Origin of the sequence: Phaeodactylibacter luteus (genome assembly GCF_007993045.1) — a bacterium.
Lineage (GTDB): Bacteria > Bacteroidota > Bacteroidia > Chitinophagales > Saprospiraceae > Phaeodactylibacter > Phaeodactylibacter luteus.
The window spans coordinates 1-57,671 of sequence record NZ_VOOR01000032.1 but is presented as its reverse complement, the minus strand read 5'-3'; the positions used below and the strand labels follow the sequence as shown (position 1 = coordinate 57,671).

Here is a 57,671-nt window from a genome sequence, read left to right as displayed (position 1 = left end):
GCGATTTCCCTTTTTTGTGCTTCAATGATTTCTTTGGCCAGTTGAATAGCTTCGGGATCTTGCAGGTCCGCCTCTTGACTAACCATTATCGCCGAGCTATGGTGGGGAATCATAGCTCTTATCCAAGCTTTATCGCCTACGAAGGTCTGCTCTCGCAAAATGTAAAATGTGAAAACGCCAACGAGCACCGCGCTTCCTAATATTAAGTAATTGAGTCGCTTATTTTCGTACATACTCCACATGAACAGCAGCATCGAGATCGCCATCGGAGCGATCATGAGAATTGTCATATAAGTCCGGGTTTGAGCCGTGTAAATATGGTCGAGTTGATCTACATTCAGATACATGACCGCATACATGATGATGAAGCTGGTCAGCATCATTAATCCGAATTTCGCATATTGATTCATCGTTAGCTATTAATTTGGTTATTGAATGGTACGCTTCACTTTACCGCAGGTGAGCATTTTATCACCGAAGTATGGATTGCGAATTTCTTTCGAATCGCTGAACCATGATGCCCCCTGATTATCAAAGGCCATAGGGCAATACTGCTCATAGATAGTTCCGCCCGTCAGCCCTTCTTCAAAGATTGGTGCCAAAGCTTCGGACAATTGGTAGAAAGCCGCACGTTGTTTCTCGATGTCCTGTGCATCCGCGATTTCCTTGGCCGCTGACAGCGCTTGCGATTCTTCAGCGGTCAGACGTTCGATCAGTTCCCGAGCGACCGCTTTAGCTTCGTCCATATCCGCATGCACGAAAGCTGTGCGCAAATGCAGATAGTCTTGGAAAATAGCTTCCGTAATGCCGTCCGCAAAAGATGCATCGAAACTATCGGGCGTGTTTTCTTTTTCGGATTTCACCTCAACCGGTGAATTCCGTTCGACATTGGTATTTGTTTCGCCATTGCAGGCAGTAAACAGAAAGACCAAGGCGACAAGCCCAATCAAATACGGGCGTATCTTAAAGGATAAATCGTTGGAATTTAAATAAGTCATAGTCCTGAGATTTAATAATTAAACACGATAGACGAGTTCGTCGTTTTCGTAAATAGTATTCATTCGTGATAGTAAAACTGCGTTACAGCTTTACTCGGTCGTACTGGCAACAGCCATGGAGTGCCTGATAAGCCTGGTCATTTGCCCGTACACTTTCTGTGTCGTAGCCTGAGGCAGCGATCTTTTCTTTGATCTGTAGGAGCGTGGTCGTCTCAGCAACGTAGGTGATGGTGATTACCTTGGCGTCCTGGTCCCAAGTGGCAGTGTGTACTCCTGCCAAACTGGTAGCTGCCCCTTCAATAGTGCGCTTACACATACCACAATTGCCGGAAACGCGGAAGGTGGCACTTGCCAAATCAGCATCAGTATCCACAGTTTGGATCTTTTCAGCAGAGGAATTATCGGCTTTGTTGCCGTGGCAGCTTTGGGAGTAAGCCCCTACCGTAAAAAATAACAGCAAAGCTGCGGTGAAAAAGAATTTCAGATTGTTCATCTCGATTGATTTGTGATAAAAAATTAATGATTATGTCCAGCCATCGGCTTAGCCGCAGGCGTTACTGATGGTGGGTTTTTGAAGTCTTTGTCGATAGTTTCCTGCACAATGCCACAGCTCAGCATCTGGTCTCCGAAATAAGGGTTGCGTATCTGCTCCGCAATGCTAATCCATTCTGCGCCTTCATTATCAAATGCCATAGGGCAGTGCTGGATGTAGAGGGTATCGTCGGGGATGCCAAAAACCTTGATGGTCTTGATCAATGCTTGCGACAGAAAATCAAATTGTCGGCGTTGTTCTTCTACATCGGTCAACTCTACTATTTGCTGGCCGTGTGCCTGCAATGCTTCTTGTTGCTCCATCCAATACAAGTGAGCATCACCTTTTACCAGTGACATGTCAACTTGCGCAAGTTTATCAATCATGGTCGCCGCAAAAGTGCCTGCCTGCTCAGGGGCAGTGGCTACAAAGGCATCTTTAAGGGCTAGGTAGCTTTGAGTGAGGTCCATCAACTGTTGTTTGAAGTCTATTGGCGTGCTTTCGGTGTAATCTGGTAAATGTTCGGTATGATCTGCTCCTTTCAGCAAGACATCTTTGTTCATCATACTGGCCTGATTGTTTAGCTGGGCGGCAGCATCGATAGCAAAGTTGCCGTTCGTGACAACTTCTTCACCAGCCTCTAAACCAGAGATTAATTGGTAACTCTGGCCCAGTCGGTCGCCAAGTTCTATTTCACGAAATTGAAAACTTGGAACGGTGGTGTTGGGGAGCTTTACATATACCACAGAACGCGTGCCGGTCCAAAGCACCGCAGACTTGGGTATCGTAAGCGCAACGGATGAAGCTTGCCGGTTTTCCAGTGTTCCGTACACTAGCATTTCGGGTTTCAGTCGACCACCGGGATTACTAACTTCTACCCGAATGGCCGCCACTCTGGTCTGCGGATTAATGACCGGGTCAATAAATGAAACGCCAGCGGTAAAGGTCTGATTGGGTATTGCTGGTGTAGTGAATGATATTTGGCTACCTAAACGGATATTCCTTAAATCCTCTTCGTAGGCATCAAATAGTACCCAGACCTTGCTCAAATTGACAAGGTCGAAAAGTACGCCTCCCTGTTTAATATAATCCCCTACGGCCACTCGCCGATTGGTGACGATACCCGTAGCATCAGCATAAATGGGAAAGGTCTCTTTGATCTGTCCGTCTTCTTCGATCTCTTGAATGGTAGCTTCAGGTATTTTCCAATAGCGTAACTTATCACGGGCGGCAGTTAGAAGCTCCGGACTGACATTAGCCATTTTTTTAGCTTCCAATAATTCACGCTGAGCGGTTATCATCTCCGGCGAGTATAGATCGGCCAGCCTTTGCCCTTTATGTACCTGCTCCCCAGTAAAAGAAACATACAGTTTTTCAATCCGTCCGGGAATATGGGCCACTTGGCTGGATGCCCGTCGTTCGTCGGCCTGTACTTTGCCGGATAAACGCAAGGTTTGTCCTGATACCTCTGTGCTTCCACCAATAATCGTAGTCTGTACATTGGCCAGTTTGACGGCTTCTGATGTCATTTCCAGTACCAGTGGGTCATTAGATGTGTTCTCTGAAAGCGGAATCAAATCCATTCCGCAAATGGGGCAGTCTCCCGGCTCGTTTTGACGAATCTGTGGGTGCATGGAACAAGTCCAGATTTCTTCTCCACTGGCAGCCGTTTCAACACTGTCGTGTTGATGTGCCGTTGGTTCCATCGAATCCATAGGGGTACCCGAATTTCCAAAGATTAGATACCCTATGACCAACCCGGCAATTAACATGGCTAAGGCTAGGAGGATTATTTTTATGTTGCTTTTCATGATTTCTTCTTATTGGATGATAAATCTTTGAATGCTGCTCTTGGCTAGGTGACTTTGTACCGTTGCCCGAAGCTTTTTAAGATCGTAATTGATGAGTTCGCTTTCTAGGCGAAGCAATTCATCAAATGAACTTCCATCTGCGCTGTAACTTTCTCGTAATATGCGGATCGCAGCAGCAGTTATCTCTATTTGCTGCTCGTAGAGTTCATATTGCAAGCGTGCGGTTTCGTGTTGGGTATAGGCCTGTTCAATTTGCGCGGCAAACTGGTCTATGGTGGCTTCTTCCTGTTGACTAAGCGCCTGGATACGTAGATTTTCCTCACGTTCCTTGGCCGCGTACTGTTCACGGAATAAAGGAATCTTAACCGTCGCCCGCATTTGTAGAATATCACGACCATTATTCTCTGGAAGAGCATCTGTTCGTTCACCAACGGCTATATAGTCCAGACCTACTCCAAAGGAAGGCTTGCCATTCAGCGTATTTAAAGTCAGTGCTTCGCGTGCTACATCTTGCTGCTTGTTCAGCATTCTAATCATCGGATGATAGGCTGAAATATTGGTCAGTAAAGTGTCCTTATCAAATGGTAGTATGGCAAATGACAGGCTATCGTCGATGGTCCAAGCTGCGTTCACCGGTTGGTTCCTTAGTTGATTAATTGTAGCTAAGGGTGCAGCTTCAGCTGTTTGCAGGATACTTAATTCCTGTGTCAGTTCCTCTATCTTTAGCTGTACGCGTAGCACATCAGCGGCCGTTGCTGAACCACTCTTTACTTTGGCCAATGACAGTTGCTCCAAAGCACGCAGGATATCGATGTTTTCCTGAATGATAATCTGACTACGCTGAATTTCATAGAGCTTATAGTAAGCTTGTTCTCCCTCATAGATCAGATTGAGTGCCTGTACATCGATTCGTTCGTAAAGAGCGGCTGCTTTTGCTGCTTCTACCGACTCCTTTTGACTTAAGGTGCCAAACCACGGAAACATCTGGGTAGCACTCAGGCGTGCTTGTTGTGCCCCCAATCTAGTTTCTACGGGCATAGGAAAAACGCCGATTCCCACCTCCGGATCAGGTAGCTGCCCAACTTGTAGGATGCGCTCTAATGCAGCTTGATGTTCCGTTTGCAGCATTTTCAAACTAGGATTAGCCTCCCTTATTTGTTCAGAAAGCTGGGGCAGGTTTTGTGCTGTTGCCATAGGACTAAAGCCAAATATCAATACCAAGCCTATTCCAAGGAATTTTCCCCATTTCCCAGGCTTACTCAGTCCCTGATCGATGCGCAAGCTCCACTCTTGCCAAAGCGAATACAATACCGGAACGGTAAACATCGTAATCATCTGCAAGGTCATGCCTCCAAAAGAGGGGATAGCCATGGGCAGCATTATATCTGCCCCACGCCCCGTAGAGGTCAGAACCGGCAACAGGGCAAGAATTGTAGTAGCCGTAGTCATCATGGCAGGACGTACACGCCTTAAACCTCCTTCTACCACCGCATCCCTAATACCGGCAATGTCATCGGGCTTGTTTCGCTTGAAGCTATCCCGCAAAAAGGTAGCTACTAGTACCCCATCATCAGTAGCAATACCAAAAAGTGCTAAGAACCCTACCCAGACGGCCACACTTAGATTCACCGTTCTAATCTGGAATAGTTCACGCATATTGGTACCGAACAATTCGAAGTCTAAAAACCAGGAAGTGTCGTATAGACCAATCATGATAAACCCTCCAGCAAAAGCAATGAATACACCGGTGAATACCATCAAGGAGATCGTAACGGAGCTGAACTGGAAATAGAGGATCAAAAAGATAATAGCCAGAGCAATTGGAACCACTATAGCTAGTCGCTTGCTAGCTCTGACCTGTTGTTCGTAGTTACCCGCAAAGCGATAACTGATTCCGGCGGGTACCTGCAACTCACTTTGTGATATAAGCGTCGTGAGATGTTCTTGTGCATTATTAACAACTTCAACCTCAGAGTAGTCTTTCTCGCGGTCAAACAAGACATATCCGATTAGAAAGCCGTCTTCACTCTTTATGGATTGCGCCCCTGCTTCATATTTGATCTCAACTAAGTCACCTAACGGGATTTGCTGTTTTGCGGGCGTTGAAATATAAATCCGTTTAAGCATCTCGGGGTCGTCCCGCAACTCGCGCGGATAACGTATCCGTATGGCGTAGCGTTCTCTACCTTCCACTGTAGTCGTCATAGCCATACCACCCACCGCTGCCTGGATGTACTGCTGTACTTTGTTGACGGTTAGACCATACCGGGCAATTGCCTCTCGGTCTATGTCTAACAGCAAATAGGGCTTTCCTACTATTCGGTCGGCAAAAACGGCGGCGTCCTTTACGCCATCCACGTCCTTTAAGTGCTTTTCCAGCTCTAGGCCGAAAGCTTCAATAGTTTCCAGATCAGGCCCTTGTACCTTGATGCCCATTGGTGCCCTCATTCCAGTTTGCAACATCACTAGTCGGGTTTCAATTGGTTGCAACCTGGGTGCAGAAGTGACGCCTGGAATCTTAGTCGCCTTCACGATTTCGTTCCAGATGTCATCAGGGCTACTGATATGATCACGCCATTGACGAAAATATTGTCCGTCTTTGTCGGGAATCAATGCTCCCCGCTCATCGCGGATATACTCACCGTCCTCATAGCGAAAGCGTATGCGGTGACCACTCTCGTCGGTTCTGTACTCCGATTTGTAGAGAATAACATTCTCATACATCGACATGGGGGCTGGGTCCAGCGCACTATTTACCCGACCGGCTTTCCCTACTACTGACTCCACTTCAGGAATGGCCGTAACAGCCATGTCTAGCAGTCGTAGATTCTTTATGTTTTCCTGCATGCCGGAATGTGGCATAGAGGTGGGCATTAAAAGAAAAGAGCCTTCATCCAGCGATGGCATAAATTCCTCTCCCGTTTCCTGGTAGACTAAGAATCCTTGATAAACAATGAAGCTTACTACTAAGAGAAAGAGTATTTTGAACCGCAATAGAAAGCGGAGAATTCTTTCGTAGAAGTAGATGATTATATAGAAAAATCCGATCAGGCCACCCGCCAGCAAAGTCACGAACAGAAAATTGGTAACACTACTCTTGGTTACGCCCAGTGGCATCCATACAGTGGCTAATAACCATGCTATGATCAGGGCATAAACAATGTTGGTGATCCAGCTGATGATTTCCAGACGCTGCTTGCTTTGCCCACGATTTCGTAGCCAGAGTGTGAGATTGCCGGTAAGACCAACAATGATCAAAATAGCACCAAGGAAAGGAGTATACATAACAGCTACGAAAATCCCGGCGGCTACAGCCAATAAGTTCGCGATAAATGCTAGGGATCGATTTTTGGTCTTGATCGAAAAAATAGAATGGGCCAGTGGCGGGATTATCGTAAGCGCTACTATGATGGAGGCGACCAGCGCAAAGGTCTTAGTATAAGCTAGCGGACGGAATAATTTACCTTCTGCCGCTTCCATGGTGAACACCGGAATGAAGCTAATTACAGTAGTAGCAATGGCAGTCATCACTGCCGATGCCACTTCAACAGTGGCCTCATAAATACTGGTCATTAGGCTTTCTTCGGGGGGGGCATCTTCCAGCCGTTTAACCATACTTTCCGTCAGTACAATTCCCATATCTACCATCGTGCCAATGGCAATGGCAATACCAGAGAGGGCTACGATATTAGCATCTACTCCAAAATATCGCATCGCGATAAAGCACATCAATACCGCCACGGGAAGTGTACCTGAAACCAGCAGCGAAGATTTCAGGTTCAGTAACATGAGAATAACCACGATAATGGTCACTAAAATTTGAAGGGTAATAGCTTCTTGAAGTGTACCAATAGTCTCATTAATGAGTTGGGTGCGGTCATAGAATGGTACTATACTTACCTGTGAGATAGTGCCGTCCGCCAGTGTTTTGGTGGGCAAGCCCGGTTCTATTTCCGCGATCTTAGCTTTTACATTCTCAATGACTTCCAGCGGATTAGCTCCATAACGAGCTACTACTACTCCACCTACCGCCTCTGCTCCTGATTTATCCAGTATACCCCTGCGGGTTGCCGGGCCAATGTTCACCTGAGCTACATCAGCTATCCGTAGAGGTACATTGTCGTTGACCTTGATGACGCTGGCTTCGATATCTTCAATATTCTGTACATACCCTAAGCCACGTACAAAATACTCGGCCAAATTAATTTCAATCGTCTGCGCGCCAATATCAATATTGCTGTTCTTGATGGCTCGCATCACCTCCTCTAGTGAGATGTTATTAGCCTTCATTGCGTCTGGGTCTACATCCACTTGGTATTCTTTGACGAAACCACCAATAGAGGCGACTTCCGCTACTCCTTCAGCGGAAGACAGACCGTAGCGCACGTAGAAATCCTGCACGGTGCGCAGCTCGTGCAAATCCCACCCGCCGGTAGGGTTACCGTCGCCATCTCTACCTTCCAAGGTGTACCAGTAGATTTGCCCCAATGCAGTAGCATCTGGTCCCAGGGTAGGTTGTACGCCTTCGGGTAGCGTATTGGCCGGAAGAGAATTCAATTTTTCGAGAATCCGACTTCGACTCCAGTAGAATTCTACCTCTTCATTGAAGATAATGTAGATACTGGAAAAACCGAACATGGAGTTACTGCGTATACTCTTAACACCGGGTATGCCCAATAGGGCCGTCGTAAGCGGATAGGAAATTTGATCTTCTACATCTTGTGGAGACCGCCCCATCCACTTAGTAAACACAATCTGCTGATTCTCGCCGATATCCGGTATCGCATCTACTGCAACAGGGTCTCGGGGGAGCTGCTCCACACCAAAGTCAAATGGCGCGGTAACTAACCCCCAGCCTACAAAGAGGAGCAGAAGGAGATAAGCGACCAGCTTATTCTCCAGAAAAAAACGGATATATTTTGCTAACATATTTCAAACCTTCAGTTTCGATTATACTTAGCACTTGTTAGTAAGCAAGTGCCTAAATAGGCTTAGCCCCTGTCTGCTCATGGCAACAGTGGCGAAAAACTGAAGTATATGCTAACAAAGAAAAGTCTGGAACCTTACCGGAAGATCACAAACTAGGAGAGGAGGTTTATAGGAAAGGTAATGTGTTGTTTTACTATCACTTTCTACTGGACTTACGCCGCTAAGTACGAGTAAAACTGCCAATAACACCGGATAATCCGTAAGGCTAAAGTCGACAGTTATTTCCGCCTTTTCAGTATCGGCTTTAAGTAACTCGCTTTTCGTATCACAACAACTACTGCTGTCTTCCGAAGTATCGTCTTCCGACATCTTCATGCTACTATGAAGCGGGCAAGCTTCCATTGCATTATTCTCATGACAAGAAGCAGCTTCTCCAAATAGGGCAACATTCTTGAGAACCCCACCACAATAATGCTTACTCAATACTAATCCACTGGTGCTAAGAAACACCAAAATAGCAAGGCTTATATGGAGAAGTTTGGCAAGCAATTATCAAAATTTATACAAAGGTACGAAATCCCACAGATAGAGGTGTTGTATAATCTTGGTAGATGTTTGCATAATCTTGGTGGTATTATTAGCTATCAAGCTATCATTCGATAATTACTCTTCTTTCAAGATTCTTCAGAATGTTCACCCCACCTCACACTCCCCCTAAACTGTCACGGTTTTACATCAAAAACCGCTGCCAGTTCAGGCACCAGGGGAATGTTCGGCGTGCTGATGGTTTCGCTTTGGGTATCCCTCTCGGTCTTGTCATTTTCCTTGTCAGCCCGTAATTGCTGTTTCCTTCCCTCTTTTTTGCTGTCGCCAAGAAACTGGTCTGCTCCGAACCCTATCAAGGGTCGGTCGTACCTCCCTTTCCAGACTGATTTTTTCTTTTCACAAGCTCCAATAAAAAATAAGCCCTCCACCCTTGGCTAGCGTCTCCACATCCTGCGTGATTCCGGCTTTCGCAAAAGGGAAGCAACCTCAATTACGATATCCGGCAGCAAGTAAAACTGCCCCAGCGGAATACCCGCCGCTCACGTGAAAGGGAATTTCCTAATTATGAATCCGATAAATCAGCAGACCATGAGTTTACAAATGCCAAAAGAAATTGCAGAAGTAAGAGTAACCTATAAAAGCAAGGTTTATGCCGCAGACCGCCCACAGGTCAGAGCCTCCGAAGATGCCCACCGCTATTTTCGCCAAATCTGGGATGAAGACACCATAGAGTTTTTTGAAGAAGCTTTTTTGCTTCTGCTTGACCGCTCCAATCGAATAATGGGCTGGTATAAGGTTTCGCAAGGTGGTATGGCCGGAACTGTTGTTGATGCAAAGGTAATTTTTGCTACTGCCCTCAAAGCACGGGCAAGTTCTATCATTCTTGCCCACAATCATCCTAGCGGGCAGTTATACCCCTCAAAGGCAGATAGCGAACTCACACAAAAATTATTCACTGCTGGAAAGGCTTTAGACCTTCCTTTGCTGGATCACCTGATCCTAGCCCCCGAAGGTGGTTTTTATTCCTTTGCTGATGAAGGGCTAATCAATCATTAAGCCCTCCATTGAAAGCTATTAGGGGGACATCGCTCCCCCACAGGCGCAAGGGCATCCCCATTTTCCGCATTCTCAAAAGTTCATTTGTGCAAACGGTGACAGCTCACGCTGTACCCCTACCCGTTGCGCCTGCTCCCCCTTTTCTCGCCGAAAGGCAGAACGGTTAAGAACCATTCAATAACAACTAATAAAAGGACTGTAACCATGACGAAGCAAGCCACAAAAAGAGACATTTATCAGGAACTCACCGACCGCATTATTGCCAAACTGGAAACAGGCGTAAAACCGTGGCAACCTACTTGGAGCCGTTACGGTTTAGCCCGAAATGCCGCCACGGGGCATATCTACACGGGAATAAATGCCTTTATCCTTAATCTGTTTTGCGGGCATCCCATTCCCTACTATATGAGCTTTAAGCAAGCCAAAGCGATGGGGGGCAAAATCAAGAAAGGAGCCACCGCCGAGCGGGTTTATTTTTATACCTCTTACCATAAGGACGAGCAAGGCAAACGCATCAGCGACGAACAAGCCGAAGCCCTGCGCGGCATGGGAGAGGAAACGCAACGCATCGCATTTTTGAAGTTCTACCACGTTTTTAATATCGCAGATGTGGAAGGCGTAGAAATAGAAACGCCTGAAATAACCCTCACCCCACACGAGCAAATAGCTGCTTGTGAGCAGGTTATTAGCAATTACCCCGACGCGCCCGAATATGTGTTTGAGGATGCAGACCGCGCCTATTATGTACCCGAAGCAGATAAGCTAAATATGCCCAAGCTGGAGCAGTTCCAAACGCCCGAAGCCTATTACCTCACCTTCTTTCACGAACTCACCCACAGCACCGGCCACGCCTCCCGCCTGAACCGTGAAGGCATCGTAAAGCCGGCCAAGTTCAAAAGCGAGCGATACAGCCGCGAGGAACTGATTGCAGAGATGGGAGCCGCTTTTTTAGCGGGTTACGTCGGAATATGCGGGGAAACTGAATTAGAAAATAGTGCGGCCTATCTGGACGGCTGGTTAAAAGTGTTGAAAGAGGATAACAAACTGATTTTTAAAGCTGCCGCCGATGCCCAGAAAGCCGTAAACCACATTTTAGGGCAATAGCAACGAAAGGTAATGCAGGGAGCCTAAAAACTCCCTGCCCGCTTCACCTTATAATATTATGACCATGCCAAGCCAAACAACCACCCCCAGCCCCTATACGGTAGAAATGAACCAAGACGGGCAAGAGTTAACCGTCTGCTACTGGTGCTTCGATAGCGAAGCCGAAGCCCGCCAGTTTTTCAACCTGCTCAAAAATGGCTGTACCGCCTACCCGCTTACAGTTGCTTTGCTGGATAGCAAAGACCAACTTATAGAAGCCTGGACAGTTGGCGACGAATACACCTCTTCCGAGCCACTAGCCTAGTCCGTAAGACTCAACACTTATTATTGATGGTTGATTTGATGTAAAGAGCGAGAGCTGGTCTCTCTTGTTCTGCCTCACTAGTAATTGTATTAGCAATCTGGTGACATTCGAAATTCTCGCGACCGCCTAAACGGCGGTCTGTACCGTAATTTTCACTTTGATCTCCCTAACGCTTGTCGCAATTATATTCTCAAAGATAAAAAAGTCCAAAATATTTGATAAGAAGAGGTGGCCGGTTGCTACCCTGGTTCTATGCTGCATTGCCAAACCTCATTTTATTTGCTATTGTGTTGTATTAGTAATTTTTCTACTTTTGTGACCTGCATGAAGTATGTAAGTATCATATTGAGCATCTATCTTTTGGCGTTAGCCATCGTTCCCTGTGCTGATGGATCAACTTGGGATACTTCTGCTATTGGTAATTCTCTAGCTGTTGAGTTACCTGATACTGACAGCCATGATCATGAAAGCACTATGGACCATTGCTCTCCATTGTGTTCTTGTAGCTGTTGCCATATTACGATTCGCCCTCCTGTAAAACTGGATTGGCAGCTTGCATTCCCTTTGAAAGCTGCTGTAAAAAAACCTCGTATCCAAGCAGATATATACACTTCATTGTGCTTGGATGACATATGGCAGCCGCCAAAGTTTAGTTAAACCAAACATCCGCAGGCAAAGTACGCCTCGGCATATCTTTTTCGGTTTAACTAATTTTCATTTAGCAACATGATAGATAATCTAATTGCTTATTCCGTGCGGAATAAGTTCATCATCGGTGTCATGGTATTGGCACTGATCGGTTGGGGTAGTTATTCGGCTACCCAGCTACCTATTGATGCGGTGCCGGATATTACCAACAATCAGGTACAGATCATCACCATCTCTCCTAACCTGGCCACTCAAGAGGTGGAACAATTTATTACTACGCCAGTGGAACTGGCGATGCAGAATCTTCCTTCGGTGGAAGAGATACGCTCGATCAGTCGCTTCGGCCTCTCCGTAGTGACCGTTGTTTTCGCGGAAAAAATGGGCACTTACCTGCCTCGGCAATTGGTTGCCGAGAAAATCCGCGAAGCTGATGAAGCCATTCCTGATGGGCTCGGCTCCCCAGAAATGGCACCGATTTCAACAGGCTTAGGCGAAATATACCAATATACGCTTCAGGCAGAGCCTGGCTACGAATCACAGTATTCGGCTATGGAGTTACGAACGCTCCAAGATTGGCTCGTCAAACGGCAGCTATCGGGAATTCCGGGAGTGGTAGAGGTCAATACGGTAGGAGGCTTTTTAAAGCAGTACGAGGTAGCGATAAACCCCGAAAAACTGCGCGCACAAAGAGTCACTGTAACGGAGGTACTACAAGCACTGGAGCAAAGTAACGAAAATACCGGAGGCGCATACATCGAAAAGAACCCTAACACCTATTTCATTCGCTCTGAGGGGATGGTCAAGGAATTGCCCGACATTGAGAATATCGTTGTTAAAACGGTAGATAATATTCCGATCTTGGTTGAGGATATAGCTCTGGTTCAATACGGTCATGCACCCCGATACGGAGCGATGACCATTAACGGTCAGGGTGATGTTGTCGGAGGAGTGGTCATGATGCTCAAAGGGGCCAATTCCAGTGAAGTGACAGAGCGCGTGAGTAAGCGGGTAGAACAAATCCAGAAATCACTCCCAGAAGGTGTATCCATCAAACCTTATTTGGTTCGTGATAATCTCGTGCAACGCGCTATCGGTACCGTGGAAAAGAATTTGTTGGAAGGTGGACTCATTGTCATCTTTGTTTTGGTGCTTTTACTCGGGAATTTACGGGCCGGACTAGTCGTTGCTTCGGTCATTCCTCTGGCAATGTTATTTGCTTTGGGCATGATGAATGTCTTTGGCATTTCCGCCAATCTAATGAGTTTGGGGGCTATTGATTTCGGTCTTATTGTTGACGGGGCAGTCATCATTGTAGAGTCGGTGGTGCATCGCTTGCAACTTGGTTTTGCCGGACAGCGCCTTACTCAAGCTCAGATGGATGAGGAGATTACAAAAGGTGCTATCCGTATCCGTAAATCCGCCGCCTTTGGAGAGATCATTATCCTAATGGTTTACATTCCTATTCTCGCACTCACTGGCATTGAAGGAAAAATGTTTCGTCCCATGGCGATGACCGTAGGTTTTGCCATTCTTGGCGCGCTCATATTGTCGCTCACTTATGTCCCGATGATGACTGCCCTGGCACTCAACAAAGAGGTCGTCGACAAGCGCACCATCGCTGATCGGATCATGGGCTTTTTTCAACGTATCTACCGACCAGTCATTGAACTTGCGTTACGATTTAAAACACTTGTCATTGCCCTGACCCTTATTTTGTTTTGCATCAGTTTGTGGCAATTCTCCCGACTGGGTGGTGAGTTTATTCCCACATTGGATGAAGGTGACCTTGCGGTACAGCAAATTCTGGCTCCAGGCAGTTCTCTATCCCAGAGTGTAGAAGTATCCAATTTGGTAGCTACTAAATTGAAAGAGTCTTTCCCGGAGGTGATCGATGTTGTCGCTCGCATTGGTGCCGCTGAAATTCCTACTGATCCCATGCCTATTGAAATCGGTGACTTTGCAGTTACGATGATGCCAAAGGAAGAATGGGGCAGTGCATCTTCCCGAACCGAGATGTTTGAGCGCTTTGAAGAGGTGTTATCCGAAATCCCCGGTGTCAATTATGAGTTTTCTCAACCCATCCAACTACGCTTCAATGAGTTACTTACGGGGTCACGGGCGGACATTGCCGTCAAAATATACGGGGAAGACCTTGATGTACTCTTCCAAAAGGCAAAAGAGGCAGAGCGACTCTTTAATAGCATTGAAGGGATTGCCTCCATTAAAACCGAACAGATCGTCGGTATGCCACAAATCGTTATTCGTTTCAAATATGATAAGCTAGCTCAGTATGGCTTGCAGGTTCGGGAAGTTAACCGGGTCATTCGCACGGCATTCGCCGGTGAGCGTGCAGGCACTATTTATGAAGGAGATCGCCGTTTCGATCTGGTGGTGCGATTACAAGCTGATTATCGCCAAGAAATAACGAATGTACAACAGCTCTATATTCCGCTCGATAATGGGCAGCAAATTCCGCTGGAGGAGGTGGCAGAAGTTCGCTTCGAGGAGGCCCCAATGCAAATCTCGCGAGATGACACCAAACGCCGGATCGTAGTGGGCGTGAACGCTGGCAGCAAGGATACAGAAACACTGGTAAAGGAAATGCAGGCCATTGTTGATAAAGAGCTTCAGCTGCCGCCCGGTTACTATCTTACCTACGGCGGTCAATTTGAGAATTTGGTTAAAGCCCAAGCAAGGCTTTCCGTTGCGGTACCGGTTGCTTTAGCCATCATTTTCATACTACTCTACTTCACCTTTGGTTCGCTTAGCCAATCCGCGCTCATTTTTACCGCTATTCCGCTATCCGCAATCGGTGGTATATGGGCGCTATCACTCAGAGGCATGCCTTTTAGTATCTCAGCCGGAATAGGTTTTATTGCCTTATTCGGAGTGGCAGTATTGAACGGTATTGTATTAATTGCCTATTTCAATCAGTTGGAAAAAGAAGGGATGAGCAATGTCCGTGAACGGATATTGAAAGGAACAAGTGTAAGGCTCCGCCCTGTACTAATGACCGCAGCCGTGGCCTCCCTTGGTTTTTTACCGATGGCTCTCTCTACTTCGGGTGGTGCGGAAGTACAACGTCCTTTAGCGACCGTAGTGATCGGAGGCCTAATTACCGCTACTATTCTGACACTGGTGGTGCTACCTATTTTATATAGTTGGCTGGCTAGATGGCAGCAACGACGGATGAATACGACACTAATGATCGGTCTGTGTTTGTTAGCCTTTCCTTGGTCGGCGCAGGCACAACGCCCGTTATCCTTGCAAGAAGTGGTGAACGAAACGAAATCCAATTATCCTGCGTTGGAAGCGGCTGAATTGGCGGTGATGCAACGCCAAATGTTGGAGGGCAGCGGTTTTGAACTACCCAAAACACAGTTCTTCTACAATGGTGACGGCTTGGGAGGAACGAATAGTTTGGCCGAACACGGTTTTGGTGTGCAGCAATCGTTTGCCTTACCCAAGGTCTACCGTGCAAGGAACAACTTATTGTCGAGCCAAACGGACTTAGCCCGACAGCGTCAGGCACTCACCGAAAGAGAAGTCGAGCAAATGGCAGCTACCATCTATGCAGACTGGTTCAGCCTCTATAAGCGAGTCGAACTCTACGATCATTTCGATACGCTTTATCAATCCTTTGTGAACATGGCAACGGTTCGAGTGGAAACCGGTGCTACCTCACCGCTTGAATTGCTGACGGCCAGAAATAAACTGGAAAATCTGCGGCTCGGGTATCGGCAGAATAATGAAGGGGTAGTGATGCTGGAACAACAATTGCAATTGTTGCTCAATTCTGCGGATGACCTAATACCCAGTGTAAATGAAAGTCAACGCTTTCCTATCAATAATACCGATAGTTTAACGGATCACCCACTGCTTGCCTATAATGAGCAATTGCAAGTAGTTGCAGGGCAGCAGCTGGAAGTAGAGCGCAATGAACTCCTACCGGAATTTAACATCGGTTATGCTTATCAAGAATTCGGTGGTGTAAACGGCTTGAGTGGCGTGCGTCTGGGGGTGAGTATTCCCATTTTCCAGGGTGCACAGCGCAAGCGAATAGATGCCGCTGAGGCCCAGCAACAGATCGCCCGCTCACAACAACAGACGAGTCGCGTTCTTTTGCAAAGGCAATTGCTGGAGTTACAGCAAGATTTGCGACAAGCGGAGCAGGCGCTTGATTTCTATGATGAGCAGGGAGAGCAATACGCTAAAGAGCTACTGCGCACTGGACGGCTTCGTTACGAAGCAGGAGAAATCGGCTATGTCGAATTCGTGCAGGCACTCGAACAGGCGTTTTTGCTGGAACTCCAATATCTGGAAGATCTCAGGCGGTACAATCGTACAGTAGTGCTCATCAATTATCTCAACCTCTAATCTTGAAATACCATGTCTATTACATATAAATGTTTATTACCTCTTCTCTCCATAGTCATTTTTGCATTTGCGTGCAGTTCAGATCACACCCATGCTGAAGATGGCCATGACCACGGAGAACCCCACACAGAGCAGCAAGAGATAGCAGAAGAATCTCATTCAGATACAGAAGTGGAATTAACCAATGAGCAGATAAAAACCATCGGTCTTACTATTGGAAAAATGGAAGAGTTGAAGATCACTGGGTTTATTAAGGCTAACGGTGTTTTAGACCTTCCTCCTGATGAAATCGCTACTGTTACTGCACCGGCTAACGGCTTTGTACAGTCTACCAAAGGAGAATATCTCATAGGAAGCTATGTGAAACAAGGAACGGTACTAGCCCGCCTGGAACATCCAGACTATCTGCAACTACAGCAGGATTATCTGGAAGTAGTGGCTCAACTGGAATTTTCCCGACAGGAAGTATCCCGCCAGCAGGAACTTAGTGGTGCTAATGCAGGTGTATTGAAAAGTTTGCAGGAGGCCACCAGTGTATTAAAAAGACAAGAGGCGCAAGCCAAAGGGCTGGCAGCCAAACTTCGCTATTTGGGAATCGATCCTGAACAAGTCTCCAGTGGAAAGGTCTTCTCAACGATTGGCATCACTGCCCCTATATCAGGTTATATTACCAACCTGAACATTAATCAGGGACGCTATGTGCAGCCGTCGGAAATGCTCTACGAGATCGTGAATAATCAGCATGTTCATCTGGAATTGGATGTCTTTGAAAGCAATATTTCTCAAGTACAGGAAGGCATGCCCATCAGCTTCACCCTACCTTCCTTGAGTTCGGAAGTGTTTGCAGGAGAAGTCCGACTAGTGGGACGCTCTTTTAATATGGAAAACAAGACAGTAAGGGTACATGGGCATATTGACGGCAAAAACCCAAATTTTATACGTGGAGCCTATGTCGAGGCAAAAATCTGGAATGACGCAGCCACCGTAAAGGCACTTCCGGAAGGGGCCGTCATTTCAGAAGGTGGCCTCAACTATATCTTCATTCAGGAAGAGGAAACTCCAGATGGCAAACATTTTCGGCGCGTATCAGTGAAGGTGGGGGAAAAGGATAATGGATTTGTTGCCGTAGAACCACTGGAGGTTTTGCCAGATGGTACGCGCTTTGTCACCGATCAGGCCTATTATCTGGCTGCCCAGATGATGAAGGGCGAACTTGAACACGAACATTAAAATTTCTCTAGAGCGGGACATTCCGTCCCGCTCTAGAGAACGGAAAGCATGTCTTTAGAACGCTAACCAATTTTGCACTTCAACCGATTAGCCTAATGAAAAAACTAAAGATTAAAATACCAGTATTATTACCTTCCCTTCCTGATCAAAAGGATAATTGTGTTGATCGTCTGGTTGAAAGCCTGACAGGTGAAGCGGGGATAGAATATGTTCATATCGAGCAAGCAGAACCATCGCTTATCTGTATACATTATCAGCCGGAACTGATCACTTTGAGTAAAGTCAAGCAAATCGCTAGTAGAACGGGAGCAGCTTTAACGCACCGTTTTCGGCATACTCTTTTGAATGTAAAAGGAGTCCGGCATCAAAGACATGCACGCCGAATCGAAGTGGCTTTGCTTGAAAAAGCAGGTATTCTGGAAGCGGTCGTCTCCGTATCTGGCGTCCTACGCCTAGAGTGGGATAGTGAAATTATCGGCGAAAAAGAGGTGTTTGAAACAATTGAAAGTGCCAAACTCCAAATTGAGACCCTTTCACAAATTAACCACCCTCATGATGGTGAAAAAGACCATGAGCACGACCAGGATCACAACCACGGCCATACTCACGGTGGAATACTGGGTGAGAACACCGAATTGTATTTTGCCATTGGAAGCGGTGTGTTCTGGTTAGCGGGCTTGATCCTCTCATTTCAATCTGGTGTTGCCGAACATTTCAATATTGGACTTTTCGTCGTAGCATTACTCCTGGGTGGATATTTTACACTTCTGGAAGCGATAGCAACCGTTCGTAAGGGGCAATTTGAAATTGATTTCTTAATGCTGGTTGCTGGTGCCGGAGCAGCTTCCCTAGGAAAATGGGAAGAGGCAGCTTTATTGCTGTTTTTATTCAGCTTGGGGCATGCATTGGAAAACTATGCGATGAGTCGGGCCCGAAAGTCCATAGCAGCTCTTTCTGATCTTGCTCCTCCCACGGCGTTAGTCCGACGAAATAATGAGGTAGTAGAGCTTGGCGTCGAGGAACTAGAAATTGGGGATGTCATAATCGTCAAACCTAATACAAAGATTGCCGCTGATGGGGTGATCATCAACGGAAACAGTGCTGTTGATCAAGCGCCAATAACGGGAGAAAGCGTACCCGTTGATAAAAATGCGGTTGCTGATACTGCCGTAACCTACGAACTTGATCAGCTCCCGGCTGAAAACAGAGCCTTTGCGGGGACGATAAATGGTAGTGGTGCTCTGGAGGTAAAAGTCTTGAAATTGGCGAAAGATAGCACTCTTTCTAAACTAGTCGAACTCGTTAAGGAAGCCGAAACTCAGAAATCACCTACGCAACGGTTGACCGATAAGTTTGAACGCTATTTCGTACCTGCCGTACTGATCTTGGTGGTAATATTATTGTTTGCTTTTTTAGTACTGGATGAAACCTTTGCCGATAGTTTCTACCGGGCAATGGCAGTGCTGGTTGCCGCATCACCTTGTGCCTTAGCTATATCTACACCCAGTGCTGTGTTAGCCGGAGTAGCAAGGGCAGCCCGACAGGGCGTACTCATAAAAGGAGGTCGTCCGTTAGAGGATTTGGGTAGCTTGAATGCACTTGCTTTCGATAAAACCGGAACATTGACGGAAGGAAAGCCTAGGTTAACTCACTCCATACCATTTGATTCGATAGATAAGGAAACTTTGCTAAGTGTTGCTGTTGCCGTCGAGGAACTGAGCGATCATCCTTTGGCAGCAGCTATAGTAGAAGGTGGACAGGCAGAATTGAAAAATATAAACCTTCCAAAGGCACAGAATCTGGAAGCTCTCACAGCACGCGGCATTAAGGCAACGCTTGAGAATAAAATCGTTCACATTGGTAATCGCAGATTATTCAAAGAACTAACGGGGGCTGAAATACCACAGGGAATAGATCAGAAGATGACAGAGCTTGAGGAGGAAGGGCATACTGCGATGATTGTCCATCGTGATGGTCAATATTTAGGAATAATCTCAGTAATGGATGTTGCTCGCCCGGAAGCTGCTGCCACGCTAGGCAAGTTAAAGGAGATTGGCATTCAACGAATGATAATGCTCACTGGCGATAATCAAAAAGTAGCAAATGCCGTGGCAAAAAACATCGGCATTACTGATCCTATGGGAAATCTATTACCTGAAGACAAGGTCAATGCTATTGAAGATTTGAAGCAGAAAGAAGGGAAAGTAGCAATGATCGGTGACGGTGTTAATGATGCCCCTGCTATGGCAAAAAGTACGGTTGGTATAGCAATGGGAGCGGCGGGTTCGGATGTAGCACTTCAAACAGCAGATATTGCGCTCATGGCAAACCGATTGGATAATCTACCTTTTGCGATTGGGTTGAGTAGAAAAGCAAAATGGATTATTAAGCAGAATCTCTGGATCAGCCTTGGCATGGTGGCTATTCTGGTTCCTCTGACTCTGTTTGGTGTCGCACAAATCGGACCGGCGGTCGTTGCACATGAAGGGTCGACCCTGGTTGTAGTTGCAAATGCCTTGCGTTTGCTAGCATATCCCCGTTAGATTCTTCTTCTTTCATATAAAGGAAGAGTTTTCGTTGCTAGCGGGAATAAAAGATAAATCATCTTAAAGTCGGCAATATTACTTGACGGTCAATGCAGCTATTTCTTGTATAGCTTACTGATTCGTTGCTTATTGCGAAACTCAAGTAACTCTGCCCGAATATATCTTTTTTCCTTCATGTGGTGAAACACTGTAAAATGCCCTTCATTGACCAAATAACGGAGTTGCTTAGAACACATACCGAGCAAGCGGCAAGCCGTGCCGGTGCTAACCAGGTCATCTTCCCCGATAACCCGCTGAATTTCCTCGTTAACATTGGTAAATTCTTCGCGGATCATTTCCCGCAAAATCTCCTTCAATTGGTGTGGGGTGACGGAATGTAGCACGACCCCGTTATCTCTGATTTCCATATCGTGAATTGTTTAATTTTTGGCAATCTATAGAAAAGAACAATTGCGCACAAATAACTATAAAACAGCGACTTGTGTCCATGTTGTGCCGATTTGAAACGATATGAAATCATCTGGAATATCACTTGGAACTAAGTGAAATCAAATGGGATAATCTGGGAAATTCCATCCAAAGCAAACTTTAACACTTTTTAACATTTTAGGGCAAAAAATAAGCCCTCCCGAAGTGGAAGGGCTATTTTCAAATCTCCAAATTAAGCGGTTCATCTAGTAGCTGATGTCGTAATATTCGTACCATAAGCAGCCGTTTTTCATTCTCCTGCATGGATTTCAAAACGGTCTGGTGAGGTGGTTTGCTTTCTGCTTCCCGCGCTTGGTGCTTTTCGAGTGAGGCCGTGTATCTTTCCCTAAATCGTTTTTCTAATCGGTCGAGATTATGGCCAAGGAACGGGTCATCACTATCCAGCAGAACCCCGTAAAAGGTGGCACTTATTCGCCCTTCCCCATCGATGGAAAAGGGCGGTTCCCCTTTCCCCGCAAATGCTCGTTTAACTCTTTGAGCAAATCAGCGGCTGGGTCGCTTTCCTGTTCGGTTGGCGCTTCCGGTTCTTGAGGATAGGTTTGTTCATCGCTTACTGGCAGCAATACCTGTGGTGTTATCTCCGGCATTTTTCCTGCCTCTAGTTCGGCGATGAAGTGCTTAAGCTCTGCCTTTGCCAAGTAGAAAGCTTTTACTTCCTGCCACCGTTCCTTATCCGAAAATAGCTCCATTTGTGTCGCTAGTATAGTTTCGCGCAGTATCATTATTTCAATCACCCAACCGATTAGCATGAGGGTAGAAACGGAAACTATCCAGGTATAGCCATAAGGCTTGAGTACCAACACCGCCTCGATCAGGGAAAGGATAAGCAAAGCAGTAGCGGCAATTATCCCGAATGACAACTTGCCCTGAATCTGAGCGGGGTTAAGCTGGAAGAAGAATACCAGCGTTCCCCTGCCCGCTTGGATAGCCAGCGGCACTAGAAAAGCCGCTATCATAAAGCCAATATTTGCCGCATTCTGAGCATGGAAGATGCCCATGATGATGGCCGAGATAAGATAGGTAGCAATAAGCAAGCTAAAGCACAGTTTCGGGAGTATCGCCCGCAGTTTCTTGATGGACTTTCCGAAGTCGTTATTGAAGAGTATGTTTTGCATGGATTTTTTCTTTTCAAGAGCAATGAATAATTAAGCACCCAGTGCTTTTGCCTTAGCACCGCCGTCGGGTTGACGGCTTTGCTGTGCCATGATGTTGAGGGCAATTTCCTCAGCGTTCATTTCGCCGTCTATGCCGATATATTGTCGTAGCTGCGATTCGGTAGCGTGGCCGGTCATCGGCATAATTTGGGCAAGGCTGTAGCCCATGCGGTAGAGGTTGGTCGCAAAACTGCGACGACAGATATGAGAGGAAACCAGTTCATATTTATGCGCAAAAGACTTGGTTACCGTTGCCTTGCGCCCGATATATTGCTCCACGATGAGCAAGCGTTCATCGAAGCCTGCCAGCTTGCAAAGCTGCTTCAGGCCGTCATTGAATTTCTGCATCGACATCTTGGGCGTAGCGTAATCGTTCCGCTCCAAAACTGAAAGTAGCCAGGGGAAGAGATTAACGGGAACCTTGACCGGCGTATCGGTCTTAGTAGAGATGACCGAAAGAATGGTTGCACCTTTTAGGGTGCGGTAGAAGTGGTCTTGGCTGTAGCGCGAAAAGTCGCTCCATCGTTGCCCCGTTCCTGCCCCGATCAGGCATATATCTCTGACTTTCGCCAAAAAGCCAGCGAGTTTCATTTCTGCCAGAATACCAAGTTCATCATTAGAAAGCGTGACCAGTTGGCCTTCCGCTTTCTTTCTGGATACCACCCACCCTTCTCCGAGGTAGTCCGTATGGGAGTGCAGCTTTTTCCGTCGCGCCCGCTCCAAAAATTGCCTCAATACTTTCAGTGTCTTGTTGCCGTAGGCAAGCTGAGTATTCTGCTTGGCAAGCCAATCGATCAGCTTGAGGCGAAGGTTCCAGTCTACATCCTCATAAGTGAAGCCGCGAGTTCCATACACCTCAGCGGCAAACTTCTTGATGCGGCCTGCATGGGTCTCAAAGACCTTCCAGCTACCGCGTTTCATCTTGGCAGCTTTCATTTCGGCTATTTCGAGGTCGAGGAATTTAAGGAAGGGAATTCTATCGTCTGAATCGCCCTCTTCCTGCTCAGGAGTTTCCGTTTTGCCGATTTTGATGTCTAACTCCTCTTTGAACGCTTCCAGCGAAATTCGACCATATTCTGAGGCAATAAATATGTCCATACAATAGGTCGCTAGGTCATCCAACTTGCGTTTGATGACAAAGAGGTCATTCCGTCGCTCTCTGGCGAAAGGACGTTGCGCCCTACCATCCCAATCTTGGGGATGGATATTGAGTCCGGTAGAGTATTGGAGCCGCTTTCCTTTGTAGCGTAAAACAAGGAAGATAAGCGTTTCCGAATCGGCATTTGGGGCTTTGAGGTTGAATCTTGGTTTTGGTAATTTGCCCATATTTTTTTGGGTTTACCACCAAAATATTCCAACCGAAGCCTTAATTCCTAGCAGTCGTTTTAGCAGTCGTCAGTGTTCCAGTCTTTTCCGCCATACTAAGCGTTTTTGCAAAAAATCGGCTAAAATCTGCCATTTTTTCAGCGAAATACCGGAAAACCCCGTATAATTGTATCGAAATGTGGACCTAGTAGGTCTACTAAAAATCATACGGAATAACTGCTACCCAACGAGTTACGAAGATAAAAAGCTTCAGCAGCCGTTAAGTGAAAAAGATTCGAATAAAAGCAGTCAAGTTAGGTCTTGGCTGCTTTTTTCGTTGTACGAGCGGCCATATAGCCCATCGCAAAGTAAACTTGGTGCCTGCCCCTGCACAATGTGATGGGGCCTGCCCCTGCCGGATGGCAGGTGCCGCTATGCTGCGGGGCTCGCTCACCGCTCGGCCCTAACGGGCTTCCCACCCCTCCGCAGCGCTAGGCCGATGCAAAGCTTGGCCTACGCCCGCTAAGCCAGCTTTGTGCCCTGTGAAAACCGATGGCCCGCAATGGAAAAACAAGCCTTGGCAAAAACTGCCCGGGCAAGCATCTGAGCCGGCCCGGGCAGTAAGTAGCAATGAGCAGTCGAACGAGGCTTACGGTTGTAGTACAACGCGCTTCACTGCCTGCCCCTGAGGCGTGCTCAGCCTTAAGAAATAAACGCCTTTCGGCAAGTGCCCTAGCTCAAGGCCGAGCACGGGCTGCCCAGCCGCCTGATAGGTGCCCAAGATGCGGCCATCGGAAGCGGCCACTTGCAGGCTAGCGCCTGCGGGCAGCACTTCAGCAAAGGCCACTTCTAGCTTGCCAGGGGAAGGGTTGGGCGAAACGGTCCATGCCCCTTCGTAAAGCTGCTCCCGGGTATTGACCGGAGCTTCGCCATACACGATGGTCACCGCTTCGCTGCACAATTGCTCTGCCTCATCCCCCACGCAGGCGATGTTGCGGGCCTGGGTAAAGTCGCTCAGGAATTCGACCTCATCCACATACCAGCCTTCTCCGCCTACGGCACCATCGGAGCCAAAGCGGAAGCGGATGAACACGTTGGGCCAGCTCAAATTTTCCAGGGAGATGATGGTCTTGACCCAGCCCCCGCTATTGCCGTGGAAAGCCGGTTGGTTGGCCAGGGGGTTGTCTTCGCTATCGTTGAGCGGTGCTTCATAGCCGTTCTGTATCATAGCTGTGCCCGCATCGAGCCAGAATACACCGTTGGGGGAAATTTCTACGATCCCCCCGTCCCAGCTGTCTTCGGTATTGTAGCGGTGCCAGAAGGAGATGGCCCGCACTTCTCCCGTTGGGCTTTGGGGGGCAGCGATGGTCAGGACTTGCTCTGTCGGTGTTGCCAGATTGCGGGCAAAGAAAGAGGAGGCACCGGCGTACGAATCGTTGGCCGTCGCCAGCCAGTTTTGGCTGCCGGTAGGGGCATCTACATTCCAGTTGGCGAGCCCGTTCTCCGCACCATCCGTAAAGCTGGCGTAGGTGAAGGGCGCCTCGGGCAGCTGAAGCTGATAGCTGCAATTGATGACCTGGCCGCTGGGCACCTCGCCCAGGCCAATGGTCATTACGCCGTCGGCCACACTGACGGGGCAGGTTGCGCTGCCTTCGACCAAGGTGGCGCCTTGCGGCAAAATATCGGTCACCGTGCCATTGTCAACGGCAGCAGTGCGGCCATTGATGATCTCGAGCTCATAGGTGATGATATCGCCTGCATTGGCTTCTGCCACCGCGGTTTTGTTGACCCGGAAGGTGAAGTTGCAGGCATCAGGTATATCAAAGGCTTCCTGTCCGCCGGCCTGAGCAGAGAAGCCAAGCCCACGGCGGGCAAAAGTTTCCCAGATGAGGCATTGGTTGGCCCCCTGGTTGTTGGCCAGGTCAGCCTGCAGGATAGCGTCCCGGGCTTCGATAAAGGTAGGGTTGCAAGGCTGCAGCTTCAGCCCGTCGAGCACGAGCTGCATGGCGATGTTGTTGCCGCCTTGCCCAAAGTAGAGGTCTTCATCATAGCCATATTCTTCGACGAGGTTCCAGTAGAGGTCCCAGATCATGACGCACCAGACCGAGCCTACACCATGGGGGACAGATTCGCCGTTGATATTGGCATAAGTATGAGGGTTGACCTCCATATCCCGGGAATAAGGGTACGTGCGGATGCCGTCGCCGTTAGTAGGCTGAGCCGTAACGTAGGTCCCAATGCCACGAGGCTGCCCGGGGGTCATATCCGCAGTAGTGGTCATGACCAGCCCGAACCAGTCGCTCCAGCCTTCCCCGGCCTGCTCCTGATTGCTAAGGCAGCCGCTGTTGCCCGCACCGCCGGTGAGGCGTATGGAAATGCCATGGGTATATTCGTGAACGATCACCCCGTTGTCCAGGTCGCTGCTGAGCCCGCTCGGCCCGGGGTTGGGCACGTTCAGCTCTGGTGCGCTGAGGGATACGCTGAGGCCCGGCATAGCTGCTTTTATGGCATTGCAATCTTCGAGCGTGATCATGATGCTGGGGATGCCCACCTGGCCACCTACCTGGCCAGCGCCCATGACAATAGGGTCTCCTGGGGCGTTGTTGCAAATGATGGCCGCGATCGCCCCGGCATTTTCTGCCTGTAGCACTTTCAGCCCAAACTCACAGGAGCCGCGGTCGATAAGGGCTACTTTGCCCGCAAGGGCTTCTGCATTGAGGAGGCCATCGCAGCCATCGCTGGCAGGGTCGGTATCGTCTTCCACCAGCACGAGGGCTGCATTCAGGGGTTCATCTGCAGCAGGGAGGTCTCCGCCAAAGCCTGCCTGCACGAAGAGGTAGCTGTCGAGCACGCCTGCAGAATCGCTAACTTGGAAGCGGGAGTCGGTGCTCAGATTGGGCAGGGTGCCTCCCCACAGGTACATCTGCATACGAGGGTTGCTGCCATCTGGAGGCGTAGCAAAGTTGGCATTGTTGGTGCCGCTGCCGTCGAGGGCCTCAGCGCGGACATGGTCTCCGGCGTCGCCCAGCCCAGAATAGTTGGTAGCTTGGAAGTTGCCCGATGCCTCGTCAAAGCCGTATTGGTACCAGACATCGTGCATGAGGTTGTTCCAATAGAACAGGTTGGTCACTAGCGGGTCTATCTGAGTGTAGGGCTGGCTGGCGGCGAGGTCAAGCGGGAAATCGAACTGAAGGGCTTCGCCCCCGTCCGGCTCATCGCCGGCAGAGCTGTTGAGGTTGAAAATATCATGGTAAGCATGCACATTATTGCCTCGGGTGATGGTGAACTCAGCCCCGGGCACCCCATCTGTATCGTGCCAGCCAAAGGGGGAAGCTGTGGAATCGGCCGGCTCAGCGATCAAAGCCCGGCTGCCATGATTGGGGCTCTCCACAGTGAGCGGGTAAACGCGGTAAGCGCTGCCATCGAGCGGGGATTCTTCAGCACTATTGGGGGCATTCAGCCCAAGGCGGTGGTGGCTTTCGCAATGGGCGTGCGGCTGGTCAAATGCACAATGCACGACCCAGTCCTGGCTATTCAGGACTTTGCCGGTCAGAGCATCTACGCGGTCGTCCCACCAATGCTGGGCAGCGGTTTCATAGAGGTTGACATTCCAGGCCAGGCGCACCTCTTTTTCGCTGACCGGCTGGTAGGCGAGGTAGATCTCAACCGGCTGTAGGGCAATGCCCGGGGCATCTGCTATCCAGGTGCCCGGCTCGCTCCCCTTGCGCAGGGCAGGTTGGGCTATGGTAGGCAAGCCATGGTACTGCAGCACGGCGAGCAAGGCTTGTTCAGGGCTGATTTGCGGGGCCATAGGGCCAGCAACCTCGGCCAGGCGCGGCACAAAACGGTTGCCCAGGGCTACCACTTCGCCTTCCTCAGACAGGGAGACGTTCAATACAGCGTTGTAGACCGGAGCCCCTTCGTGCATTTGCTGGAAATAAAGGTGGGACAGCCCGTTGTGGCGGGAGGTTGTCATATGGCTCAAGCGCGCGGCAGCAATATCATTGGGCGTAAGCCCCAGCTGTTCTGCCTGGCGTGCCAGAATGGCCCGGGCTGCCTCTTCAGGCTGGCTAAGCTGTGCTGGAAGGGCCAGCGGAAGGATGGCTGCTGCCACGATGGACAACAGAGGTAAAAGTCTCTTTTTCATATTAATGTTGTAATGTGATTAGGCATGGTTTGCAAAGAACCTAAATATAGGTATGCGGAAGCCAATCGGGCGGGCTGCACGGGGCTGCCTACTGCACTCTTGGCGACAGTATCCCGATTTTGACAAAACCAAAACCCAGCTGTAAGGGCTGCAAGAATTGTTATTTTTGCACCATGCACTTAAATCAACCCCCAATGCGGCACACATTGCTCCTTTTGGCCGGGCTCCTGATGTTGGCCAGCGCCTGCAGCAAGGCCATTTACCCCGACCGAAGCCAGTTCATCAAAGATGGCGAGCTGGCCCCTACAATTGACTTGTCCTATTACAAGAGTGTCCAGTTGCGGGCGGGCCAAGATTCCACCCTGGCCCTAGCCTTAGCGATTTCGGGGGGCGGCTCCCGGGCAGCGAATTTTGGCACCGGGGTCATGCTGGGGCTGGAGGCCTTCCAAAGCCCAGAGGCCAGCAATCTGCTCCGGGAAGTAGACTACCTCTCGACCGTTTCGGGGGGCGGTTTCGCAGGGGGCGGCTATATCTCAGCCCTGTTTGATCACCAACGGCAGCGGCCGGGCACCCCTTTTTCCTTTGAGCAGGCGGTGGAAAAACGAGTGGCCAGCGCTTTGGCTTATTCTTATGCTGGCCCCCTGATCCGGGCCAATTTCAACCCCCTGCTGTGGTTCAGCCATGTGGACGATGGGGATGCCCTGGAGCGGGCTATAGACGACCAGGTGCTCGGCTACAAAAACCGGAAGCGGCAATTGGGGCGCTCTGCCTCGAGCATACGGCTGGGCGATTTGTTCATTCCTGCCGGCAGCCCTGCACCTGTGCTGTTCCCCATGCACATCACCAACAGCTCTACGGTCAGCACGATGAACATTTTCCCTTTTACGCCAGATATCCTCGCCCGGTACCAAATTGATGGCTATACCCACCGCATGCGCAAGCAGGGGGTCAGCCCAGACAGTACTTTCCATATCCCGCTATCTGTAGGCATCAAATCCAGCGGCAGCTTCCCGGTCCTGATTTCGAATACCACGCTCAGCAGCGCCTACAGCTCCGACCGGCCTTTCCTCCACCTCTTTGACGGGGCTATGACCGACAACACCGGCTATTATACGGCCCTGCAGGTGCTCAAGCAGGAAGCGGCCAGGAGGAAGGTCATCTTTGTAGTTGATGCCGATGCTGCCGGCAACCGGTACACCTTTTCAGCAAAAGAAGGCGCGCTGTTCTCCCTTGGCGTAGCGGTGCGCCTGCCTTCGAGCGGGCTGGACGCCCGCCGGGCTACGCTGCGCAGGGACATAGCCGACGCCTGCGGCCCTTTTCAGATCTGCCCGGTTTTTTTCAGTTTCAATGCACTGATAGAAGGGAACGAAGCCCCATTGCCAGAAAAAATAGATGTTGCCCAAGAGCAGGCCCGGCTCATCGGGCTGCTGCGGGCGGGCGGTCCGCTGACGGACGGGGATGAACAAATCCTTTATGATTTGCTTACCCATATCGGGACCAAGTACACCATTACAGAGCCCGAGCAAGAGCTCCTCCTGCTGAGCGGGAAGTATGTCGTTTACCTGCAGCGGGCGGCTATCCGCAGTGCCCTGCGGTAATTATCTGTGGCAGCCCTTGCTTTTAGTTCGTATAACAATTATTTTTACAGAAATTAATTTTTGACTATTGCCAAAGGTAGAAGAATCAAGAGGAGCGTCCGTTGAGCGCAAGGACATGCCGGGCTTTACGCTCGAGCGCACAGCCAAGCGGATGAAGCAGTTTTTCCAACAGACCCTGGCTGCAGCCGGCACAGGTATCACCATTGACCAATGGGTGGTGCTGCAGGTGCTCAATCAGCAGAATGGGCTGAGCCAGCTGGAGATTGCCAGGGCCACGTACAAAGATGCGCCCACCATCACCCGCATCATCGACTTGCTTTGCAAAAAGGGGTTTACCGAAAGGGTGACCGACGCGAATGACCGGCGCAAGTTCCGCATTGAGCTCACAGCTGGAGGGCGGCAGAAGATCGACGAAGTCCTCCCCATCATTCAGCATGCCCGGCGCAAGGCATGGGATGGGCTTGGCAACCAGCAAATTGACCAGCTCATGGATACGCTCAACCAGCTGTTCGACAACCTGGCTCCGGAGGAAGGGTAAGGCCCTTTTGGCTACCGCCCTGTTCCTGCCCGGCATTTTCAGCCCAAAGGGGCAGTCCATTTACCAAATCAAAACCAGCGTACATGCACTATTCAAGCCTGGGGCAGGTGCCCCCAAAGCGGCACACCCAATTCCGCAAGCCCAACGGTGAGCTTTACCACGAGGAGCTTTTCTCCACCGAGGGCTTTAGCGACCTGCACTCCCTGCTTTACCACATCAACCCGCCCACACAGATTGTACAAGTGGGCGACCCTTACTCCGTAGCGCCCGAGGTTGTTGCAGACAAACAGCTCAAACACCGCAGTTTGAAGGGGTTCAGCGTAGCGCCAGAGGACGACTACCTCAAAAGCCGCAAGCCTGTGCTTGTCAATGAGGACTGCAAAATCATTTTGGCGGCGCCCCGCAAAAGCATGACGGATTACTTTTTCAAAAATGCGGATGCAGACGAAGTCATCTTCATCCACCAAGGCACTGGGCGGCTGAAAACCATGTACGGCATCGTCGGCTTTGAATATGGAGACTATGTCGTAGTGCCAAGGGGCACCACTTACCAGTTGGAGTTTGATGGCAGCGACAACCGCCTTTTCATTGTAGAGTCCAGCAGCCCGGTCACTACGCCCAAGCGCTACCGCAACGATTATGGCCAATTGATGGAGCACGCCCCGTTCTGCGAGCGCGATATCCGCAAGCCCAGCCTGTTGGAGACCCACGACGAGCAGGGCGAGTTCTTGTTTTACATCAAGAAACAAGATCAGATCTATCCTTATTACTATCTCAACCACCCTTTTGATGTCATCGGCTGGGACGGTTACGTTTACCCTTATGCATTCAGCATACACAATTTTGAGCCCATTACCGGGCGGGTACATCAGCCGCCGCCCGTGCATCAGACTTTTGCGGCCCGCAACTTTGTCATCTGCTCTTTTGTGCCCCGCTTGTACGACTACCACCCTCAGGCTATCCCTGCCCCTTACAACCACAGCAATATCGACAGCGACGAGGTGCTGTACTATGTGGATGGCGACTTCATGAGCCGCAAGCATGTGGAGCGCGGCATGATCACGCTCCACCCTGGCGGCATCCCTCACGGGCCACACCCCGGCACAGTGGAAAAAAGCATAGGTGCCAAGGAGACCCACGAGCTGGCGGTCATGGTGGATACTTTCCGCCCGCTGCAGCTCACTGCAGATGCTGCTGGGATTGAAGACCCGGACTACTACCAAAGCTGGCTGACAGACGGCAAATCCTGATCCGCCCGCCTATTTCACCAATAAAACCATTTTATTTATGGACACCCTCACTTCATCAGATACTGCCACACAGCAGGATACCTTCCCGATCAACGGGACCGACTATATTGAATTTTATGTGGGCAATGCCAAGCAGGCGGCCCATTATTACCAAACTGCTTTCGGTTTCAAGCTCGTTGCCTACCGCGGGCCGGAGACCGGCAGCAAAGACACGGCCTCCTATGTGCTTGAGCAGGGGAAAATCCGCTTTGTGCTGACGGCAGCCCTGTCGCCCGAGCACGAAGTGGCCCGCCATGTGCTCAAGCATGGCGATGGGGTAAAGGTGCTGGCCCTATGGGTAGATGATGCCCGCGATGCTTTCGAAAAAGCCGTGGCCAGGGGAGCCCGCCCCTACGAAGCGCCCAAAGTGCTTGAGGATGAGCAGGGCAAAGTTACGGTAGCCACCATCCACACTTATGGGGAGACCTTGCATACATTCGTGGAGCGCAAGCAGTACGAAGGGGCTTTCCTTCCTGGCTTTCAGGCGGCAGCCTCGCCCATGGAGGTACAGCCTATCGGGCTGAAATACGTAGACCACTGCGTAGGCAACGTAGAGCTTGGGCAGATGAACGAATGGGTCAAGTTTTACCAGGACGTCATGGGCTTCAAACTGCTCGTCACTTTTGACGACAAGGACATTTCTACCCAGTACACCGCCCTGATGAGCAAGGTGGTATCCAATGGCAATGGCTTCATCAAATTCCCGATCAACGAGCCGGCTCAGGGGCTGAAGAAGTCGCAGATTGAAGAATACCTCGACTATTACCGCAGTGCAGGCGTACAGCACATTGCCATTGCAACAGACGATATCATACATACGGTAGATGAGCTGAGGCGCCGCGGCATAGATTTCCTACGGGTGCCAGACACGTACTATGATACGGTGATGGAGCGTGTAGGGGAGATCAACGAGGACCTCAAAGAGCTCAAGCGGCTCAACATCCTGATCGACCGGGACGAGGAAGGCTACCTGCTGCAGATTTTCACCAAGCCGGTGCAAGACCGCCCAACAGTTTTTTATGAGATCATACAGCGGGAGGGCGCACGTTCTTTTGGGAAAGGGAACTTCAAGGCGCTGTTCGAGGCCATTGAGCGCGAGCAGGAGCTTAGGGGCACGCTTTGAGCAGGCCGGCCGCCTTTCGGCAAAAAAATGAATACCGGGCTGTAGCCCTCTAAAGGCAAGCCCTAATGGCAGATCTGGAGTAAGCTCCCGGGTTCTGCTGTTAGGGCTTGTTTGGTTTTACCCATCGAGCATATCATCGGACCCAAAGCCCTCTTCTCCTCCGCCCAAACTGAAAAGCACAACATTTATTTTGTAGAGCATTGCATAAAAGGTTGCATGAAAGAATAGTGGAGCCTTTGCCAATGCTTGAAGCTGAGTAGGGCTGGCTCTACTGCTATTGGTGTACAGAAATCGGCTCAGGTAACCCAGGAAGGCGGCTTTTTTGCGGGCCGAATCAAAAGGCGAAAGGGGCGTAAACCAAAATATCGCAGGCATTCAATCTTTCCGGGCTTTAGCCTGGGATTGGCCTAGCGCTGCGAAGGGGTTTAAGAGCTGTTCGGATTTTACACTTCGGGCTGCTCTTGCCAAATTTTGTCCTGCACTTCGTTGTTTTTCGGTCATGTAGCTAGGCTATTGGATTCAAGAATGGGGCCCTTTGTCCCATTCTTGAATATATCACGCCTTGATCAGGGCAAAATTTGGCTGCGTCCGCTCCAAAAGCAAAATCCGAACAGTTCTAAGCCCGATAGGGCCGAGCGGATAGCGAGCCCCGTAGCATAGCGGCACCTGCCCGCCGGCAGGGGCAGGCCCCCCATCCTTGCGGCAGGGGCAAGCCCAAAAAGGACAGCTTGGTTTGCGCCCGGCGAAAGTTAGGTTACTATAGTGCAATATTTTTTCGTACCTTTTTGTCTAATTATCAAAGCACTATGCAAAAAGGCATTCAACCCCATCAGCTTCTTTTGCCCCTTTTTGCGCTAATTTTATGCGCAAGCCTTTTAGCGGGCATTTATCCAGCAAGCCCCCCTGGTGCACCAGCAGCCCCGTCTTTTTCAGCACAACCGGATCTAGTGGGTACAGCCCTCGCTACCGCCCTGCTTGACTCCTCTAAGGCCTTTGGCAGTCAGGGCAAGTTGGAGCAGGGTTTGGCACTTGCCAACCGGGCTACCTTCCATTTTGCACAAGCGCTAGGCCCACTTGATTCCATGACGCTCTACTCTGTTTTGGTCCGTGGAGATTTCTTGTGGCGATTGAGGCGTTTTGATGAGGCAGACCGTGCGATGGATTCCTGCATTACCGGCAGCTATGCATCAATAGACTCAATCCATACCCTTGCAAGCGGTGCATACGGCACGATGGGGATTACCCATCTTTTCCGGGGGCAGTTTGACCAAGCGGAACAGTACCTTTTGAAGTCGATTGCCATGGACAGCACTATTTTTGGGGCAGAGAGCGAAGACGTGGCCAAGCTCTTCAATAACTTGGGCGCCACTTACTTCTACGCTGGGCAATTTGAACGGGCAATAGCCCCCTATACTCGGAGCCTCAATATCAGGGCGAAGGCGGAGCAGCCCGATACAGGGCTTATCGGCGGCAGCTACTCGAATATCGGTGGGTGTTGGCAGCGGCTAAGCAACTATCAAAAAGCCTTGGAAAATTATGAGAAAGCGGCGGCTATACTCCGTGCACAGCATCCGTTGCAAGACCGGCTGAGCCTCAGCAATGCTTTGTCGAATATGGGGACGATGTACACAGAACTTGGGCAACAGGAAAGGGCTATCCCCCTGTTTAGGGAAGCGCTGGCCTATCGTTTCCAAACCTTGCCACCTGGGCACCCCAACATCGCCATGCTCCGCTTAAATATGGGGCAGGCCTACGGTGAAATGGGAGAAGTGGGAAAGGCAGTTCTTTTATATGAAAAAGGGATTAGCGAAATGTTGGCTGCTGGAGAAAGAGAGGACCGTATCCTTGCCGATCTTTACAACAATTCCGGGCAGCAGTGGAGAAAAGCAGGGGAAACGGAAATCGCCTTCCACCATACGCAAGAAGCAATCCGGATTCACCAAAAAAAGAGCGGCCCGGGCCACAGGAGCACCCTGAAGTCAAAAAGCAATCTTGCGATACTCCACCATGAGCTGGGGCAGAGCGATACCGCTCTTGCTATCCTGGATGAGAACCTTGCCACGCTTTATGCTTCATTTGACAGTGTCCACGCGGAGATCGGCACCCATCAAAACTATAAAGGCAGCATTCTGCTTGAACAGGGCAGGCTAAATGAAGCGAAGGCTTGTTTTCAGGAAGCCCTCCGCGTCCGTTTGGCACTATTTGGCACTAAGCATCTTCAAGTGCACATCAGCCTCAACAACCTGGGGACAGCCGCCGTTCAGCAAGGAGACCTAGAGCTGGCTTTTCAATACTATCATGCAGCACTCAATAGCCTTGACTGGGCTAAGCCAGTTGCTGCCGTCAGTGCTTTTGATGCCATGTGCAATCTAGGGGAAGCTCATTTTAAAAATGGAGCCCCTGACTCGGCCGTTTACTGGCTCTCCAGAGCTTGTAGCGGGCTAAATTACGACCTGCTTGCCTTGCCCCGGGCATTCAAACAAGTGCGCCTACCAGTATCCCTTCTCCAACCGCTCAATATCTATGCAAATTTTCTAGGGCGCTACCCCGGCCATACAGATACAATTGGCGCTCAGCTGGAAGTATATGAAACGCTTGCTGCACTTGATAAGTACCTGCAGGGCAGCCGTATCAACCCAGGGCGTCAAATTGAATTTACCCGCCTTAGTAAACCTATTTTTGAAAAAGGCATCAGGCTGCTGCTAAGCCGGGCTGCCCCTGGAGATCTTGAAAAAGCCTTTCTGTGGGCAGGCCAAAGCCGTGCCCGGCAAATTAGCGCACAGCTTGCGCTGTCCTCTTCCAATCAGCAAAATCTAAATGCAGCGGACCAGCAGAAGCTAGATACATTGCAACAGCGTATTGCCATGACTGAGCAAGCCCTGTTGCAGCAGCAGTTGAGGAATGTTCCTGCTCCGTTGGCAGATAGCCTTACTTCAGTCCTGTTTGGCCTTAGGCAAGAACAACTTTCATACGACAAATACCTGCATGATACCTATCCCGGATACACTAAAGCCCGAGCGGCCTCACCGCTACTAGGGCTCTCGGAAGTTCGGCAGCTCCTCAGGGATAGCCCACATGACCTCCTTTTGGACTACTTTTTGGGAGACAGCAGCCTGTTTATTTTTGCGGTTACAAAGGATACCGCTCTGGCTGTAGCAGTGGGCGGTGCAGGGAAAGTGCCAGCGCTCGCGGCTTCCTTCTTACAGGCTGTGAGCATGCCCCCGGGCCAGGATACTTCTCATTTGCCCCGCTTTGTTCAATCAGCAGCTCGGCTGTATGAGCTGCTGATCGAGCCGGTGGGCAGGGCATTCAAGCCCAGGCAGCGACTGCTGATTGTGCCAGATGATATCTTATGGCAGCTGCCCTTTGAGGCCCTTGCACCTGGCCCGCCTGAACGCTATAAGAATTGGCGGGCCATTCCTTATCTTATTCAGCAGCACCCTATAAGCTATGCCTTCTCTCCAAGCGCCTACCAAGATATGCTATTGCGGCAAGAACGCCCGGGGTTAAAATGGGGAGTGCTTGCCTTCGCCCCTGATTTTACTCCTGGGGATACTACTGCTAATGGCCTAACTCAGGCAAGAATGGCACCTGGCCCTCTCGCGCAACTACCGTTTGCTGTGGAAGAAGCCCGTTTGGCAGTTGAGGTATTAGGAGGGGAAGCCATTACCGGTCATGCCGCATCTGCGTCCGCCTTTCACAGTATGTCTTCCAAATGGCAAGCTTTGCATCTAGCGACACACAGTAAGGGCAACCCTCAAGCGGGGCATTTAGGTTTTGCAGCCCTTGCCCCGGAGCCCAATGATACTTCCCGCCAAAGTTGGCTGTACACTAATGACCTGTACCATGCAGATATCCCCGCCGAGCTGGTTGTCCTTTCGGGCTGTGAAACCGGAAGTGGAGAGCTAAAGCCCGGAGAGGGGATGATTTCTCTGGCCAGGGGGTTCGCTTATGCAGGTGCAGGCAGCGTTGTTTCCAGCCTTTGGGCGATCCCTGACCAATCGACCTCCCGCTTTATGCACACTTTTTACACACTTCTCAGCGAGGGCAAGCCAAAGCACCTAGCACTCCAACAAGCCAAAAAAGACCTGATCAATTCCCCCTATCAGGAGCCCTGTTTCTGGGCAGCCTTTACGCTTACCGGCAACCCTGAGCCCCTGAGCCAACCACCGCTCTGGCCATGGGGGCTCATCTTTTTGATCGTCTCGATGCTTGCCCTGCTCAGGAAGAGCGGCTCAAAATAAAAATGCACCTCCGCTGCAAAGCTGCAGCCAGGTGCACAAAACTGGAAAAAGCAGTGCCGGAGCACTGCGCTGGCTCTTTTATTCTGGACAGTCGACCCTTAAGTCCCAAAGAGTGCCGCTAAAACAGCCGGATATATATACCTCCACGGTGCGGCTTACGCTAGGGTCATAGTTGAGTGTGAGTATTCCAGCTCCGCTCACAAAGCCATCCATGACATCGCAATTGGGGATGCGCACTGCATCAGAAAACAGTGAGCCCGTAGATGCTACCCAATCTCCATTATAGCGGATATCCAGCCGGTCGCGGATACTATACATTTCGTACAGGAAACGAGCTTCCCCTTTTTTCTCGCCCAAATCGAAAGTCCGTACGGTAATGCCTACACTTCCACTTATAGCGGAGTCGCAATCGCCAGCAGGCTGTACAGAGGTCAGGGTACTGTATACCGGAGACACATTGCCATTGCAATCCTCTATAGAAAACACAAGGTCGAAATCCCCTTCTTGTACAAATTTGGGGATAAGTATTTCGAAAAAGGGCTGACCTGAGCTCGGGTCTTGAATAAGGCGGGTTTCCCAGTAATTATTGGCTCCGTCTACCTGCAGGAAGACCTTGCAAACGTCATTGGTGTCGCGTACTGTGTAAGGTATGAACAAAAGTACGCCGGCACTGATCTCTACCGCTTCAGGGTGGCTTACGATCAGTGCGTTGCCCTGCCCTGTCCCTGAAGGCATCTCCCCTTCGATGTTCTGCCCATCGAGGCGGAGCGCCCTACAAAGCATATCCAGTTGTTTTTCTGGTGCGAGGCCATATTCAAGGCTATCCGTTTCTTCTTTTTCACAAGCGCTAAATGCGAAAACAGTCATCATTATCAAAATGATGTAACCTATATTTTTCATGGGGTTTAGTTTATTGCAATGAAGAAAGTCAGGTCAACTGTAACCGTTCGGTAGTTGCTGAGCTCGCTCTGGAATATCTCTCCTCCAATGTTAGCCCTCAGCTCGAGGGTAGCCCCGTTGCCGATCAGGCACCCTCCGCCGATCAGAAAGTCTGTAGTAGAATCGGCCATTATGCTTGGCGCTAAGCCAGAGCGCTCCTTGGATGTGTTTTCGAAACCACCATTCAGAGCGTTATCGCCAGACTGAGAGCGCTCCAACAACTGGCTTTTGGCACTGCTGATGTGCCGGGTGTAGGCAACCCCCATAGTCGCAAACCAGTTCCACCCCCAAGAGACTTGGAATGGGACCATTGCATAGTGATGGCGGTACGTCTCTTTATAAAAAGTAACATCCGTATACCCTTTTGTTGGTATGTGTTCCATTTGGAAGTGATTGACAAGGCCTCGCTGAAGGTATTGTATGCCAGCCATGAACCCCAGCTTTTCCAGTGGGCCTTCCCTAAATGGATAGTACCGGGCCCGAAGCCCGGCTGTCCCAAAAAACAGTGGCTTGATACTGCCCTCAAATGTGGTCCCTGATTCAGAGACACTGTGAAATGATCGGTAATGATCAACTAATTCACCGTATGGCAAGCTAGCTGTACCCCCGAGCGCAAGATCGAGGTTGAATTCGCCTTGGGCTAGCCCGGGCGCAGCGGTAAGCATCGACAGTGCTAAAATACGCTGCCACAAGTGCATTCGTAAAAAGTAGTGCATCATAATAAATTGGGGTTTAGTGGGCTATGATCGCCCAAAAGTGGTTTAGTCTACTTCAATACTGAACGCTCCTTCCATGAGCCCGGTCTCGCCAAAGGTATCAGCCGAAGGCAGGGAGAACGTTGCTTCCAATAACTGGCTGTCATCTCGGGTTATGGTAATGGAGCCTTGTTGAGGGCTAGAGGGGCTATAAAAATAGCCTATAGCGTATAGGCTATCGGAGGATTCATAGTCGGTATATAAAAGAGTGAATACCCCTCCCTCTGCTACTGATCCGGCATCTAAGAGTGGGTAAGTGCCTGGCCCAGAATAGTTGAGGATAGAGCCGGAAAATACCTCTGATGGGAGAAGGCTGCCTGTTTCTACTCTGCCTATGCTAAAAGACAGCAAGTCAAAATTGAATGTGTCCAGCCCGCTATTAGTCAGCAATGGCATATCATCGTTTGAAATAGTGGCGCTTCCATTGCCCTCAAACCCATATCCCTGCCCTTGGAAAGAAAAACTACAGGAAGCTTTTGTTTCTGTAATTGGGCCAGACGTAGGGGGGGGATCATCATTAGGGGTGCATGCAGACAAGCCTGCACATGCCGCTAAAATTATGAAAAGGCCATATTTGAAGGAAAAAGGCTTCATTCTTTTCGGTTTAAGGTAAGGAGCAAGCCACTCAACAGGTGATGTTCAGATTCTATGCAAGGAAAGTACCCTCTTCTGCTCTGTTTTCCAATCACACAAAACCAGTATTATTACCAGCTGTCCGCTTGTTTTTTATCGAAACACCCTTCTACTTTAAGCCCTTCTGCCGCCTCCGCCTCTGCACAGTAACGAGTTAATATTCATTCTATCTTTTTCTGCTAAATTGCTGTTTGCCAAAATTTTAGGGCAATAATGCCTCAGAACAAAGGGAATACGCTATATTTCAGCATTGTATCAAGCAGTCTTTTGCCCAATGTATTTTACTGAAGCACGCTTTCTTCGTGATGTCAAACAGACCGGGGAAAGAAAAATTTATCAAAAGGCCTTGCTCTCCTTTTGTAGGTACTCTGGTATCCCTCAAAAGGCACGGCGAGTACTTTACCGGCTAAAGTGCCGCCCAGAAGATGCAGAAGAAATAGTACAAGATGCGACAGTGATCATGGTAAAGGCGGTGCAGACCGGGGCCTATGAAAGCCGCAGTAAGCTCAGTACCTATTTTGTGGGGGTCTGTAAAAACTTGCACGCCAACAGGGGCAGAGCCCAAAAGAATAAGCCGCCCCACCTGCCGCTTGAACCTATAGCTGCCCTGGCAGTGGCCGATGGCCCCACATCAGAGACGGAACACCGGCTTGATCAACACGTACTAGACGAACTGGTAAGCAGTCTGCTTGCCTTGCTGAGCGATCGTTGTCAAAAAGGGCTGGAGCTTTTATACCTCAGCAACTATTCTTTAGAACAAATCGGGGTTGAGCTAGGCTATAGCAGCTATGACAGTGCTAAGTCGGGCTTGCATAAATGCCTGAATAGACTGCGGAAATACGTAAGGGAGAATGCTGCTGCAGCTCAATTCATCAAACAATTTTTATGAAAGAGCTGCTCCGGATCAGGAAATACCTCAACGGGGATATGACTGCCCAGGAATTAGAGACCTTCAAGTCAGAATTGGCACGAAGCTCAGAGCTCCGTGCCCAGGTAGCGTTATACCAACTGGAACAGCAGCTGATATCTACGGTAGCAGGAAAACGGATAGCGGCAGACGTCAGCGAAGCCTACGCCCAGGCCGGAAACAGCAAGCAGGGGTACTGTCTATGGTGGGCAGTGGCGGCGGTTGCCCTACTCTTAGCCGCTATGTTTTTTCTTTATCGTGGGGTGGCCCTGCCCGCTCCTGATGCCAGAGCGCTGGCCATAGAAGCCTATGAGGGCGCGCCTCTTACGCTGTCATCTGTTCAAAGGGGAGATAGTGCTACCATTGGCTTCCTCTCCGCTGACGTTGGGCTACAGTCCTACGAGCAGCTCAAAACCCTCAATAAGGAGGAGCTCCAAGCGCTAACGTCTATGCTGTTAGATAAAGCGGCACAATCCGGCCAAGCGCACAATACAAGCTACCTTCTTGGGCACCTCTACTTTTTGAGCGGAGATTTCCAGGCCGCAGCCCAATCCTTTGGCCAAGTCGCCGGACATGCACAGCCCGGCGACAGCCTCCGCTCGTTTGCGGAATTCTTTCAATGGCTCAGTTTGCTCGCACAGGACCATCATCAGGAAGGCGCCCAAATACTTGGGCAAAAACTCCTTTCCAGCCCAGGGCACCGCTTCCATCATGAAGCACGTGAGCTGTATTTTCAAATATTCACAGATGAAAGATAGCTCTCTCCTAAGGCTTCTGCGCAGCCTGTCGCAAAGCGAAATCATCAGCCTTCGCCGCCACTTGAGCAAAAACTACCCCACTCATAACCGCCTGCTCGGCGCATTGCTTTTATATAAGCCCGATTTCTCTCCTGAAGCAATGGATGATCTGCTGATTTTCCAGCATACCTTCCCAGGCCGCCCCAACGATAAACAAAAACTGAACACGGCTAAATACAAGCTGAAAAGCATCATCGAAGACCAAATCGTATTCCGGCAGCTCAAAGCCTCCCCTATTAGTTACCATCATCTGCTGCTGAAGGCTATGGCTGTCAGGCAACAGCCCTTCCTTTGGCAGGAATATAACGCCTTGTTATCCCATCATCTTCAGCAATCTGTACATCAGATAGAGCAGTATTGGTGGCGTTTTCGCCAGCATCTTCGAGAGCAGTACAACCCAGATTCAAAGTCTAACACCCCTGATCAGCTTACACTTGACCAGCTCCACAGCGCACTGCTTAAAAACAACCTACTTTGGAAATTATTATTCAATATCGAAAGCCTTTCTTCTAAAGGGTTCAGGCACAACAGTACGACCCTTCTCGGGTTTACATCAGAAGAAGAAGCGCTGCTTAGCAGGGTGAGTTCCGAGGACCCCCTGCTGCTACTGTTGGCGCAGTTGTATGCTTGTTTCCGAGAGCAGACAACCTCAGCTCTAGTTGAGCCGCTCATTACCACATTTAAAAAGGTCTATGCCGATATCGGGCAGGCAGAGCGGCTTATCATCATCCGGTACATCAGTAATTATGCGATACAGGCTTACCTGCAGACAGATGATCAATTTCCGGGGGGGCTGCCTGATTTCTACTATTGGGCCTGCAGCCAAAAGGGGGCTTTTCCCAAAAGCAGCCCATTCAGCTACACGCTTTACCTCAACATCTATATCAGCGGCGTTCTTAGCGGGCACCAAATGCTGATCCAATTGCTTGAAGATAAGTACGAGGGACTGCTTCCTGTAAATTTCAAAGGTGACACCATCGCGCTTTGTCAAGCTTATGCCTTTTTTCATCGGCAGCAATATACCCAGGCCCATCAACAACTGCAGCTGATCAGCAGCAAAGTCAATGCAGATTTTGCCGTCCGCAGGCAGTCTCTTTTGCTCAGGACTGCATTAGAGCTCTACCTTTCAGGGCAGGAAGAACTGGAGAACCTGCAGAACCGTTGCCGAGCCTACCGTGCCTTTTTTCTGCGCAACACTCACGAGCTGCCAGATAATCGCTTACAGCGCTACCTCGCATTAGAGTATTTTATCACACGGCTGTTGGCGGAGCTCTTGCACTCCGCTAAGCCATCAAGGGGCAAGGCAGCCCTCTTGCAGGAGCTGTCAACTACCCCTTGCATGGCTAAGAAATGGCTGCTCGGCGTTTTTTATCGCCTACAGCCTGGCCTGAATACCCCCAAATGACCTACATCATCCCGCCTTCCGGCAAGATATCCGATATTTAGCCCTTCTTTTCTTCATCACGCAAAACTGCGAGCTGCACTATGAAAAAAATTGCTGTATTCACTTCAGGAGGGGATGCCCCCGGCATGAACGCCTGCATACGCGCTGTGGTGCGCACCGCTATCCACAAAGGCCATGAAGCCATTGGCATTTTCCGGGGCTATCAAGGGATGATCGAAGGCGACTTTCAGCCTATGTACCCGTATTCTGTCAGCAACATCATCCAACTGGGCGGCACCATACTGCGCTCTGCCCGCAGCAAAGACTTCCGCACACCTGAGGGGCGCGCCAAGGCTTATGCCAACCTGAAAGCCAACGATATTGACGGCATTGTAGCCATTGGCGGCGATGGCACTTTCACCGGTGCCCGCATTTTTATGGAAGAATACCCAGACATCAAAATGGTGGGCTGCCCGGGCACTATAGACAACGACCTCTTCGGCACGGACTATACCATAGGCTACGATACGGCCATCAATACCGCTATGCAGGCCATCGACAACATCAAGGATACGGCTAATGCCCACGACCGCCTCTTCTTTGTGGAAGTGATGGGCAGGGATGCGGGCTTCATTGCCATGAGCGTTGGCCTGGCCACCGGGGCAGAGGCTGTCTTAGTCCCAGAAAGCAAGACAGACATTCAGCAGCTCATACATACCCTCAATACCAACTATACCAATAAGAAAAACTCTAGTATCGTAGTAGTGGCAGAAGGGGACGATGCCGGGGGCGCGTTCAAAATAGCAGAGGAAGTGCAGAAGCATTGCCCTTACGAAACGAAAGTGACCATACTCGGGCACTTGCAGCGGGGCGGCCGCCCGACCTGTATGGAAAGGGTGAGGGCCAGCCGTATGGGCGTGGCCGCCGTACAGGCCCTGCTCGACGGTAAAAGCGGGGTTATGATAGGGGAGGTCAAGGGGGAGATTGCCTACACCCCTTTTAGCCAGGCTATAAAACACCACAATGCCATCAACCCTATGATGCTCGGTATGGTTGATATATTGTCCTGATCTCCAGCCTTGAATTTTCAAAACTGCCCGCATGAGCACCGCCATCGACCGAGCCTCCCTCAAGTTTAAGCAAAGCCTGGCCGTAGCCCTTTGGGCGGTGGGCATCATCTGGGCCATCCACCTGCTGCAGTTGCTCACCGGCCAGGACTGGGGCACTTGGGGCATCTACCCGCGCCGGGAGTTCGGCCTCAAAGGGGTGGTCTTCGCCCCCTTGCTCCACTCCGGCTGGAAGCACCTCCTGGCCAATACGCCCCCGCTGTTCGTCCTATCGGGGCTGTTGTTCTTCTTTTACCGGCGTGTAGCTGTGGCCAGCCTGAGCGCCATCTACTTGCTCACCGGGCTGGCGGTATGGGTGTTCGCCCGTGCCAATGCGTTCCACATCGGCGCCAGCGGCGTCATCTACGGGCTGGTCGCTTTCGTGTTCTGGTCGGGCATCTTCCGGCGCAACATCCGCTCCATTGTGCTGTCGCTCATCGTCGTGGTGTACTACGGCGGCATGTTCGCGGGGGTGCTCCCGTCAGATGAGCGGGTCTCTTGGGAAAGCCACCTGGCCGGTGCCCTCGTGGGCATTTTTGTGGCCTTCTGGTTCAAAAACAAGCAGGAGCCCGAAGACCGGCGCAAAAAATGGAGCTGGGAGGATGCACCTGAAGAGCCGGGCAGCTATTTTTTGGAAAGGGACGCTTTCCAAAAGACCAAAGCAGAGCGGGAAGCTGAAAAACGCGAAGGCGGGGGCTGGCATTCTACCGGGGTGTGGTAAGGGCAAAAAGGAGCGCCCGGCGTAGCAATGCACACTACAGTTTGCCGGGCGCAGCTTACACACTAACTTTTTCTGTACAAGCTCACGAGCAAGGCAGGTCTTAAGCTTTCTGGGCAATAGGCTGGCATTGGCCTAGCGCTGCGCAGGGGTGGCCGAAGGCCAGACCCGACGCCTGTAGGGCGAGGGGCCGAGCGGACAGCGAGCCCCGCAGCATAGCGGCACCTGCCTGCTGGCCCCCTCCTTGCGGCAGGGGCAGGCCCCTGCCGCGAAGCAGTCTGGTCAGGCAAAAACAAAAACGACAATCTGGTTTGGGCCCGGGCCGCCTCAGTCGTTTTCGGCTCCAGCCTGAATCCAAATTTCCAGCTGCCGAAGCTCACAAGCTGAAAGGCCTGTGCCTGCCGGGGGCATAGGGGCATAGCCCGAGAGGCGAGCTGCTGCACCCCACAATTGGCCATTATCTACTTGCTCCTTTATCCGTTCATAGCTGTCTAGCCTTATGCCCCCGCTTGGGCTCCCGCCCTGATGGCAGCCTTGGCATTGCGATTGTATGAGCGGGACTATATTGGCACTGAACCGGACGGCAGAGGTATCACAGGCTGCCTCGCAGTACAAGTCTTGTGCCCCCTGCTCTATCCATTTGAGCAATAAGGCTTTTTCTTCAGCCGATAAAGGTGCCCGGGGGGCTGGCGGCATACGGTCTTCCGGGTCGCTATCAAATAGCACCTCATAGATTTCACTTTCTGTGGGGTTGTTCAACCGGATTTCCCCAGTGCTGCGCACATAGTCATAGCTCGTAAGGATCACCCCGTCTCGGCGGGAAGCCACATCGTGGCAGCCCGACATGGCGCAATTGGATACCAGTATGGGCAACAATTGCTGCTCAAAGTATACAGAGTCAGGGTCGCAAACAGGGCCTTCCCCTACTGTGGGGGTAGTGCCCCCTGTGCCATCAGGGCTGTTGCCGTTTCCGACAGTGATGGGCTCGCGTTGGCAGCTGAGAAGGGAAAACAGGGCCAGCGCCGTACTTGCGAGCAGTTTAAATCGTTTTTTCATCATACTTTTAATTTTATCTTGGCAGGCGAGCTGCCCCAATTGGATAATGTGGGGGGTCAAAAAGGGCGTTTGGGCTTGTGCACCTGGAATACCCTCGACAAGTTGAAGCCGAACTGTAGGTCGCCTTGCAGCCAAGATCCATTGGGCTCGGCAATAAAAGCACGCTCGTTCATACCGCTGGTATTTGAAAAGTGCAATTGGAAAACATGCCCTCCGGTCTCGATGTCCACACCGATAGAGAGCGGATTGTAGGCCCAGCTGTTTGGAAAGCGGTTTAGGGCATGCGAATAATCAGCGACCAGGGCCAGCCTCTTGGTTATCTTAAACCGCCCTCCCACACCAAGCGCGAGCAGTTGGTTGGGCTGTAGCCGGTTTTCTACTAAATTGCGGTGCACCAGTGTGGGGGCCAATTGGAGCGTAAGGCGCTCGCTGAATTTCCGCCCGATGATCACCTGATGGTAATAAGCCATCCTGCGGGCCGCAGTGGGCTCTACCTCCGCTTGAGCAAATGGGTTTTCGAGCCCATTGTACGTCACTCCGCTCACGCCGATCAGCGCAAAAGGGAACGGGCGGCTGCCCGCTTTCTGGGATAGGATACGCCACTTTACAAAGCCGTCCAGCTCCTTGAGATAGGTAGACCGGCCCACACCTACCGTCAGGTTGGGCGTGAGGCCGTAGTCAAACCCCATGCGCATAGCAGCCTGGTCGAGCCCAAAAAACTGCTGATACCCTTGATTGATGCGCCCAAAACGGTGCAATATCCGGAAATCCAACACGCCAGCTCCTATCATTTCCATACTATGGGCATTGATGGCCCGGCTGCCCTTGAACGCGTTGGTCACCACCTCCGTTACAGGCTCTTCCTCTATCAACTCTAGCAGGCTTTCTTCCTGTGCAGCTGCGGTGCGCGCGAGAAGCATGCCCGTGAGGATAATCCATAAGTATTTCATCGGTCTACTTTTTAAATGGGTCCAAATCTCCTTGGATGGCTATAGCAACCACCTCCGCTACCTTGCTGCCTACTACACTGGGGATGCGTATGCCATAGTCGGCCAGCGCAAGCTCAATGTCAGACTCCAGCCCTATCTGCTGGCCTTGCGCTCTGGAACGCAGTAGCCCTTTGGCCACTACTTCCTTCGAAACGCCGTGTAGGGCCATCACCCCTTTGACGGTCACCGGCCATTCGCCTCCTTTTTCCAGTGCTTTCCGCTCAGGCAGGTTCAGCACCTTCCCTTTGAAGTGTGCTTTGGGGTATAGGGAGCTCTCCACGTAGTTCTCATTAAAGTGCTCCTGCATCAGCGCGTTTTTAAATTGAAACCCTTTCATCAATACAGCCCATTCCATCTGCCCGCTCCCCAGGTCAAGCACACAGAGGGCCTGCCGGTTTATGGCTTTGATCTCTTCTACATCGTCCATTGCCCCTTCCGCATCGAAGGCGACTGTGCCTGCGCGGGTGAAGAAACGCTCTTGGGTATGCCCGGTACTATGGGAAGCGCACAGCAACAGCACCCCCATCAGGCAGCTAAATATCTGGTACATACTATTCTTATTTTGGGGAGGCCTTCCCCTTGGTTTTACAAAACTCCTGCATGGCCCCTTTGGCTATGCCAGTGGCAGAGCAGGTTTTAATTGTTCGGCGCGCCATCTGCCACCCATTGGCGGATGAGGGCTATCTCGCAGGCAGAGAGCTGCCCGCCATTGTCTGGCATAGGGGGATAACCCTGCTCGTGGGCTACTGTGCCGGCCAAGCTGCCATTGTCTGCAATGGTTTTCATGCCAGTGTAGGTTGAGGTGACAACACCCGCTGAGGGCGCACCTGTACTGTGGCAGCCATTGCACCAGCTCGCCATGATCGGCTGTATGTCTTGGGCGAAGGAGACTGCGGCGGTGCTGCAGTCTGCAGGCTCGCAGGTGGTGTTCCGTGCCCCTTCCTCTATCCAAAGTGCGATCGTCTGTATGTCTGTAGCAGAGAGCATGCGGTTTGGGGCAGGGGGCATACGCTCTTCCCCCAATGGCTCGAGCAATACGTTGTACACCTCGCTTGCGCGGAAATCGCCAGGTACAATCCCTTTGCGGACAATCTGCTCGTAAGCGGTCAGGTCATAACCTTCCTCTCGGTCTATGCTGTTGTGGCAGCCGCTCTGCGTACAGTTCGATACAAAAATTGGGAGCACTTCAGACTCAAAACAGACCCCAGATACCGGCTGTAGGTATTCAGCACTGCAACCGCATAGCACCGCTGTGCATAAGATGCTGTAAAACATTTTTTTTATCATGACTAAGCGCGTTTTTGATTCCTGTAGTGCAAAGGTGGGGCCGCAGCACAGTATATACAATTACGATTTTATCGCTTTGTCAAGGCAGGAAAAAGCAAAAAAACCAATAATAAAGGCTTTTATCCCATGTAAATAGCTGATTTGTCAATCAAGAATATTTCTATATAGATACATATATTGTATGAAATGGGCACTCAGAGGGGATAGCTGGCTGCTAGGGCCAACCGAATGGCACCTTCATCCCCGCACTCCACGTAATCCAGTACAGGCACAAGCCATATTGATGTTTTGGGGCCTGCCCCTGCCTGAGGGCAGGAGCCGCTACGTTCCGGGGCTCGCTGCCCGCTCGGCCCTATCGGGCTTGCACACCCCTACACATCGCTAGGCCGATGCCAGCCTTCAAGCCAGGCGGCATTCAGCGTGCAAAGCATTAGGGCCACCCCAGAAAAGCCCGGGAGCAAAGCCAATGCTTGCTCCCGGGCTAGCTGCCCCCATAAGGCGGCCAGAGGGCTGCAGCATTAGCAGCCGTCCCAGGGGCCTTCCTTGCTGACATGGAAAAATTGATGCCCCGCCAGCTGATAGAGCCCGCCGCCTCCGCCGACCCACAAGCGCCCCTGCTGGTCTTCGAATATGGTTTGTACTGCGCGGACCTCCAGCCCATGCTCTGGGCCATACTGAATGTAATGCTTGCCGTCGAAACGGAAAAGCCCTTGCCCTTCCACGCCGAACCACACTTCGCCATCCCGGCCAGCTAAAGTGGCCCAGACTTCCTTGCCCCCGAAATCGGCCTGCTCTGCATAATTCGTAAAATGCTGCCCATCGAAAGCGCTGAGCCCCCCGAACATGGTCCCCAGCCAAAGCCGGCCCTCCTTGTCGAAGGAAAGGCTCGTCACGCCTTCGTCCGGCAGGCCGTCCGATTTGGTGAAGCGGGCATACTCCGCACCATCGTAACGGAACAGCCCCGCATCCTGAGTGCCAAACCACAGGCTGCCATCGGGCCCTTCGGCTATGCTCCAAACGGTACGGCCCTCCATGCCAGGCGCAGCCACAGCGGTAAAGCCATTGCCCTCCCAACGGGCCAGCCCTTGCTCTGTGCCTGCCCAGATATTGCCCCTGCTGTCCTCAAAGACGCTCCATGCCCAGCTGTGAGGCAGGCCGTCAGCTTTGTCAAAATTCAACCAGGCCCGCCCGTCGTAACGGGAAATGCCCCCGTTGGTCGCCAGCCAGATGTGCCCGTTCCGGCTTTCCACGATGCTCGTCACTACGGGGCCGCCCAGGCCTTCGTCTACGCTGAAGTACTGAAGGGCCTCCCCGTCGTAGCGCGCCACGCCATATTTATTGGTAGCAAACCAGTGGTGCCCCTTTGAGTCCTGATATACCCGGCGGACATACTCCCCAATCTGGCTATCCTTTTCGCGGGGGAGGGGCGCCTGCATCTGAAATACATGCAACAGATCGTTGTTGGGCAGGCAGGCGCCCCCATTTTGCTCCCCTTTCACCGGGTAGGGCAATGCTTCCTGTCCGGTGCAGCCCGGTGGCAGCAGGAGGGCAAGCGCCAGGCAAAGGGCCATCAAAAGCGGCCGCTGTACACGGCTGTACTGCTTCTCCGCTGTGCCGATTTCTTTCCTCATGTTTTTTTTAGGTAGTCGTTCCATAATCTTTAGGTTAATGTTTTCACAAAACTACCCGCAAGGGCCAGGGCAGGCACGAATTCCGTGTAAATTAGTGTAAACGAAACTGTAAAACTATCTGAATGTGTGCTATTTACAACCTTTTGCCCTGAGCCGGTTTTCTGCCCGGGCCGCCTTCATCGCCAGCCTGATTGCCCTTTCAGCCCACAGCTTTGCGCTGTACGCCCAAGCTGCGGGGCCCGTGCAAACATCGATCGCATTGCGCATGGTGGGCCATGAGCTGCTGCTGAGCACGGGGGACAGCACCTCCCGCGTTATGCCCGTGGTGCAAGAGGAGCCACAGCGCTACCGTTTATCCTTTGCGGCCCCCTTTGCTTTCGAGCCCGGGAGGCTTGCGGCAGTGGTGGAGGCATCTGCACAAAAGGCCGGGCTCACAGGGCCTTACTTGGTGGAGGTAGCCGTGTGCGGGGAGCAGGAAGCCGTCTACGGTTTCAAGGTTGGGCAATCGGAAGCTTCAGATATCATCCCCTGCCAAGACCGCCTGTTGCCAGAAGATTGCTACGCCCTGCTATTTACCTTTCCGGAAACGGGCTACTCCACTGCAGCGGTGAAGGGTGCGAGCACAGCCGGCAACTTCGCCAAAGCCCTGCTGCCCCTTGCCCTAGCGCTGATGGGGTGGCTGTACTGGCGCGGGCGGCCCATTAAGGGCTTGTTTGGATTTCGCACTTCGGGCGGGGTCCGCTCCAAAAGCGAAACCTCAGCAAGGTCTAGCCTTACTGCAGGAACTGCTGCTGCCGAGCCCAATCTGGGCAATTTCCATTTTGACCCTGAGCAGCTGCTGCTAGCCTTCAACGGGCAGCGCACGGAGCTGACCGGCAAAGAAGCCGCGCTACTGCAAGTGTTGCACGCCTCTCCCAATCAGACTCTGGAACGGGATGTGCTGCTGCAGGCCGTGTGGGGGGACGAAGGCGGTTATGTAGGCCGCACCCTGGACGTTTTCATCTCTCGCCTCCGCAAAAAACTGTCTGCCGACCCTGAGGTGAAGATTGTCAATATCAGGGGCGTAGGCTACCGGCTGCAGGCTCCGGCTGTACCGCCCACAGGTTTTCCGGGCTCTGCTCCTGATTGACACTGCCTCTTGTTTTCTACTTAGGTTTTCCAAAAGCGGGGGGCGGCATTTTGCCATGTGCGCTGGGAGTTGCCACGCCCAGGCTTAGCTTCAGGATGGCGCCGGACTAGCGCTGCGGAGGGGTGTAAGCCCGGTAGGGCCGAGCGGTCAGCGAGCCCCGCAGCATAGCGACCCCTGCCCTCAGGCAGGGGTAGGCCCCTTCTAACGGCAAGTGGGAGATAGGTGCACTTAGTGCTTTATGTGGCTGGCGCGAATGCCGGGCTCGGATGGGCAAGGCGGTTGGTTGTCTATGGCTGTTGCCAAATTTTGTCAGGGGATTTTTTGTGCAGGTGGAATCAAAGGTGTATTTTGACAATGTTTAAGCGATGACGTACGGTCTGTCCATCGTAGGGGTCTGTTTTGGGAAAAGCCTCTGCGACTTATGGTCGGCGAAGCCGTTCAGGCAATTGGCACCTTTGCTCTAGGCACATCCGATGGGGGGCTTGATTTTTAGTTTTATATGTTTTATATTGCGTTTATTTAAAATCAATTGTGTTTTTTGTGGAAACAGCGGCTTCTCCGGCTATCACCTTAAAATGCGTTGAACACCGCGGATCGCAGCGGTTGGCGGTCAGTTTTGCCTATGATCAAGCGTATATTGACCGTATCAAGCAGGTGCCGGGGCGCAGGTGGAGCGAGACTATGAGGTGTTGGCATATTCCGGTAGAGGAGCAGGCGCTTCAAGTATTTCGGGCGGCATTTCCATTTGTGGCTTTACCTCCTATAGGCGAATTCCGCACCGGGTTCACTCCCGATCAACCCGATAAGGCGGACGTACAAATTACTCCGGCGGCTGCGGGGAGCGAGCAAGCGCATAAGGCCGGCATATCAAGCCAAAAAGGCATTGAGTCTATCGAGCTAATAGGAGGACGTTTCGCGATACGGATGCGCTACACTAAAGAAGGGGTAGCATTCATGAAGTCATTGGTCCGCTCGTTTTGGCAGGAGGAAGATAAGGTATGGGTTTGCCAATTTTCGGAAGCCAATCTGAAGGATTTGCAGGCTTATTGTTCTTATTGGAGCGAGGAAGAATACGCTAAACTGGCAGAGCTGTTGGAAGTGCGTAATGCTAAGGAGTCGCAGAAGACGATGGCCGTTTGGCCCTTGAAGGGCAATCAGGAATGGCTGCGGGTATGGATACCCAATCACACGAGCGAGGCGATTGCCAGGATCAAACGCGTATCGGGCAGGCGCTATTCCCGCGCTAACGGTTGCTGGCTGATCCCTAACAATCAGCAGTTATTGGAGGGGCTGTCTGAAGAGATGCGGGCGATTGGCGTGGAGGTAGAGGTGCGCGGCAAGGTGCTCAATGTGCCGCTGAAGCGGAAAAGCTGGCCGGAGCGGCAATCTCACTTGCTAGACAAGCTAGACGGCCCGATGGCAGCGCTGGTCAAGGAGTACACGGATTTTCTGATTGGCATGCGCTACAGCTGGCAGACGGTAAAGACTTACACTTCGTTTTTCCGGCGGTTTGCAGAGGTTTTCGGGGTAGCGGAATTGCCTAATTTGGAGTATGCCAGCATTCAGGGTTACTTTAATGAGTTGGCAAAGGAAGACATCTCCTTGTCCACCTTGAATCAGTACATCAACGCGGTAAAGTTTTACTATGAGCGGGTGCTGAACCGGCCGCGCAAGGTATACGCGGTTAATCGTCCGAGGAAGCAGGACCGGCTGCCTAAGGTATTATCGAAAGGCGAGGTGAAGCGGATATTCAAGCAGCTCCACAATTTGAAGCACCGTTTGATGGTGTATTTTGCCTACAGCAGTGGATTACGGCTGAGCGAGGTTTGCTATTTAAAGCCAGAAGATGTAGATTTAGATCGCCTTCAGGTATTCATCAATAACTCTAAGGGCGGCAAGGACCGTGTGGTGCATTTGGGCGAGGAGATGATATGTCTGTTTGCGGAGTATATTCAGAAATACAAGCCTAAGGAATGGCTATTCGAAGGGCAGCAGGGCGGGGAGCCCTACTCCCCGCGCAGTTTGCAGGCAGTCTTCCGCCGTGCCAAGGAAAAAGCGGGCATCGACAAGCAGGCTACGTTTCATACTTTGCGGCATTCGTACGCGACGCACTTGCTAGAGACGGGTACAGATGTACGTTTGATTCAGGAGCTATTGGGGCATTCGGACATCAAGACGACTTTGCTTTACACGCATGTGAGCAAGCGGTCGTTGATGTCGGTGCGCAGCCCATTGGACAGTTTGTTTGATGGGGATGAGGAGGTTGAAAAGAGCAACAAATCCTCTCAATAGTTCGTATATAAAAGAGTTACCACACATACTGAAAAACCAACCGCACAGCCAAGCACATTTGGTTTTTTTGCCGAAACACAAGCCTATTCTAAAAAACCCAAAAGAGCTTGTCTTTTTCCAACGCTGCAATTTGGATAGTTCAAATAAAAAGTCTAATTTTGTTGCTTATAGTCAACAAGTAAAATACAGAATGAATAAAAGCATTATAAATGACCTTCTTACATCTCACGAGATAAACCTCATTGAGAAACATCTCATTTATGCTTTTATCGATAATAATAATTTAGAGACTTCAAAAAGCCCTATTATTTCAAACATTTTAGCCGATTTTAGCGTTGACCCAAAAATATATTTACTTGTTTCAACTCTCGAAATTAAGGACTTAAAACTATTAGAAAATTATCTTGAACTTTTAATCCCTAAAAATGACCGAAAAGTTAATGGTGCTTTTTTTACACCTACTTACGTTGTAGACTTTATTATTAAAGAAGTAGCTCCAAAAAACAATGACAAATGTTTAGACCCTAGTTGTGGTTGTGGCGCATTTTTAATTGGATTGGTGGAATATTACCAAAAGACTTTTAATAAAAGTGTTAAGAAAATCATCAAGGAAAACATTTATGGTTCTGACATTTTGGATTACAATGTGAAACGCTCAAAAATAATTTTATCACTTTTTGGATTATTGAACAATGAAATCATTGAAGAGTCTGACTTCAATATTTACAATCAAGATAGTTTAAAAGCTAATTGGAATAATAAATTTGAAATAGTAGTAGGCAACCCTCCTTACGTAAAATTTCAAGATTTGAGTGACGATAATAGGCTCTATTTAATTAATAATTGGAAAAGTATAGATAACGGAACATTTAATCTATATTTTGCATTCTTCGAGTTAGGACATAAATTATTGACTACAAACGGAAAGTTAGGCTATATCACACCAAATAATTATTTCACTTCTTTGGCAGGATTATCACTTCGTCAATATTTTTTACATAATAAATGTGTTACAAGAATTGTAGATTTTAGACATAAAAAAGTCTTTGACGCTCAAACATACACAGCTATAACTTTTCTTGATAATAAGAAAAATGAATCAATTTTGTTTGATAAAATTAAAGACGAACAGACTTGTTCAAACTTCTTAATTTCAGCTAATGGTTCTCCAAATTATTTAAAAAATCTTAACGTAAATAAATGGCGTTTATTAAAAACACAGGAGCAAGAAAATATTAGAATCATAGAAACCATTGGAACACCTATTAAGCAATTATTTAATATAGCTGTTGGTATTGCAACATTAAAAGACGAGGTGTTTTTTATAGATTCTGCAAACGAAAAAAATGGTTATCTTACTAAAACTACAGAAAACGGTACTTTTAAAATTGAAAAGGAAATAACTCGTCCTGTTTATAAAATTTCACAATTTAAAACACAGAAAGACATTGAAAATAATACTTTAAGAATTATAACTCCCTACCATACTAATAATAAAAGTGCAGTACCAATTCTTGAAGATGAGTTCATTTCAAAATATCCTAAATGCTACGAATACCTACTCTCAGAAAAGGAGAAGTTAGAAAGTCGTGGGAAAGGAAAAGAAGTGTTTACTCCTTTCTATTCTTGGGGTAGAACCCAAGGAATTACAAGGTTTGGAAAAAAAATATTAAACCCTACATTTAGTAAGCATCCAAGATTTTTATTTGTTCCAGAAGAAGATGCGTATTACACTAATGGATATGGGATATATTTTGACAGAGATAACTCAAACACTGTTTCGCTGTTTGAAGATGCTACTCACCCAATGTCAAAAGAAGAAAATATTTTGGTCGTTCAGAAAATCTTGAATTCAATTTTAATGGATTATTATGTAAGTAACACAAGTGTTTCTATTCAAGGCGGCTTCCCTTGTTATCAAAAGAATTTCATTGAAAAATTCACAATTCCTATTTTCACACAAGAAGAAATCAATACACTTAAAAGTCTAAATGATAAATTAGAAATTGACGAATTTTTAATTGAGAAATATCAAGTCAAAATTCAACTCCCAAACCTCGTTTCGTAGTTTGATAAAATATTGTTAGTAAAAGTTTCCCAAGACAATTCATCAATACTAGCAGTAGAACTTTCGTCTAATAGCCCGTCATTTATTAATTCTTGATTTGTACTATAAATTTTAGCCGGTGATTGTTCAAAATCAACAAGTAATAAACAAACTCTTTCGTATTTGTAATCTTCACGAGTATAATCTAAACGTCCATTAATTGCTTGAAAGGACTTTATATACTTTTCGACAGCACCTACTTTATCAATAAATTGAACTACATTATTATCCATAACTGCGGCATCATATTCTTTCACAGGAATCATATAGACTTCTCCTAATACCATTTTAGGGCATCTAACGTGTAGGTTTTGTGCTTCTGCAATAGTTCTTTCGTAAAGCGTATCAAAATTTTTAGCAAGTGAACTCATTTGACTACGAATATTTACAGAAATTGTACGTTCTGTATAATCTTTGCCATAATAATCAGTTGCTTCTCTTAAAATTCCTTCGGTCATTATTTCAGAATCGGGAATATAACCTTCAGGAGAAACGCAAACATCTTGATGCTTTTGTTTAATAAATCCAGCTAACTTTAGTTCAGGTTTTGAAGCACCAAGTGGAGGATGAATTCTATCAGGAGATATTCCTTTTCTAATAAAATCAGCTTTAACAGCTTCGTGTATAAAGTTGATTGGTCGAGAAGACCTAATCATTGCTTCTTTTGCTTTAATTCCACCTTCAATAATTGAAGTTTCGATTAGTTCTTTAAATCCATCAACTGCTTGTTGAATCGTTATCAAATTTGTCATTTCCAAAAAATTCTTTTAGTGATACTCCAAGTGCAACAGCGATTTTTTCAATATTGACAATTGAAATATTTCTTTGACCATTTTCAACACTCGCAATGTAGCTTCTATCTAAATCGGACGCATATGCTAAATCCTTTTGAGACATCTGCTTGACTTCTCTTAATTCTTTGATACGATTTCCTATTTTAGATTTTATTTCCACGAATGCAAAGTTGAGGATTTGTTGACTATAAATCAAAGACTATAAGTAACACTCTGAATAAAATCCAACGCTAAAAGCCATACACATTTGCAATTCGCAACAGCCGAAGCGAAAACCAAAAATTGCAAAAGAGTATGTCTTCGCCTAGGCTGACTCACAGACAGGACAAAAAAAGTACGTGTGGTAACAATGTGTATAAGCAATAGCGGGGAAAGTGCTAAATCAAAATTCATTACATTTAACTATATTTGTGCTTAACTGAACAGTAAGTGCATAAAATCCGCTACTGCTCATACACTAGACCGTTAGGTGCAACAATTTCAACACTTCTTCGTATCATAGTTGTATAACTTTTTAAGTCTGATTGTCTATGATATTTGAGTTACATTGCATTGATTCAAGAGATCGAACGCGCTTCAATACAGTTGAAAATTTATTGTATAGGTTATATGGATTAGGCAAACTTTGGAAAAAACCGAGAATAATTGAACAAGCTGGTACAATCACAGATGAAGAGTATGGTTTAATATTAAGAGCAAAGAAAATAGAAGCAGATGAGGAAACTGTAAAATCGAGCTATGGTTTGATAGTAGAAGGCGAATACGATTCGCTACAAAAATTCAGGTTAGATTTAGTTAAGTCATTAAAAGAAGAAAAGTTTGACTATATCTATATATTAAATGATGAAGTATCACATTTCATAGCATCAGAGCTATATCCAAAGTTGAATGAACTTGAAAACTTATTGAGGAAATATCTAGTATTATATTCAACCACGAAACTTGGACCTGAGTGGTGGAAAATGATGGCAGACAGTGATGTGGAAAAAAAAGTAAACCTCAGAGTGAATAACGAAAAGGATTTCTCAAAAAAGATTAAAATAGAGGGCAAAGAAGAGAGGCTTATTGAAAATCAAGCATTTCTAATTGATTTTGATGACTTAGGTAGCATGATTTATAAAAAGTCAGCTGGGTATTTAACTAAAGATGATATTGTTAATCAGGTCAACAATTTAACAACATTAGAGGATCTAGATAATTTTAAGAAAGATTTAAGGACTAATATAAAGAAATACTTTGTTGAATTTGAAGAAATTCAATTTCAAAAGAAATGGGAGTTTTTAAAAGCGATTAGAAATAAGATTGCACACAATAATTTATTTTCAGATGAGGATTTTACTCAGGGAAAAGAAGTAATTAGTGAGTTAGTGGATTTTTTGAGAGAGGCTTGTACCGATATTAGTGATTTAAAAATAAATGAAGACGAAATCGAACTGATTAAAGAAAGAATAGTTCAAACTAGTGAAAATTATACAAGTATCACGTTGAGTCAGCTAGCCGAAGAATTAGAGAAGACTAGAAGATGGGCAGAGAAAAATGATATCACCTATATTGGTTTGAAGAACTTTGCAACAAATATCTTAGGGCAAAAAGGCTATGATATTTCAAATACTTATGAGATATTAAATGGTTTGTCAGAGACAGGAGAGTTTATTAAAATATATGATCACAAAGATGAAAAAACAGGTTATTTAGTTAAAGCAATTGAAATATTAAAACCATTAGATAAATTAGTTAAATAGAATGCACCTAACAATGGCTACATGCCATGCCGGTAAAAATCTTCGAGAGGAAAATAGAGATGGAGAAACCCGCGCAGGCAGCAAAAGCCAAGCTGCGCCAATTTGGTCTTTTGCTGCCTGCGCTAGCATTTTTGAAACGGAACGAAAATGGTAAATTTAGAGTCCGGCACGTCACGTAGCCGGGCCGTTCTGCGCGATTATTGAATATTGAAAAATTATAATCTCTAGTTAAATTGAATAGTACATTTGGTAAAACATGAAAATGGATAACAAAAAATCAGAAATGAACTTCCCCAAATTTTTTTCTAAGCTTTTTAAACCGGAAACATTATACGAGTACTTTGGATTGGGGCTGATTGGACTTTGCATAAACTATTTGAACCAATCATTATCTTGGAGCTTCGAGAGTTTTGAAAGTGCAATTGTGAAGTTCACTATTTTTTCTTTAGCCTTTTTGTTTATATTATTCCTCTTTGCTAGAGGACTATTTAACAAGATTAAATCTTTACCTCCTTTCAAATTTAAGCGAAAAAAATGGCTGATTACTTTAGGAGAGGTTAATATTAAGTATCTAATAAGATATATTTTTTATATTTCTCTTTTTGTTTTATTCTCTACTCTTTTGTTAAGAGCTTCGTTTGACTTTTTCAACCGCTTAAATCTTAAAGCAATGGTTGATACCAGAAGTGAAAAGGAATATCCTCAAAGAGTATTAAATAGTAATCAAGACAAAGGAGGTAAATGGGCAGTTATCAATCTCATGAAATTAGATAATTTAGATGATGAATCGTTAGCTTTTGCTAATAACTTTCAAAATGATATTGAGATGGAAGTTCGAAAAATGAAACTTCCAATAAAGCCACTAGAAATATCACCAAAGGATTTAAATTTAGATTCTCTAAAAAAAGAATATGAAGGAGTTTACTTAATAAAAGGAACATATCATCAAAACAGTGCGGATGTTTATGTCGAAAGCTACTTAGATAATTCTTTTCTTTCTTCATTATTCAGTAAGTTAGATGAGCAAACTGCACATAAAATGGATAGTGTACTAAAGCTTACTAATATTGAAAAGTATAAAACTCTTGATTATCCTCCTATTACTCACGATTCTGACGATATGATAGTAGATAGTTACAATTTAAAATTAGGAGTACCAAACGAAATAAAATATTTAATTTATAGTACAATAGGTGACTATATAGTTAAGGATATTGCAAAAAAGACTAATAACAACAGTAAAGAGCTGATAGTGTCTAAAGCCAAATTTGGAGTTGATTTACTTCAGTTAGCCAAATTTAGAATACCCTATGAATTAAATTACTGGGGCTTTTCTCCTAAAGTGAGGTCAAATATAAACTTAGAAAAATTATATCGGAACCAAAGTAGTTTGTATTCATACTTGGCTAATAATGAGCTAGATGAATACATCGATAA

The 57,671-nt window shown here is 48.8% G+C and carries 42 protein-coding genes (1 of these 42 running past the window's edge); 22 read left to right on the top strand and 20 right to left on the bottom strand.

From position 1 onward, the window contains the following. The 6 genes from FRY97_RS14815 to FRY97_RS14790 all read right to left on the bottom strand — a co-directional run. On the bottom strand, positions 1–410 hold the 5' portion of the coding sequence (locus FRY97_RS14815; RefSeq protein ID WP_044150567.1) for a DUF305 domain-containing protein. Its footprint begins 43 nt before the window's first position; 410 of the gene's 453 nt are visible here — the first part of the coding sequence; it begins with the start codon at positions 408–410; its stop codon lies off the left edge, out of view. Positions 411–428: 18 nt separating this feature from the next. Continuing rightward, complete coding sequence (locus FRY97_RS14810; protein WP_147168333.1) at positions 429–998, bottom strand: DUF3347 domain-containing protein; 570 nt, start codon at positions 996–998, stop codon at positions 429–431. A gap of 82 nt (positions 999–1,080) precedes the next feature. Then, positions 1,081–1,491, bottom strand: coding sequence for a heavy-metal-associated domain-containing protein (locus FRY97_RS14805; RefSeq protein WP_147168332.1), 411 nt, complete (start codon positions 1,489–1,491; stop codon positions 1,081–1,083). A gap of 23 nt (positions 1,492–1,514) precedes the next feature. Continuing rightward, positions 1,515–3,341, bottom strand: a complete 1,827-nt coding sequence (locus FRY97_RS14800) for an efflux RND transporter periplasmic adaptor subunit (RefSeq protein ID WP_147168331.1) — start codon at positions 3,339–3,341, stop codon at positions 1,515–1,517. Between the two features lie 9 nt (positions 3,342–3,350). Next, on the bottom strand, positions 3,351–8,270 hold the full coding sequence (locus FRY97_RS14795) for an efflux RND transporter permease subunit (RefSeq protein WP_170254669.1): 4,920 nt from the start codon (positions 8,268–8,270) through the stop codon (positions 3,351–3,353). A 111-nt stretch (positions 8,271–8,381) separates the two neighbouring features. Further along, a complete protein-coding gene (locus tag FRY97_RS14790) occupies positions 8,382–8,819 on the bottom strand; it encodes an HYC_CC_PP family protein (protein ID WP_147168330.1) in 438 nt (145 codons plus the stop codon). A gap of 585 nt (positions 8,820–9,404) precedes the next feature. Between FRY97_RS14790 and FRY97_RS14785 the strand changes: the two genes are divergently transcribed. From FRY97_RS14785 to FRY97_RS14760, 7 genes are all read left to right on the top strand, one after another. Beyond that, positions 9,405–9,872: a JAB domain-containing protein gene (locus FRY97_RS14785; RefSeq protein ID WP_246141742.1), complete on the top strand. Its 468-nt coding sequence runs from the start codon at positions 9,405–9,407 to the stop codon at positions 9,870–9,872. A gap of 204 nt (positions 9,873–10,076) precedes the next feature. Next, positions 10,077–10,976 (top strand): ArdC family protein, encoded by a 900-nt coding sequence (locus FRY97_RS14780; RefSeq protein ID WP_147168328.1) that lies wholly within the window; start codon positions 10,077–10,079, stop codon positions 10,974–10,976. Positions 10,977–11,040: 64 nt separating this feature from the next. Beyond that, entirely contained in the window at positions 11,041–11,280 is a 240-nt protein-coding gene (locus FRY97_RS14775; protein ID WP_147168327.1) for a hypothetical protein, read from the top strand. Between the two features lie 252 nt (positions 11,281–11,532). Beyond that, the gene (locus FRY97_RS23335) at positions 11,533–11,937 is read left to right on the top strand and encodes a DUF6660 family protein (protein ID WP_394349354.1); all 405 of its coding nucleotides are present in this window, start codon (positions 11,533–11,535) and stop codon (positions 11,935–11,937) included. Between the two features lie 69 nt (positions 11,938–12,006). Further along, positions 12,007–16,305, top strand: a complete 4,299-nt coding sequence (locus FRY97_RS14770; RefSeq protein ID WP_147168326.1) for a CusA/CzcA family heavy metal efflux RND transporter — start codon at positions 12,007–12,009, stop codon at positions 16,303–16,305. Positions 16,306–16,317: 12 nt separating this feature from the next. Beyond that, positions 16,318–17,535 (top strand): efflux RND transporter periplasmic adaptor subunit, encoded by a 1,218-nt coding sequence (locus tag FRY97_RS14765; RefSeq protein ID WP_147168325.1) that lies wholly within the window; start codon positions 16,318–16,320, stop codon positions 17,533–17,535. A gap of 95 nt (positions 17,536–17,630) precedes the next feature. After that, positions 17,631–20,078, top strand: coding sequence for a heavy metal translocating P-type ATPase (locus FRY97_RS14760; RefSeq protein ID WP_147168324.1), 2,448 nt, complete (start codon positions 17,631–17,633; stop codon positions 20,076–20,078). Positions 20,079–20,176: 98 nt separating this feature from the next. Here FRY97_RS14760 and FRY97_RS14755 read toward each other — a convergent pair whose 3' ends face one another. The 4 genes from FRY97_RS14755 to FRY97_RS14740 all read right to left on the bottom strand — a co-directional run bounded on the left by FRY97_RS14755 (position 20,177) and on the right by FRY97_RS14740 (position 27,176). After that, the gene (locus tag FRY97_RS14755) at positions 20,177–20,488 is read right to left on the bottom strand and encodes a helix-turn-helix domain-containing protein (protein WP_044147321.1); all 312 of its coding nucleotides are present in this window, start codon (positions 20,486–20,488) and stop codon (positions 20,177–20,179) included. A 489-nt stretch (positions 20,489–20,977) separates the two neighbouring features. Continuing rightward, positions 20,978–21,685 (bottom strand): hypothetical protein, encoded by a 708-nt coding sequence (locus FRY97_RS14750; RefSeq protein ID WP_147168323.1) that lies wholly within the window; start codon positions 21,683–21,685, stop codon positions 20,978–20,980. Between the two features lie 30 nt (positions 21,686–21,715). Continuing rightward, entirely contained in the window at positions 21,716–23,050 is a 1,335-nt protein-coding gene (locus FRY97_RS14745; protein WP_147168322.1) for a phage integrase SAM-like domain-containing protein, read from the bottom strand. Between the two features lie 628 nt (positions 23,051–23,678). Further along, positions 23,679–27,176: a M36 family metallopeptidase gene (locus FRY97_RS14740; RefSeq protein ID WP_147168321.1), complete on the bottom strand. Its 3,498-nt coding sequence runs from the start codon at positions 27,174–27,176 to the stop codon at positions 23,679–23,681. A 194-nt stretch (positions 27,177–27,370) separates the two neighbouring features. On the opposite strand from FRY97_RS14740, the gene FRY97_RS14735 reads away from it, so the two are divergent. The 5 genes from FRY97_RS14735 (at position 27,371) to FRY97_RS14715 (ending at position 35,968) form a co-directional block, all read left to right on the top strand. Beyond that, on the top strand, positions 27,371–28,774 hold the full coding sequence (locus tag FRY97_RS14735) for a patatin-like phospholipase family protein (RefSeq protein WP_170254668.1): 1,404 nt from the start codon (positions 27,371–27,373) through the stop codon (positions 28,772–28,774). Positions 28,775–28,841: 67 nt separating this feature from the next. Beyond that, positions 28,842–29,312 carry a MarR family winged helix-turn-helix transcriptional regulator gene (locus tag FRY97_RS14730; protein ID WP_211356877.1) on the top strand — a complete coding sequence of 157 codons (471 nt, stop codon included), beginning with the start codon at positions 28,842–28,844 and terminating at the stop codon, positions 29,310–29,312. An 83-nt stretch (positions 29,313–29,395) separates the two neighbouring features. After that, on the top strand, positions 29,396–30,562 hold the full coding sequence (locus FRY97_RS14725) for a homogentisate 1,2-dioxygenase (RefSeq protein WP_147168319.1): 1,167 nt from the start codon (positions 29,396–29,398) through the stop codon (positions 30,560–30,562). A gap of 37 nt (positions 30,563–30,599) precedes the next feature. Then, entirely contained in the window at positions 30,600–31,724 is a 1,125-nt protein-coding gene (gene hppD, locus FRY97_RS14720) for a 4-hydroxyphenylpyruvate dioxygenase (RefSeq protein WP_147168318.1), read from the top strand. A 947-nt stretch (positions 31,725–32,671) separates the two neighbouring features. Beyond that, a complete protein-coding gene (locus tag FRY97_RS14715; protein WP_170254667.1) occupies positions 32,672–35,968 on the top strand; it encodes a CHAT domain-containing protein in 3,297 nt (1,098 codons plus the stop codon). Positions 35,969–36,046: 78 nt separating this feature from the next. Here the strand turns inward: FRY97_RS14715 and FRY97_RS14710 are convergent, their stop codons facing one another. From FRY97_RS14710 to FRY97_RS14700, 3 genes are read right to left on the bottom strand one after another with little or no spacing between them, the layout of a single operon-like run. After that, positions 36,047–36,868, bottom strand: a complete 822-nt coding sequence (locus FRY97_RS14710) for a hypothetical protein (protein WP_147168316.1) — start codon at positions 36,866–36,868, stop codon at positions 36,047–36,049. Positions 36,869–36,873: 5 nt separating this feature from the next. Further along, positions 36,874–37,626, bottom strand: coding sequence for a hypothetical protein (locus tag FRY97_RS22400; protein WP_170254666.1), 753 nt, complete (start codon positions 37,624–37,626; stop codon positions 36,874–36,876). Between the two features lie 42 nt (positions 37,627–37,668). Then, positions 37,669–38,058 carry a hypothetical protein gene (locus FRY97_RS14700; RefSeq protein ID WP_147168314.1) on the bottom strand — a complete coding sequence of 130 codons (390 nt, stop codon included), beginning with the start codon at positions 38,056–38,058 and terminating at the stop codon, positions 37,669–37,671. 511 nt (positions 38,059–38,569) lie between these two features. Here FRY97_RS14700 and FRY97_RS14695 point away from each other — a divergent pair. From FRY97_RS14695 to FRY97_RS14675, 5 genes are all read left to right on the top strand, one after another. Further along, complete coding sequence (locus FRY97_RS14695; RefSeq protein ID WP_147168313.1) at positions 38,570–39,184, top strand: RNA polymerase sigma factor; 615 nt, start codon at positions 38,570–38,572, stop codon at positions 39,182–39,184. Further along, on the top strand, positions 39,181–39,960 hold the full coding sequence (locus FRY97_RS14690; RefSeq protein ID WP_147168312.1) for a hypothetical protein: 780 nt from the start codon (positions 39,181–39,183) through the stop codon (positions 39,958–39,960). The genes FRY97_RS14695 and FRY97_RS14690 overlap by 4 nt, the downstream gene beginning before the upstream one ends. After that, the gene (locus FRY97_RS14685; RefSeq protein WP_147168311.1) at positions 39,950–41,404 is read left to right on the top strand and encodes a hypothetical protein; all 1,455 of its coding nucleotides are present in this window, start codon (positions 39,950–39,952) and stop codon (positions 41,402–41,404) included. The genes FRY97_RS14690 and FRY97_RS14685 overlap by 11 nt, the downstream gene beginning before the upstream one ends. 80 nt (positions 41,405–41,484) lie before the next feature. Then, positions 41,485–42,453, top strand: a complete 969-nt coding sequence (pfkA, locus tag FRY97_RS14680) for a 6-phosphofructokinase (RefSeq protein ID WP_147168310.1) — start codon at positions 41,485–41,487, stop codon at positions 42,451–42,453. Positions 42,454–42,484: 31 nt separating this feature from the next. After that, positions 42,485–43,210 (top strand): rhomboid family intramembrane serine protease, encoded by a 726-nt coding sequence (locus tag FRY97_RS14675; protein ID WP_147168309.1) that lies wholly within the window; start codon positions 42,485–42,487, stop codon positions 43,208–43,210. A gap of 324 nt (positions 43,211–43,534) precedes the next feature. On the opposite strand, the gene FRY97_RS14670 is transcribed toward FRY97_RS14675, so the two are convergent. From FRY97_RS14670 to FRY97_RS14650, 5 genes are all read right to left on the bottom strand, one after another. Next, complete coding sequence (locus FRY97_RS14670; protein ID WP_147168308.1) at positions 43,535–44,266, bottom strand: hypothetical protein; 732 nt, start codon at positions 44,264–44,266, stop codon at positions 43,535–43,537. A gap of 53 nt (positions 44,267–44,319) precedes the next feature. Continuing rightward, entirely contained in the window at positions 44,320–45,213 is an 894-nt protein-coding gene (locus FRY97_RS14665; RefSeq protein WP_147168307.1) for a DUF5777 family beta-barrel protein, read from the bottom strand. Positions 45,214–45,217: 4 nt separating this feature from the next. Beyond that, a complete protein-coding gene (locus FRY97_RS14660; protein WP_246141740.1) occupies positions 45,218–45,802 on the bottom strand; it encodes a YceI family protein in 585 nt (194 codons plus the stop codon). 86 nt (positions 45,803–45,888) lie between these two features. After that, positions 45,889–46,539: a c-type cytochrome domain-containing protein gene (locus tag FRY97_RS14655; protein WP_147168306.1), complete on the bottom strand. Its 651-nt coding sequence runs from the start codon at positions 46,537–46,539 to the stop codon at positions 45,889–45,891. Between the two features lie 518 nt (positions 46,540–47,057). Continuing rightward, positions 47,058–48,170, bottom strand: coding sequence for a ligand-binding sensor domain-containing protein (locus tag FRY97_RS14650; RefSeq protein WP_170254665.1), 1,113 nt, complete (start codon positions 48,168–48,170; stop codon positions 47,058–47,060). Positions 48,171–48,294: 124 nt separating this feature from the next. Between FRY97_RS14650 and FRY97_RS14645 the strand changes: the two genes are divergently transcribed. The 3 genes from FRY97_RS14645 (at position 48,295) to FRY97_RS14635 (ending at position 53,659) form a co-directional block, all read left to right on the top strand. Further along, positions 48,295–49,299 carry a winged helix-turn-helix domain-containing protein gene (locus FRY97_RS14645; RefSeq protein WP_147168304.1) on the top strand — a complete coding sequence of 335 codons (1,005 nt, stop codon included), beginning with the start codon at positions 48,295–48,297 and terminating at the stop codon, positions 49,297–49,299. A 747-nt stretch (positions 49,300–50,046) separates the two neighbouring features. Further along, positions 50,047–51,591 (top strand): tyrosine-type recombinase/integrase, encoded by a 1,545-nt coding sequence (locus FRY97_RS14640; RefSeq protein ID WP_170254664.1) that lies wholly within the window; start codon positions 50,047–50,049, stop codon positions 51,589–51,591. A gap of 190 nt (positions 51,592–51,781) precedes the next feature. Beyond that, the gene (locus FRY97_RS14635; RefSeq protein ID WP_147168346.1) at positions 51,782–53,659 is read left to right on the top strand and encodes an Eco57I restriction-modification methylase domain-containing protein; all 1,878 of its coding nucleotides are present in this window, start codon (positions 51,782–51,784) and stop codon (positions 53,657–53,659) included. Here the strand turns inward: FRY97_RS14635 and FRY97_RS14630 are convergent. Together FRY97_RS14630 and FRY97_RS14625 are read right to left on the bottom strand one after the other, a co-directional pair. Continuing rightward, positions 53,635–54,450, bottom strand: a complete 816-nt coding sequence (locus FRY97_RS14630) for a restriction endonuclease (protein ID WP_147168302.1) — start codon at positions 54,448–54,450, stop codon at positions 53,635–53,637. The genes FRY97_RS14635 and FRY97_RS14630 overlap by 25 nt on opposite strands. Next, entirely contained in the window at positions 54,416–54,652 is a 237-nt protein-coding gene (locus FRY97_RS14625; RefSeq protein WP_147168301.1) for a helix-turn-helix domain-containing protein, read from the bottom strand. The genes FRY97_RS14630 and FRY97_RS14625 overlap by 35 nt, the downstream gene beginning before the upstream one ends. A gap of 370 nt (positions 54,653–55,022) precedes the next feature. On the opposite strand from FRY97_RS14625, the gene FRY97_RS14620 reads away from it, so the two are divergent. Both FRY97_RS14620 and FRY97_RS14615 read left to right on the top strand, forming a co-directional pair. Next, positions 55,023–56,234 carry a HEPN domain-containing protein gene (locus FRY97_RS14620; protein ID WP_147168300.1) on the top strand — a complete coding sequence of 404 codons (1,212 nt, stop codon included), beginning with the start codon at positions 55,023–55,025 and terminating at the stop codon, positions 56,232–56,234. 262 nt (positions 56,235–56,496) lie between these two features. Beyond that, positions 56,497–57,671: hypothetical protein (locus tag FRY97_RS14615; protein ID WP_170254663.1), on the top strand; the 1,175-nt coding region annotated here is incomplete at its 3' end.

Excerpts from the sequence above, each read along its gene's own strand:
- FRY97_RS14805 (WP_147168332.1), bottom strand. The coding sequence starts at position 1,491 with ATGAACAATCTGAAATTCTTTTTCACCGCAGCTTTGCTGTTATTTTTT.
- FRY97_RS14655 (WP_147168306.1), bottom strand. The coding sequence starts at position 46,539 with ATGATAAAAAAAATGTTTTACAGCATCTTATGCACAGCGGTGCTATGC.
- FRY97_RS14710 (WP_147168316.1), bottom strand. The coding sequence starts at position 36,868 with ATGAAAAATATAGGTTACATCATTTTGATAATGATGACTGTTTTCGCA.
- FRY97_RS14670 (WP_147168308.1), bottom strand. The coding sequence starts at position 44,266 with ATGATGAAAAAACGATTTAAACTGCTCGCAAGTACGGCGCTGGCCCTG.
- FRY97_RS14750 (WP_147168323.1), bottom strand. The coding sequence starts at position 21,685 with ATGCAAAACATACTCTTCAATAACGACTTCGGAAAGTCCATCAAGAAA.
- FRY97_RS14620 (WP_147168300.1), top strand. The coding sequence starts at position 55,023 with ATGATATTTGAGTTACATTGCATTGATTCAAGAGATCGAACGCGCTTC.
- FRY97_RS14675 (WP_147168309.1), top strand. The coding sequence starts at position 42,485 with ATGAGCACCGCCATCGACCGAGCCTCCCTCAAGTTTAAGCAAAGCCTG.
- FRY97_RS14810 (WP_147168333.1), bottom strand. The coding sequence starts at position 998 with ATGACTTATTTAAATTCCAACGATTTATCCTTTAAGATACGCCCGTAT.
- FRY97_RS14770 (WP_147168326.1), top strand. The coding sequence starts at position 12,007 with ATGATAGATAATCTAATTGCTTATTCCGTGCGGAATAAGTTCATCATC.
- FRY97_RS14760 (WP_147168324.1), top strand. The coding sequence starts at position 17,631 with ATGAAAAAACTAAAGATTAAAATACCAGTATTATTACCTTCCCTTCCT.
- FRY97_RS22400 (WP_170254666.1), bottom strand. The coding sequence starts at position 37,626 with ATGATGCACTACTTTTTACGAATGCACTTGTGGCAGCGTATTTTAGCA.
- FRY97_RS14635 (WP_147168346.1), top strand. The coding sequence starts at position 51,782 with ATGAATAAAAGCATTATAAATGACCTTCTTACATCTCACGAGATAAAC.
- FRY97_RS14685 (WP_147168311.1), top strand. The coding sequence starts at position 39,950 with ATGAAAGATAGCTCTCTCCTAAGGCTTCTGCGCAGCCTGTCGCAAAGC.
- FRY97_RS14780 (WP_147168328.1), top strand. The coding sequence starts at position 10,077 with ATGACGAAGCAAGCCACAAAAAGAGACATTTATCAGGAACTCACCGAC.
- hppD (WP_147168318.1), top strand. The coding sequence starts at position 30,600 with ATGGACACCCTCACTTCATCAGATACTGCCACACAGCAGGATACCTTC.
- FRY97_RS14665 (WP_147168307.1), bottom strand. The coding sequence starts at position 45,213 with ATGAAATACTTATGGATTATCCTCACGGGCATGCTTCTCGCGCGCACC.
- FRY97_RS14725 (WP_147168319.1), top strand. The coding sequence starts at position 29,396 with ATGCACTATTCAAGCCTGGGGCAGGTGCCCCCAAAGCGGCACACCCAA.
- FRY97_RS14735 (WP_170254668.1), top strand. The coding sequence starts at position 27,371 with ATGCGGCACACATTGCTCCTTTTGGCCGGGCTCCTGATGTTGGCCAGC.
- FRY97_RS14700 (WP_147168314.1), bottom strand. The coding sequence starts at position 38,058 with ATGCCATTGCTGACTAATAGCGGGCTGGACACATTCAATTTTGACTTG.
- FRY97_RS14740 (WP_147168321.1), bottom strand. The coding sequence starts at position 27,176 with ATGAAAAAGAGACTTTTACCTCTGTTGTCCATCGTGGCAGCAGCCATC.
- FRY97_RS14650 (WP_170254665.1), bottom strand. The coding sequence starts at position 48,170 with ATGAGGAAAGAAATCGGCACAGCGGAGAAGCAGTACAGCCGTGTACAG.
- FRY97_RS14695 (WP_147168313.1), top strand. The coding sequence starts at position 38,570 with ATGTATTTTACTGAAGCACGCTTTCTTCGTGATGTCAAACAGACCGGG.
- FRY97_RS14630 (WP_147168302.1), bottom strand. The coding sequence starts at position 54,450 with ATGACAAATTTGATAACGATTCAACAAGCAGTTGATGGATTTAAAGAA.
- FRY97_RS14745 (WP_147168322.1), bottom strand. The coding sequence starts at position 23,050 with ATGGGCAAATTACCAAAACCAAGATTCAACCTCAAAGCCCCAAATGCC.
- FRY97_RS14660 (WP_246141740.1), bottom strand. The coding sequence starts at position 45,802 with ATGTACCAGATATTTAGCTGCCTGATGGGGGTGCTGTTGCTGTGCGCT.
- FRY97_RS14775 (WP_147168327.1), top strand. The coding sequence starts at position 11,041 with ATGCCAAGCCAAACAACCACCCCCAGCCCCTATACGGTAGAAATGAAC.
- FRY97_RS14755 (WP_044147321.1), bottom strand. The coding sequence starts at position 20,488 with ATGGAAATCAGAGATAACGGGGTCGTGCTACATTCCGTCACCCCACAC.
- FRY97_RS14690 (WP_147168312.1), top strand. The coding sequence starts at position 39,181 with ATGAAAGAGCTGCTCCGGATCAGGAAATACCTCAACGGGGATATGACT.
- FRY97_RS14800 (WP_147168331.1), bottom strand. The coding sequence starts at position 3,341 with ATGAAAAGCAACATAAAAATAATCCTCCTAGCCTTAGCCATGTTAATT.
- FRY97_RS14785 (WP_246141742.1), top strand. The coding sequence starts at position 9,405 with ATGAGTTTACAAATGCCAAAAGAAATTGCAGAAGTAAGAGTAACCTAT.
- FRY97_RS23335 (WP_394349354.1), top strand. The coding sequence starts at position 11,533 with ATGCTGCATTGCCAAACCTCATTTTATTTGCTATTGTGTTGTATTAGT.
- FRY97_RS14795 (WP_170254669.1), bottom strand. The coding sequence starts at position 8,270 with ATGTTAGCAAAATATATCCGTTTTTTTCTGGAGAATAAGCTGGTCGCT.
- pfkA (WP_147168310.1), top strand. The coding sequence starts at position 41,485 with ATGAAAAAAATTGCTGTATTCACTTCAGGAGGGGATGCCCCCGGCATG.
- FRY97_RS14765 (WP_147168325.1), top strand. The coding sequence starts at position 16,318 with ATGTCTATTACATATAAATGTTTATTACCTCTTCTCTCCATAGTCATT.